Raw genomic sequence first — 56,576 nt, 5'->3', positions numbered from 1 at the left:
TACCGGACCCGGCCATGAGGATGACGCCGAGCAGCAGGTTCTCGACGTTCGTCGCGACGGCCACCGCGGCGACCGCGGCGCCGCCGAGCCGGGCCACCCAGATCATGTTGATGATTCCGGCCGTGACCCCGGCGAGGAGTTCGAAGTAGACCGGATACGCGAGCGACACGAGTCGGCGGCGGTGCTCCGCCGGTGGCGATGCAGACCCCATGACGATTCCCCCTCTTTCCGCTGTACATCGTTTCGAGGTACAGCGGAAAGAGATAGCATCAACCGCGCGCGGCGGACAAGGGAAGAAACACGGGAGAAGGGCTCAACTCCATGCTGGAGCTGTCGATTCTGGGCTTCCTCTATGAGGAGCCCCTGCACGGCTACGACCTCAAGACTCGTATCCAGGGCCTCAGCGGTCATATCCGTCCCGTGAGCGACGGCGCGCTCTATCCGGCGATCACCCGCCTGGTGAAGGCGGGCCTCGTCGAGCAGCGCACCGAACCGGGCAAGAGCGCGGCGCCCCGCCGGATCCTCTCCCTCACGGAGGCCGGGCGCGGTGAACTCCTTGCCCGCCTCCGGGAACCCAAGGAAGCCGAGATCACCGACGGGCAGCGCTTCTTCACGCTCCTCGCGTTCCTGCGCCACCTCCCCGACCGGTCCGAGCAGTCCGCCGTACTCCGCCGCCGCCAGGCCTTCCTGGACACACCGGCGAGCTTCTTCTACCGCGACGACAAGCCGCTGTCGGCGGAGGAGGCACCCGACCTGTTCCGACGGGGCATGCTCAGAATCGCCCGCGCCACCGGCACGGAGGAGAAGAAGTGGCTGTCAGAGGCGATCAGTACGGTGGAGGGCAACGGCGGATCTTGATGGGCGACGGGGGTTGCGATGAGCGGTGAGAAGGCAGGGAGCCCGGCGGACCGGGCTGTCGTCGAGGAGCGGGTGTGGCGGGAGTGGGGGCTTGAGTTGCCTGAGTCCGTCTTTCGGTTCCGGGAGTTTCTGGGGGCCCTGGGGCCCGCCGAGAGCGAGGCGCTCCAGGATCTGATGGTGAGTCCGATGGGCGTCATGGATCTGTTCGCGGACGCCGGCCGCCGGGCGGCCGACGGGATCGACGTGCGCGTGCACGGCCGGTACTACCGCGATCCGCCCGAATTCCTGACCTTCATGCACGGCGGTATGGACGGACTGCACTTCGGCCTGTGGTTCGACGACGGCCGCACCTGCCGGGGCGTCGCGTCCCACTACAACAACGACGGCGGCGAGATCGACACCCACGCGGCCACCCCGCTGGAGGCGGTGCGGTCCATCGTCGAACGGAGCTGGCGCGACCTCCAGGATGACCTCCGGGACCCCGACACGACCGCCAGGATGTCCGGCCTGGGGCAGCTGCGCGACGCGCTGACCGCCCTGGAGACCGGCGACAGAACCGAAGTGGGCCTGGCCTACACCGAGGCGTACGACACCGTGCGCCGGCCGCTGGACCACGAGCGCGTCACGACGCTGGACGGCGCCGGGGCGCTCGTGGCGGGCGATACCGCCCTCGACCGGCCCCCTCACCACGGCGCGGACGCGTACAAGTTCGCGACGTACATGTACGAGCTGTTCGACGATGCCGCGGCCCTGGAAGCGAGCGTGCGGGAAGCGCGCCGCCGGTGCGCGGCGGGCGATCCCGCCGAGGCCCTGGTCCTGGGCCGCGACCTGCACTGGGCGTCGGGAGGCGACCCGGACCGCGAGGCGTTCGCCCGGGAACTTCTCGTGTCGGCCTACCGCGCACTGGACCGCCCCGCCCTAGCGGACATAGCCGACGTCCACCACCGGCACCGGTCGTTGCCGAAGGTGGACGTCCTGGAGCCGAAGAGCCCGTAGGCGTCAGAGGCGCTGTGCCTCCACCAGTTCCCTGGCCTCCTCGGGCGTCGCCACCGACGGCGGGGAGCCCTCCAGGGGCTTACGGGCCGTCTCCTTCATGGCGGCCACCGCGATGATGCCGACGAGGCCCGCCAGCATCGTGTAGAACGCGGGCATCAGGTCGTTGCCGGTCGCGCCGATCAGCGCCGCCACCACCAGCGGCGTCGTACCGCCGAAGAGTGAGACCGAGACGTTGAAGCCGATGGACAGGGAGCCGTAGCGCACGTCCGTCGGGAAGAGGGCCGGCAGCGACGAGGACATGGCGCCGAGGTAGCAGACAAGGGCGAGGCCGAGGATGAGCAGGCCGGTGAAGACCGCGACCGTGCCGCCCTGCTTGATGAGCAGGAAGGCAGGCAGCGCCAGGACGAAGAAGCCCACCGAGCCCGCCATCAGGACCGGCTTGCGGCCGATGCGGTCGGAGAGGCGGCCGACCGAGTTGATGAGCGCCATCAGGATCAGCATGACGATCACGATGGACATCAGGCCGCCGGTCTCACCGAAGCCGAGCTCTGTCAGATACGTCGGCATGTAGGAGAGCAGCATGTAGTCGGTGACGTTGAACGCGGCGACCAGCGCGATGCACAGCAGCATCGCCCGCCACTGGCCGACGAAGGAATCCCTGAAGGACTTCTTCTGGCGTTCGGCGGCCGGTCCGCTCTCCGCCTCCGCCATCTTCTGGAAGGCGGGCGACTCGTCGAGCTTCAGCCGCAGGTAGAGACCGATGAGGCCGAGCGGCGCCGCCACCAGGAACGGGATGCGCCAGCCCCAGGACTGCATGGCGCCGTCGCTGAGTCCCATGGTCAGGGCGGTGACGAGGACGGCGGCGACGGTGTAGCCGATCAGGGTGCCGAACTCCAGGAACGAGCCCCAGAATCCGCGGCGCTTGTCCGGCGCGTACTCGGCGATGAAGGTCGCGGCGCCGCCGTACTCACCGCCCGTGGAGAAGCCCTGCACCATGCGGCACAGGACGAGCAGGACCGGCGCCCAGACGCCGATGGTGGCGTAGCTCGGAATGAGGCCGATCGCCAGGGTCGCCGCCGACATCATGATCATGGTCAGCGCGAGGATCTTCTTGCGGCCGACCCGGTCGCCGAGCGGCCCGAAGACCATGCCGCCGATGGGGCGCACCAGGAAGGCCGCGGCGAAGGTGGCCAGGGAGGAGAGGGTCTGCGCCGTGTCGTTGCCGGAGGGGAAGAACTCCTTGCCGATGATCACCGCGAGGTAGGCGTAGACGCCGAAGTCGTACCACTCCATGGCGTTGCCCAGGGCGGTCGCCTTCACCGCCCGCCTGACCTGGGCCTCTTCGGTGACGGTGATGTCCGACTGGCGCAGCCGCGGGTTCTTGCGGCGGTGGACCGCGCGGAAGAGCGCGCGGTGCCGGGCTATGGCCTCCGGAGCGGGCGGTGCCGGTATTTCGGGGGCTTCTGGCGCGCTCACGGTGCAGTCACTCTCTTGTTCGGTGATGGGCTGTCGTCGCCTCTGATCCGGGTGTCCAAAGATCGACGAACGGTCATCTGCCCAGCTTGCGTCGATCAACACTGCCAATTCCGACGTACGGAAAACGCTCGCCATTGGTCCCCACGGCAGAGGCCCCAAGTCCTGACTTCACAGGACTTGGGGCCCGAATTGCCCGGCGGACGATGCCGGCGAACGCTGCTGAAGAGGGTCCGCTCAGCGTGCGTAGAGCTGTGCGGCCGGAACGATCTGCTGCTCTTGACCGGGGCTGGACCAGAGCAGCTTCAGGTGGGCCTCGCCGGTCCGTTCCGCGTACTCGACCTTGATCGAGTGCCGCTTGCCCGCGGTGAGGGCGACGGCGGCCTTGTCGAGTTTCGGCTCGTGCGGCGTCCATGAGTCGATGACCAGCTTGCCGTCGATCCACACCCGCGCCATGTCGTCCGAGACGGTCGTCAGCGTGTACGTCTCCGAGCGACGCGGCTCGAGCTTGCCGGTCCAGCGGATGCTGAACGTGTCGGACGGAATGCTCGCCGCCGGTGAGCCCTCGTACTTCCAGGCGTGGTTGAGGGTGCGGTCGGTGCGGGTGATCTTCGGGGTGCCGCTCAGGTCCGCGTTGTCGAAGATCTCCTGCTTGAGGCCCTTGCCCTTGCCGGGGCGGGCCGTCGGGCCCGGGTCGACCTTCAGCTCGACGACCGTGGCGATGTCGTTGGTCGCGGCGCCGGAAGGTCGCAGGTCGATGCCGTCGCCGGACTTGGTGACGGTCACCTTCTGGTCGCTGCCGAGCACGCGCGCCGCCGTGACCTCGAAGTCCGTACGCGCCTTCAGGTGCAGGGCGGCGCCGGACGCGGGCCACTGGTCGACGGCCGCGTACAGCTTGTCGCCCTTGCGGCTGACCGAGCCCCAGGACGGCTCCTCGACGAGTCCGCCGAAGCGTGCGCCGAACACCGCGTTGCCCTGACCCGCCGTACGCAGCCAGTCGCCCGTCTGCTTGAGGCGGTCGACGGAGGGCTGCGGGATGCGGCCGCGGGCGTCGGGGCCGACGTTCAGGAGGTAGTTGCCGCTGCGGGACGTGGTGGAGAGGAGGTTCCTGACCAGGGTGGCCGGTGACTTCCAGTCCGTGTCGTAGCGGGCGAAGCCCCAGTGGCCGTTGAGGGTCATGCAGGACTCCCAGAGCTGGCCGTCGACGGGGGCGCCGGGGATCTCCTGCTCGGGGGTTCCGTAGTCGCCGTCGACCACGCGGCGCTTGCCGACGCGGTTGTTGATGATCAGGTCCGGGTCGAGGTCGCGGAGGTAGGCCTCAAGCTTCTCGCCGTCCTTCGCCGTCCAGGGGTTGTGCGGCTTGTCCGTGTCCCACTCGCCGTCGAACCAGAGCAGGGCGGGGTCGTAGGTGTCGACTAGCTCTTTGAGCTGGGCGCGCATCCGCTTCTCGTACTTCGGGAAGGTGGCGGGGTCCGGGAAGTCCGGGTCGTGCCAGTCCCAGATCGAGTAGTAGAAGCCGAGCTTGATGCCCGCGTCGTCGGACGCCTTCTTCAGCTCGGCGAGGATGTCGCGCTTCTTGTCGAAGGAGGAGTGGTCGCGCAGGTTCCAGTCGTTGACCTTCGTGGGCCACATCGCGTACCCCTCGTGGTGCTTCGAGGTGATGACGATGTAGCGCATCCCGGCGTCCTTGGCGGCCTTGACCACGGCCTTCGCGTCGAAGTCGGCCGGGTTGAAGGTGGCGGCCTGCTTCTCGTAATCGGCCTTGGGGATGTCGCACTGGCGCTGGATCCACTCGGCGTCACGGCAGAGCGAGCCGTCGGCCTTCTTGTACTCGCCCTCCAGGTTGGAGTACGCGCCGAAGTGGATGAACATGCCGAAGCGGTCCTGGCGCCACCAGTTGGTGCGGTCCGCGGTGAAGGGGTCGTCGGTGGCGTGGTCGGTTCCCGGGGCTGCGGCCGGGGCTGCGGGGGGTTCCGTCGGGGCCGCGACCGCCGCGGGGACGGCGGTGGCGGCGAGGGCCGAGGCGAGGAGCAGGGCGACCCCGGCGACTCTTCGCCGGGTGCGACTGAACTGTGTGCGCATGGGGCGGCTCCCTGAGGTTGACGGGTCGCTGGGGAACGTAGGGTTGAATACATCGGATGTCAATGCGCTCAACTGAGGCTGATGCAGCGGATATTGGCTGCACTTGGTGACATCGGTCCGATGACTGACCGCTGAGGCATGGACTCCCGGCTACAGGAGTAGGCTTCGGGCGACTGCTTCTAAAACCGAAGCAGTCACGGATAGAGCAGCCATGGAGAAGCAGTCAGGAGAAGCGATACAGATGAGCGTCGTCGATGTACGTGACGTACTGGCACCCGGCACGCCCGGCCGCGCCGCCCGGCTCCCGCTCGCGCCGGACGTCGTCTTTCACAGCCCTGTCGCCGACTACAGCGGGCGGGACGACGTGAGTCATCTGTTCGCGAAGATCGGGCAGTGTCTGACCGGGCTCGAACCGCTGCGGGAGTTCACCGATCCCGGCGAGGAGGCGACGGGGCGGCACAGTGTGACGACCTTCGCGGCGAAGGTCGGCGACGAGTCCGAGTCCGTGTACGGAGCGCTCGTACAACAGGTTGACGAGCAGGGTCAGTTGACGGAGGCGACGCTGCTGCTGAGGCCGTTGGGCGCGCTGAAGGCCGCTGTCTCGCTGATGCGCGACGCGCTCAGCGTGGATCCTCTGCCGAGTCGGCGCTGACCTCGCTCGCCCAGCGCTCGGCCCACATGTCCAGGGGCCGCAAGGCCTGGTGGGCCTCGCGGCCCAGGTCGGTCAAGGCGTAGGAACTGTCCGGCAGTTGCCGCACCAGGCGGGCTTCGAGCAGCTCGGTCAGGCGCTGGCGCAACACGCTGGACGACATCGCGTCACACCGCTCCTGCAACGCGCGAAACCCCAGCGGCTCACCCCGCAACTCCCACACGACCCGCAGGCTCCAACGCCGCCCGAACAGATCGAGGGCGGCCATCAGGGGGCGCCCCGTGGTGGAAGCACGGGTGGGTCTGCCGGGCAGCGGTGCGGTCATCCGGCGACGCTAGCACCGGGAGTCCGGCGACCGGGGCGGTGCGCGACGCGGGGGCGCTGGAGCGCCGGGGCACCGGGGCGCCTGGGCGCCGAGCCGCCGGATCGCCGGGGTCAGGGCCGCCGGACCGCAGGGCCGCCAGACCGCAGGGCCACCGGATCGCCAGACCGCCGGACCGCAGGGCCGCCAGACCGCCGGATCGCCGGATCGCCGGGGCCGCCGGGTCACCGGACCGCCAGGCCGCCGGATCGCCAGGGTCGCCGGACCGCCGAGGCGCTGGGGCGCTGGGGCGCTGGATGGCCGGGGCGCCGGGCCGCCGGATCGCCGGGGGTCGCCGGACCGCCAGACCGCCAGACCGCAGGGCCACCGGATCGCCAGACCGCCGGATCGCCGGGGCCACCGGGTCGCCGGACCGCCGGGCCGCCAGACCGCCGGGTCACCGGATCGCCGAGCCACCAGGCCACCGGGCCGCCAGACCGCCGGGCCGCCAGACCGCCGGGTCACCGGACCGCCAGACCGCCAGACCGCCAGGGTCACCCCGAGCCGGAGGCGAAAGGTCGGCCGGTCCCGGGTGGTGGGACGTGGTGGCTTGACCATGGTTCGTGGGCGGTTCATCGTGGTGCCGCGTCCAGCACTGACCGGGCGCCCGCCCGGGATTCGCCGAACCGGGAGGGTATCCCCTCGTCATGCCCCTGCCCCGCCGCACGTTCCTCACCGCCATGGCCGCGACGACCGGCGCCGCCGTCGCCTGTTCGGGCTCCACCGCCGACGGCGCCCCCGCCGCCGCCTCCGATTCGCCCGCGGCCAGAGCCGCCCGGCGTCTGCTGCCCGGCCACTGGAAGCAGCTGACGTTCACGACCGCGGGGCCCGCCGACTCCTTCCGGGTTTCCGGGCGGCGCGGGCACATCACCGTGGCCGGATCGACGCCCGCCGTTCAACTCACGGGCCTGCGTCACTACTTGAAGCACACCGCGCACGCGAACATCACCTGGGCGGGTGACCAGCTCGATCTGCCCGGCCGCCTCCCCGGCCTCGACAAGCCGCTGACCGGACGCGCCAACGCCCCGCACCGCTTCGTGCTCAACGACACGAATGACGGCTACACGGGGGCTTACCACGACTGGTCGTACTGGGAGCGCGAGATCGACGTGCTCGCGCTGCACGGCTACAACGAAGTCCTCGTGTACGTCGGCGCCGACGCCCTCTATCACCGCGTGTTCCAGGAGTTCGGCTACTCCGAGCGCGAGTTGCGCGAATGGATTCCGGCCCCCGCGCACCAGCCGTGGTGGCTGCTGCAGAACATGTCCGCCTTCCCTTATCCGGTATCGCTTCAACTGATTGAAAAGCGAGCCTTGTTGGGTCGTCGGATCGCGGACCGGCTGCGCGAACTCGGCATGACTCCGGTCCTCCCCGGCTACTTCGGGACAGTCCCGCCCGGCTTCGCCGCGAAGAACCCCGGCGCGCGGACCGTGCCGCAGGGCGACTGGGTCGGCTTCGCGCGGCCCGACTGGCTCGACCCGCGCACCGAGGCCTTCGGGCAGGTGGCCGCCGCCTTCTACCGCGCACAAGACGAGTTGTTCGGCGCCTCCACGATGTACAAGATGGACCTCCTCCACGAGGGCGGCAAACCGGGCGACGTACCGGTCCCGGACGCCGCGAAGGCCGTCGAGAAGGCGCTTCAGAGAGCGCACCCCGGCGCCCTCTGGGTGATCCTCGGCTGGCAGAGCAACCCGCCCGAGGCCATCGTCGACGCCGTCGACAAATCCAGGATGCTCGTGGTCGACGGGCTCTCCGACCGCTTCCCGAAGGTCACCGACCGCGAGGCCGACTGGAACGCGACCCCGTACACCTTCGGCTCGATCTGGAACTTCGGCGGGCACACGACTCTCGGCGCGAACACCCCGGACTGGGCCGCGCTCTACGAGAAATGGCGCACCAAGGACGGCAGCATGCAGCGCGGCATCTCCCTGATGCCGGAGGCCGCCGACAACAACCCCGCGGCGTTTGAACTCTTCTCCGAACTGGCCTGGCGCACCGGAGACTTGGACCTCGAAGAATGGTTCGCCGACTGGTCCGTCGCGCGCTACGGAGCCACCGATCCGCACGCGGCCGCCGCCTGGGACATCCTGCGCCGCACCGCGTACGGCACGACCCGTGCCGACGAGTGGGCCGAGGGCGCGGACGGCCTCTTCGGCGCACGACCCGACCTGTCGGCGAAGTCGGCGGCGTCCTGGTCACCGAAGGCCATGCGCTACGAACCGGCGGACTTCGAGCCCGCACTCACTGAACTGCTCGCCGTACGCCGTGAGTTGCGGGGCTCCTCCGCCTACCGTCGCGACCTCCTCGACGTGGCGCGCCAGGCGCTCTCCAACCGCAGCAGGGTGCTCCTCCCCAGGATCAAGCAGGCGTACGACGACCGGGACGCGGCCCTCTTCGGCCGGCTGACCCGGAGCTGGCTCGGTCTGATGGATCTGCTCGACAGGCTGCTGGCCACCGACTCCCGCCATCTCCTGGGCCGTTGGGTCGCCGATGCCCGCTCATGGGGTGCCGACGCGAGGGAACGGGACCGGCTCGCGTACGACCAGTTGTCGCTGCTGACCGTGTGGGGCACCCGGTCCGGGGCGGACGCCGGGCTTCGCGACTACGCCAACCGGGAGTGGGCCGGACTCGTCGGCGGGCTCTACCGGCTGCGCTGGGACACGTACTTCAAGGAGGTTCGGGCGGCGCTCGACGAGAACCGGGAGCCGAAGGCCGTCGACTGGTTCGCCCTCGAAGACGGCTGGATCCGCGCACCGCGGAATCTTGCCGTCCGGCCGACCGGAGACACGTACAAAATCGCTGTTCAGGTGCGCGAACGGCTGACCGAGGCGGGGTAACAGAGCGCGGCACGGGCTCCAAGATCGCCAACTCCCCCTTCATTGACGGGTATACGTCATCCCGAATCTCTGGTAGTAAACCTTCCTAACAGTACGCGGAAGAGCAGCAGAGCAACCGGAACGACGAACTCCCCCACCTTGGAGGTCCCGTGCCCACCCCCCACACCCCCCATCGCGCCCCCGCGCCCCGCATACGCACCTCGCGCCGCACCTTGCTCGCCTTCATCGGCGCCTCGCTCGTCGCGGGCCCGGTCATCGCCTCGCAGACGGCGGGCGCCGCTCCGGTGGCCGCCAAGGCGGGCGGACTCGACGACCCGGCGAAGAAGGAGATCGCCATGCAGATCGTCTGCAGCGCCGAGAACTCCTCGCTCGACTGGAAGGAGCACTACCGCTACTGCGAGGACATCGGCGACGGCCGCGGCTACACCGCCGGGATCATCGGCTTCTGTTCGGGTACGGGCGACATGCTCGACCTCGTCGAGCTCTACACCCAGCGCAAGCCGGACAACGTCCTCGCCAAGTACCTGCCCGCGCTGCGCGAGGTGGACGGCACCGACTCCCACGAGGGTCTCGACCCCACGTACCAGGGCGACTGGGAGAAGGCCGCGGAGGACCCCGCGTTCCAGAAGGCGCAGAACGACGAGCGCGACCGCGTCTACTTCAACCCGGCGGTCGCGCAGGGCAAGGCGGACGGCCTCGGCGTGCTCGGGCAGTTCGCGTACTACGACGCGATCGTCATGCACGGCGACGGCGGCGACAGCACGAGCTTCCGCAACATCCGCAAGCGCGCACTCGACGAGGCGAAGCCGCCGTCGCAGGGCGGCGACGAGACGGACTACCTGAACGCGTTCCTCGACGCGCGGGTCTGGGCGATGAAGCAGGAGGAGGCGCACAGCGACACGAGCCGGGTCGACACGGCGCAGCGGGTGTTCCTCCGCAACGGCAACCTGAACCTGGACACGCCGCTGGAGTGGAAGGTCTACGGAGACCCGTACCGCATCGGCTGATCCGCACACGTCGGCGCGGGGAGCCCCGGCCCCCGGCTCCCCGCGCCGATGTAGCAGCGCTTACGTGTTGCGTGAAGAATTCATCGCTGGTGCCGGAGGGCAGGGCCGTCCGATCCTTGTCGCATGATCGGAACGAACGCGCTCATCGGCGTCGCAGTGGTCTCGCTCGGCATGGTGCTCACGCCGGGACCCAACATGATGTACCTCGTCTCGCGGAGCATCACCCAGGGCAGGCGCGCCGGAGCGGTCTCCCTGGCCGGGGTCGCCGTCGGCTTCCTCGTCTATCTGACGGCCGCCAACCTGGGCCTTTCGCTGGTCTTCCTCGCCGTCCCGCAGCTGTACACGGCCGTGAAACTGGCGGGGGCCGGCTACCTGGCGTGGCTCGCCTGGAAGGCGCTGAAGCCGGGCGGCACTTCGGTCTTCGCCCGGCAGGAGCTGGCCCACGACTCACCCCGGCGGCTGTTCACGATGGGGCTCCTCACGAACCTCCTGAACCCGAAGATCGCCATCCTGTACGTCTCGCTCATCCCTCAGTTCATCGATCCGACGGCCGGCCACACCCTCCTCCAGGGCTTCGTGCTCGGCGGCGTGCAGATCGTCGTCAGCCTGGGAGTGAATCTCGCGATCGTCCTGGCGGCGGGCACGATCGCGGTGTTCCTGGCGGGCCGCCCCACCTGGCTGCGGGCCCAGCGGTATGTGATGGGCACGGTGCTCGGCGCTCTCGCGGTCAAGCTCGCGACGGACCGGGCGCCTGCCGCCGCGGCCTGAGCATCACCACCGCCGCCAGGGTCGCCACGATCCCGCCGAGCGTCATGACCACGCCGGTGGACGAAGCGTCCACCACCGCGCCGCCCGCGAGCGCGCCGAGCGAGAACGTCGCCTGGAACGAGGACGTGAACAGCACGGACGCCGCCTCGGGCCGGTGCGGCGCCGCGGTCACGAACCACGTCTGCGAGCAGACGGGCACCGCTCCGTACGCCGCGCCCCACAGCAGGAGCAGCACGAGAGCGCCGCTCCTGCCGGTGCCGAGCACGGGCAGCAGCAGCGTGGCGGCGGCGATGAGCGCGGCGGCCGTGGCGAAGGTCCCGCGCGGCGCACGCCCCGCCCATGTGCCGGCGAGGAAGTTGCCGAGGATGCCCGCGGCTCCGTAGGCGAGCAGGAACAGGGTGATCGTGCGCGGACCGGCATGGGTCACGTCCGCCAGGAACGGGGTGACGTAGGTGTACGTGCCGAAGTGGGCCGTCACGATCAGGAAGGTCACCGCGAGGGCGCCGCGCACGCGGGCGGTGCCGAGCAGGTCGCGCAGCACGGAGAGCCGCGTGACGTGCTGCGGCGGCAGGGACGGCACGGACACCACGAGCGCGGCGAACACGACCAGCGTCAGGACGCCGGTCACCGCGAACGCGGCCCGCCAGCCCATGAGTTGACCGAGCAGGGTTCCGGCGGGCACCCCGAGGACCGAGCCGAGCGGGACGGCGGAGAAGATCACGGCGGTCGCCCGGCCCGCCTGCGCCGCGGGGACCAGCCGAGCCGCGAGCCCCGATCCGATGGACCAGAAGGCCCCGATGACCAGTCCGACGAGGACGCGTGAGACCAGCATCAGCCAGTAGCCGGGTGCGGCGGCGGCGAGGAAGTTCGCGAGGGCGAGCAGCAGGATGAGGGCGCAGAGCATGCGGCGCCGGTCGACGCGTCCGGTGGTGACCGTCACGGTCGGGGCGGCGACGGCGGCGAGGATGCCGGGCAGGGTCATCATGAGCCCTGCCGTGCCGTCGGAGATGCCGAAGGTGTCGCCGATGGGCGTGAGCAGGCCGATCGGCAGGATCTCGGTGGTGACGATGGCGAAGATCCCGGCCGTCACGGCGATGACGGCCGGCCAGCCGCCGGGTCGTGTGCGGCCGGAGGAGGCGTCGGTGGACAGGGGTGGTGTGGCGGGTGCGGGCATGCTCCCGAGTCCAGCAGCGCCGCCCTGTTCCGGTCTGGCACGTCCGCGACATCAACGTGCCGCGGCGAGGGTGACGTCGGTTTCCCGCGCGGCACCCCCGCCGACGGTGTGGCTCAGTGCGTGACCGCGGGCTCCGGCTCCGCCGAACTCGCCTTGCCGCCCAGGTGGTTGAAGACCAGGTTCAGGGCCACGGCCAGCAGGCACCCGGTGGAGATTCCCGAGCCGAGGACGATCTGGGCCCAGGCCGGGAACGCGTCGTAGAAGCCGTCCGAGAGGGCGGGGGCCAGGCCCGCGCCGAGGGTGACCACGACGATCAGGGCGTTGTCGCCCCGGTGCAGGTCGGCCTGGAGCAGGGTCTGGATGCCGCTGACCGCGATGGAGCCGAAGAGGAAGAGGCTGACGGCGGCCAGGACCGGCATGGGGACGACCGAGATCAGTGCCGCGGCGGCGGGGCTGAGGCCGATCAGGACGAGGATGGCGCCGCTGAGGGCCACCACGAAACGGCTGCGCACCTTGGAGATGACGACCAGGCCGATGTTCTGCGCGAACGCGCTGGCGTGGAAGGCGTTGAACAGGGGGCTCAGGGCGGAGCCGAGCGCGTCGGCGCGCAGGCCGCGGGCGATGGTCTTCTCGTCGACCTCCTTGTCGACGATCTTGCCGAGGGCGATCATGTCGGCGGTCGACTCGGTGAGGATCACCAGCATCACGACGCACATCGAGATGATGGCGGGAACGTTGAACTGCGGTGCGCCGAAGTGCAGCGGCGAGGGGATGCCGACCAGGGCCGCGTCGTCCAGCTTGGAGAAGTCGGCGAGGCCCATCGGGATCGCGAGCAGCGTTCCGAAGATCATGGCGAAGAGCATGCTGATCTGCTTGAGGAAGCCCCGCGTGAAGCGCTGGAGCAGCAGCATGACCAGGACCGTCGCGCCCGCCAGACCGATGCTGCCCGGCTCGGGGGTGCCCGTCGGCGAGTCGTCCACGATCCAGTCGTACGCGACGGGGATGAGCGAGACGCCGATCAGGGTGATGACCGAACCCGTCACCACCGGCGGGAAGAAGCGGACGAGCCGCGAGAAGTACGAACTGACCAGGAAGCCGAAGAGGCTGGAGACGATGATCGCCCCGAAGACCACGGGCATCCCCGCCTCGACGCCGCCCTGCGTCGTGAGGATCGTCAGCATCACGCCGACGCCCGCGAACGAGACGCCGTTGACGAAGGGCAGCCGGGAGCCGATGAAGTTGCCGATGCCGAGCGTCTGGAGCAGCGTGGCGATACCCGCCATCAGGAGACTGCCGCCCATGAGTACGGCCGTGTCCCCCGGCGACATCTTGGCGGCGACGGCCACGACCAGCGGGACCGAGACCGCGCCCGCGTACATGGAGGCGACATGCTGGAGGCTGGCCACGAGCATCCGGCCCGGCGGCAGGATCTCGTCGACCGGATGGACCTCGGGACGGACCTCGGGAGCCGGGTCGGCCGGTGCGGCCTGGTCGGCGGGGCGGGGCTGAGAACTCATGGGTGGCGCTTCTTCCGTGTGCGTGACGCCGGAAGTCGACCCTGTCGCGCGGGAGTTCACGAGGCGCGCGGCCGGGTCGACCGTTATTCCGACTGGAAAGTAACTTCCGCGATGCGGGCGGCGTCACGCACGTTACGTCAGTGGGCCGCCGCGGGGGAAGACCCTTCGTGCACCCTCTGTTCAGCGATTTCTCCCCCCGGCTCCATCGGATTGGTCACGTCGTCGTCCTCGCCCCGCTTGCCGATGTGGTTGAAGACGAGGTTGAGGAGCACGGCAGCGACACAGCCCGTGGAGATGCCCGAGTCCAGGATGATCTTCGCGGTCTCCGGGAACGCGTGGTAGAACTCCGGCGCCGCGATCGGGATGAGGCCGACGGCCAGCGAGACGGCCACGATCAGGACGTTGTTGTCCCGCTCCAGGTTCGCCTTGACGAGGGTCTGGATACCGCTCGCCGCGACCGAGCCGAAGAGGACGATGCCCGCGCCGCCGAGCACCGGACGCGGTACGACGGCGATCAGCGAGGCGGCCATCGGGCACAGGCCCATCAGGACCAGGAAGCCGCCGCCCACGGCGACGACGTACCGGCTGCGGATCTTCGTCATCGCGACCAGGCCGATGTTCTGCGCGAACGCGCTGCACATGAAGCCGTTGAAGAGCGGGCTGATCGCCGAACCGAGGGTGTCGGCACGCAGGCCCGCCGCGATGGTCTTCTCGTCGGCGGGGCGCCCCACGATCTCGCCGAGCGCCAGCATGTCGGCGGTGGACTCGGTCATCGAGACGACCATGACGACACAGAGGGAGACGATCGCCGCCGCCGCGAACTGCGGGGCGCCGAAGTGGAACGGCGTCGGGAAGCCGACGACGTCCGCGTCACCGATCGGGCTGAAGTCCGTGACACCGAACGGGATCGCGATGAGCGTGCCGACGACCAGGCCGAGGAGCACGGCGATCTGCTTGACGAAGCCGGTGGTGAAGCGGCGCAGGAGCAGCACGATCACGAGGGTGATGCCCGCGAGGCCGAGGTTCTTCATCGAGCCGTAGTCGTCGGCGGTGGGCACGGGACCCTGTGCCCAGCCGAAGGCCACCGGCATCAGCGAGATGCCGATGAGCGTGATGACCGTGCCGGTCACCACCGGTGGGAAGAAGCGGACCAGTTTCGAGAAGAACGGCGCCGCGATGAAGCCGAGCACACCGGCGACGATGACCGCGCCGAAGATGATCGGCAGCGCGTCGTCCTTGTTGTCGGTCGAGTCGACGACCGCGAGCATCGGGGCGACGCCCGCGAAGGTGACGCCGTTGACGAAGGGCAGGCGGGCGCCGATCTTCCAGATGCCGAGCGTCTGGAGGAAGGTGGCGAGGCCCGCGGTGAACAGACAGGCTCCGGTCAGGAAGGTGAGTTCCTTCGCGGAGAGGCCTATCGCCGCGCCCACGATGAGCGGAGGTGCGACGACGCCCGCGTACATGGCCGCCACGTGCTGGAGGCCGGTCGTCGCCATCTTGAGCGGCGGGAGTTTCTGGTCGACGGGATGTATGGCGCTTTCACCGTCGACTTCGGATGGGTCTGGGGTGGTGCCTTGCTTGGTGAACCCGGGCTGAGTGGCCACAGTGGCTCCTCCGGTTGTTTTCCAGTACGGGCGGCATTGCCGGCACTTTTCGCTTCTGGGAGGTGATGCATGGTGCAAGGGCTTGCTCGGTATGAAGTTGTGGTGCGCCCAGGTAGTACTGACCGCCCCGGGAACGCGAAGCTTTGGGCCACGTTCCGGGGCGGCACTTGAGCAGCCCGCTCGGCTGCTCAAGTCCGGTCAGGGGCCGTCCCCCCTGACCGGAGTTCTTGGTCAGGCCTCCGCGGCGATCCGCGCGAGGCGCTGTGCCTCGTCCCGCGCGGAGCGTGCGATGGCGTCCTCGTCGACGTTCAGGAGACGGCCGTTCTCGACGACCGGCTTGCCGTTGACGAGGGAGAGCGTGACCGGTGCCGCCGCGCCGAAGACGATGGCGGTCACCGGGTCGGCGATCGAGGAGTGCCCGATGCCGTCGATCTTCCAGAGGACCAGGTCGGCGAGCTTGCCGGCTTCGAGCGACCCGATCTGGCTCGCGCGGCCCAGGACCTGCGCGCCGCCGAAGGTGCCAAGACGCAGCGCCTGACGTGCGTTCAGGGCGGCCTCGCGGTGGGCGCCGAGGCGGTTGATGAGCAGGGCGTTGCGCAGCTCGGTGTGCAGTTCGCCGGACTCGTTGGAGGCGGTGCCGTCGACGCCGAGGCCGACCGGGACGCCGGCCCTGAGCATGTCGGGGACGCGGGCGATGCCGGCCGCCAGACGGGCGTTGGACGAGGGGCAGTGCGCGACGCCCGTACCGGTACGGGCGAAGGCGGCGATGTCGGAGTCGTTCATGTGGACGCAGTGCGCCATCCACACGTCGTCACCGAGCCAGCCCGTCGACTCGAAGTAGTCGGTGGGGCCCATGCCGAACAGTTCCTTGCAGAACTGCTCCTCCTCGACGGTCTCGCTGCCGTGGGTGTGCAGGCGTACGCCCTTGGCGCGCGCCAACTCGGCGCCCTGCTTCATGAGTTCGGTGGAGACCGAGAAGGGCGAGCAGGGGGCGACGGCGACCTGTGTCATCGCGTCGAAGGAGGCGTCGTGGTGCTTGTCGACGGTCTCGGCGGTCGCGGCGAGCGCGCCTTCGAGGGTCTCGACGGCGAAGTCCGGCGGCAGGCCGCCGTCCTTGACGCTGCGGTCCATGGAGCCGCGGGCGAGGGTGAAGCGCACCCCCATGTCGCTCGCGGCGCCGATGATGGCGCCGGACAGGTCGCCGGAGTCCTTCGGGAAGACGTAGTGGTGGTCCATCGCGGTGGTGACACCGCCGCGGGCCATCATGCCGAGCGAGCCCTGCGCCGCCGCCTTCACCATCTGCTCGTCGATGCGCGCCCAGGTCGGGTAGAGCGCGACGAGCCAGTTGAAGAGGTTGTGGTCGGTGGCGAGGCCACGGGTGATCCACTGGTAGAAGTGGTGGTGCGTGTTGACCAGGCCGGGGGTCACCAGGTGACCGGTCCCGTCCACGCGGCGTACGACGTTCTGGAGGCCCTCGGGGGCCTTCCCGGCGCCGATGGACTCGATCTTGTTGCCCGCGACGACGACGTATCCCGATGCGTACTCGGTGTCGTCGGCGTCGACGGTCGCGATCGCACAGTTCTCGATGACGATGCGCTGCAGGTCTGCCGGTGCTGCCATGGTGCTTCTTCCTTCTCTTGATTGTGGCGATGTGGGCACGGCATGACCCTAGGAAGATTTGAGTGCCGCGGCCGCGTGGCTGCGGGTGCCGAGATGGTTGAAGAACAGGTTGAGCAGGACCGCGGTCAGCGCTCCCGCACTGATTCCGGAGCCCAGGACGGTCTGCGCCCAGGCCGGGAATTCGGCGTAGAAGGTGGGCGCGGCGAGCGGGATGATGCCCGCCCCGAGCGCGACGGCCACCAGGATGATGTTGGAGCTGTCGTCCAGGCCCGCCTCGGAGAGCGTACGGATGCCGCTGACCGCGATGGAGCCGAAGAGGACGATGCCGGCGCCGCCGAGTACCGGCATGGGGACGAGGCTGACGACCGCGCCGAGCATCGGGAAGGCGCCGAGCACGATGAGGGCGCCGCCCGCGACGGCCACGACGTAGCGGCTGCGGACACGTGTCAGGGAGACGACGCCGACGTTCTGTGCGAAGGCCGAGGTGGGGAAGCCGCCGAAGACGGGTCCGACCAGGGTCGCGATGCCGTCGGTGCGCAGACCGCGGGTGATGGTCTTGCCGTCGCTCTTGCGCTCGCAGATCTCGCCGAGGGCGAGCATGCCGGCCGACGACTCGGTCATCAGGACCAGCATCACGATGCAGAGCGAGAGGATCGCGGCGGGCTGGAACTCCGGTGCCCCGAAGGCGAAGGGCGTCGGGAGCGCCGCCACCGGCGCGGACTTGACGGCGCTGAAGTCGGCCATCCCGAACGGGATCGCGGCGAGCGTGCCGATGAACAGGCCCAGCAGCAGGGCGACTTGCTTGACGAATCCGCGTCCGAAGCGCTGGAAGACGAGGATCACGGCAAGGGTGAAGGCGGCGAGCGCGAGGTACTTCATGGCGCCGAAGTCGGCGGCGGTCTTGTCGCCGCCCTGCGCCCAGGTGACGGGCACCGGCATCAGCGTCACACCGATGAGGGTGATGACGACGCCGGTGACGAGCGGCGGGAAGAAGCGCAGGAGGCGCCCGAAGAACGGGCCGACGGCGAGGCAGAAGACGCCCGCGACCATCACCGCGCCGTAGATGGCGGGGAGTTGATGTCCTGTGGCGCTGTTCTCGGCGATGGCGAGGATGGGCGCGATACCCGCGGACGAGGCGGCGTTGACGAAGGGAAGCCGGTTGCCGACGAAGCCCTTGACGCCGAGCGTCTGCAGGATCGTGGCGAGTCCGGCGATCAGCAGGCTGGCGGCGATGAGGCGGGTCTGCGCGACCGTGTCCAGACCACAGGCCTGGCCGATGATCAGCGGCGGAGTGACGACGCCCGCGTACATGGCGGCGATGTGCTGGAGCGCGGCGGGGACGAGCCGCGAGGGGTGAAGCTTCTCGTCCACCGGGTGACAGACGGGAGTTGACGCCTCGTCGGTCATGTCCGATGGGGTGGAACACGGGCCTTTAGCCGGCCCCTTTGCAGGCTGTGCCATTGCTGCTGTTCCCTCCGGTGTGGCGCGCCCCCGTCCGCTGCGGACGGGCGGGGGCGCACATCCCGTATCAGAGGTTGGTCATGTCGACCGGGATCTTCGGCTCGACGCCGTCCCGCAGAATCGTGGCCTCGATCAGGCCGTAGGGACGGTCGGCGGCGTAGTAGACGGCTCCGTCCTTGGCCTCGTTCTTGAGACCGAAGGGCGAGAGGTCCTGACGGAAGTGGTGCTTGTTGGGCGCGGAGAAACGGATCTCGTCGATCTCGCTGCGGTTGTTGATGACCCGCGAACCCATTTGGTACAGCGTCTGCTGGAGCGAGAGGGAGTAGGTCTCCACGAAGGCGTGCAGGATGTGCTTCTTCGCCTGCTCGTACGACCGCTCCCAACTCGGCATGCGCTGCTCGTCGTTGGTCCAGTTGTGGCGCCACCAGGTGGAGAGCGAGGTGGCGAGGATACGGTCGTAGTCCTCTTGCAGCGTCGTGTACTTGTCCTTGATGTAGCCCCAGAACTCGGAGTTCGTGGAGTTCATCACGGTCAGGTCCTTCAGGCCCGAGAGGACCTCGAAGTTCTCGCCGTCATAGGTGATCTGGGCGACGCGCGTCTCCTGGCCCTTGCGGACGAAGGAGTGCTTGACCTCGTCGGCGCCGATGAACTTGGAGTTGCTGTCGGAGCCGCCTATGCGCTCCCAGGAGTACTCCTCGATCCGGATCCGCGCGCGGTGGATCGAGGGCTGGCTGTCCACGAAGTGCCGGGCGAGGTGGATGCCGTACTGCTCGGCGGACTCGATGCCGTATTCCTGGGCGAACGCGAAGCAGGTGTTCTTCGTCGTGTCCGTCGGAAGGCAGTTGGCGTTCGAGCCGTTGTAGTGAACGTCGTCCAGGTCGCCGGAGAGCGCGACCGAGACGTTCAGGTCCTTGATGTGGTGGGTGTCGCCGTCCCGCGTGATCTTGACGACGCGGTTCTCTGCTTTGCCGTACTGGTTCTGGCCGAGAATCGTGGGCATGTCTGCTAGCTCCCTCGGTAAACGGAGTAGCCGAACGGGTTGAGCAGCAGCGGTACGTGATAGTGCTCGCCCGGCGTGACGGCGAACGTGATCGCCACCTCCGGGAAGAACGCACCGCTGTCCCTTACGCGGGGGGCGTCCTGCTGCGCCTCGGCTTGCTTCTTCTTCATGAAGTACTCCTCGACCTCGAAGTCGAGTCGTACGTGGGTCGTGCCCTCCGGCAGGGCCGGCAGGTCCTTGCAGCGGCCGTCCGCGTCGGTCGCGGAGCCGCCGAGCGCCACCCACTCGGCGTCGCGGCCGCCGCGGGCCGCGAGCGAGATGGCGACGCCCTCGGCGGGGCGGCCGACGCTGGTGTCCAGGATGTGCGTGGACACCGAGGCGGTGGTGTCAGTGCTCATCAGTCGTTGTCCTCTTCCACGAGCCGGGTCAGACGGATTCGGTTGATCTTTCCGAGTTCGGTGCGCACGATCTCGCGCTCCTGCTCGGCGGTGTTGCCGATCCGGGTCTTCACCGCATCGCGCATCTGCTCACCGGTCGCGCCGGTGGCGCAGATCAGAAAGACATGACCGAACTTCTCCTGGTAGGCCAGGTTCAGTTCGAGCATCTCGGCCTTGAGTTCCTCGGAGGCCCCCGCCATTCCGCGCTGTTCGCGGGACGACGTGGGATCTCCCGGCTTCGGGCGGCCGATCGGCGGGTGCCCCGCCATCGCCTCGGCCAGATCCTCGTCGGTCAGCTCGGCCATGGCGGCGTCACTGGCGGCGAAGAGGGCTTCGACGGTGGGGAAAGGGCGCTGGGAGAGCAGTTTGCTTCCCCAGGCCGATGAGGCGCATGCCTCGTGGAGAGCGGCGGTGGCCGCGGACTCCGGTGCCGCATTGAACCGGGCGATGCCCAGGGTCGTACTCGAAGTCACGGGTACCTCCGTGGCCTTGTGCTGATCGGGCTGCCGATAGCTAACGCCAGCGGAAACACCACGTCAACACTTTGTTGAAAACTTCGAGTAACAAAGGCCGCCGTCCGACTACCGGACGACGGCCTTCCAAGCGGCTCTGACCTGGGGTTTTACGTAGAACGGTTGAGATAGTTGTAGACAGTGAACCGACTGACGCCCAGCGCGCCGGCCACCGTCTCCACCCCGTGCCGCACGGCGAAGGCACCGCGTGCCTCCAATATCCGCACAACTTCCTGCTTGGCCTTGCGGTCCAGCTCGGACAGCGGCTTGCCCCGCTTGCGCTCCAGGGCGAGCAGAATGTGGTCCAGGGAGTCCGCGAGCTGGGGCAGGCGTACGGCGATCACGTCCTGGCCCTCCCAGGCGAGGACGACATCGTCGGCGCCCGCCTCGTCGGGAGGCATCATTTCGCCGCCCATGGCGTCGACCAGCGGCTTGACCGCCGCCACGAAGGGGTCGTGGTCGTCAGCGGAGTTGGTCATTCGACGGCCTCCCCCGACTCGCCGAGCACGTTGACCTGGAGCGAGACACGCGTGGCGCCCGCCTCCAGTGCCTTGCGGACCAGCGCGTCCACGGCCGTAAGGACCTCGTCCGAGCCGCCCTCGGCGGTGTTTCCGAAGGGGCCGACGTCCACGGCGTCGAGGCCTGCCCCCTGGATGACCTCACGGGCCACCACGGCGTGGGGCGGCGCCTCGTCCAGGTCGAAGGGTTCGGTCGTGAACTCCACTCTCAGTCGCATTGTGCTCCCATGCCATCCCTCTGACCTGCACATTTATCCGGCCGCTCGGGCCGCCACTGAGGTGACCCTAGCCCACCGCCTCAGGCCCCGGGGGCGGCCGGGGACTCGCCCAAGGCGGCCTCCCAGGTCAGCGTGAGCCCGGCGTAGAGATAGCGGCTCGCCTCGATGGCCAGGAGCAGCACGGTGTCCCCCGGTTTCACCCGGCCGGTGCGCCACCCCTCGTCCAGCGCGAGCGGCACGGCCGCGCTGCCGGTCGCGCCCACGGCGTCGAGGTTCTCGACGATGTTCTTCTGGAGGCTCTCGTACTCGTCCGCGCCGAGCCCCGCCTCCTCGAACTCCTTGCTGAAGTACTCCGCGTTTCCCTCGGGCAGGACACACGCGTCGATCTCGCTCATGGCGAGGCCGGAGCGGTCCAGCATGTCCCGCAGGCCCGCCACGAAGACCTTCGGTCCGAAGGACGCCGTACCGGGTATGTCCAGGCGGATGTCCATCAGGCGCCTGCGCCGCTGCTGCTCGGCCAGCGGCGTGTCCGTACCGCCGCCGACGACCAGCATGCCGGGCTTGCGCCCGCCGCCCAGGCACTGGGTCGCGAAGACGGACGGGGCTGCTCCGCTCGCGGCGGCCGATCCCTCCTGCCCGGCGCGGAGCACGGCCGCGCCCGCTCCGTCGCCGAAGGTGTAGACGGTCAGCCTGTCGCGCATCCGCACCTTGTGCGGGTCGCCGCCCAGGTAGACGGGCGCGAGCAGCGGCGAGATCGACTCGGCGCCGATGACGAGGGCGGTGCGGTAGGTGCCGTCGGCGAGGAGCCGCCGCGCGGTGTCCATCGCCTGTACCGCGCCGACGCATCCCGCGCGGAACTCCATCACCGCGCACCGCTCCAGGCCCAGCCGCTCCTGGACCAGGGTCGCGGCGGCGGGCAGCGGGGTGTCGGGGCTGGCCGTGGACATCACCAGGAGGTCCACCTCCGCGGCCTCAAGACCGGCCCGCCGCAGTGCCTGGCGGGCCGCGTTCGTGGCCATCTCGGCGGTTCCGGAGCGGTGGGCACCGGTGAACGGGTCCACCACCCAGTGGCGGCGCTGGACCTCGATGCCCTGGAGGAGGTCGTCGGGGAGCGGGCCGCACACGCGCTCCAGGGTGGCGTTGTCGATCGGGTCGCCGGGCAGGTCGGCGCCGGTGCTCAGGACCGAGACATGGCGTGCGGCAGGGTCCGTGTGCCGTGCGTGATGTGCCGTCGTGGAGGTCATGAGGGGTCGGTGCCGCCTTCCGGGGTCAGGACGAGGCTGATGTGGGTGCCGCCGAGCGAGGAGCTGTTGACCAGGACGGGCCCCGGCGCCAGGCCCCGCTGCCAGCCGCTGACGGCCAGCGCGGCGGCCATCTGCGCGCCCGCGCCGACCGGCTCGCCCAGGGTCTGCTTGGGGGCGTACGCCGGTGCCGTCGTGCCGAGCCGGCGCAGCGCGCGCAGTTCGGGGCGGTCCACGGCGGCGATGCCGGTGGCGTTGGCCCAGACGGCGGTCAGCTCGGCCGGGGCGAGGCCCGCGTCGGCGAGGGCGAGCCGCATGGCGCGGTGTATCCCGTGTCCCTGCGCGTCCCAGCGTCCGGCGCCCGCCGCGTCGTAGGCGATTCCCTGCCCGGTGAACTCCGCGAGGATCCGTGCGCCGCGCGCCCTGGCCGCCGACTCGCGCTCCAGGAGCAGGGTGATGCCGCCCTCCGACAGGGCGTAGCGGTGTCCGGCGGGGCCGCCGGTCAGCGGCAGCGCGCGGTACGCGCCGATCACCGTGTCGGTGAGGTCGTCCACCGCGGGGCAGAGCACGGCGTCGGCCGTACGGGTGCGCAGCATGTCCCTGGCGATGCAGAGCGCGGAGGCGCCGGCCGCGTGGGAGGCCGTCGCGGTGGAGGTGGGGCCCTTGGCGCCGAGGAGCATGGCGACCTGACCGGCCGCCGCGTTGAAGACGGTGCTCGGGAAGATGGCGGGGTTGGCGGCGCTCGCCCCCTCCTCCATCACGGGGCGGAAGAAGTCCTCGGTGCTGCGCATGGGGCCGAGCCCGCTGCCGAGCACTACGCCGACGCTCTCGTCCGCGGTCAGCCGCGCCTGATCGAGGGCGAGGCGGCAGGAGGCGACGGCCAGCTGGCCCATCCGGTCGACCCGCCTGCGCTCGCGGGCGGAGAGGTGCCGCTCGGGCGCGAAGCTGTAGCGGGCCAGGCGCAGGCCGTCCTCCTCGGTGGCGACCGGGGTTCCGGCCGTGTAGGACTCCCACAGCTGTGCGGGCGATTCGCCGCCCGGGCCGAGGACGCCGATTCCGGTGACGACGACCCGCTCGTCCCAGGGCGCCGGGGGCTCGGCCACGTGCGCGCCGGGGCGGCCGAGGGCGACGGTGGCGTTGGCCCCGGCGAAGGCGAAGTTGTTGGAAAGGGCCACGTCCATGGCCATGGGGCGCGCGGTGCGCGGCACGGCGTCGAGCCCGCACTTGGGGTCGACGCCGGTGAACCCTGCGGTCGGCGGTGCGATCTGTTCCGTCAGGGCGGAGACCGTGACGATCGCCTCCACCGCCCCGGCCGCGCCGAGAAGATGCCCGATCATGGATTTGGTGCTGCTCAGGGCCGCTTTCCCGGCGGCGGCACCGAGTGCCGCGCGGACGGCGTTGGACTCGGCGGAGTCGTTCTTCGGGGTGCCGGTGCCGTGGCCGTTGATGTAGGGCACGTCCTGCGGCCGCAGCCCGGAGGACTCGAGGGCGGCGCGTATGGCGCGGGCGGCTCCCTCGCCCTGCGGGTGCGGGGCGGTGGCGTGGTGCCCGTCGGCGGAGAGGCCGTAGCCGAGTACTTCCGCGAGGACGGTCGCTCCGGCCGCCCTGGCCAGGGTCTCCTCGACCAGGACGAGCATGCCGCTGCCCTCGCCGAGGGAGAGCCCGTCGCGGTCCTTGGAGTAGGGGGCGGCGGGCTGCTCGGACAGGGACTCCAGGCTGGTGAAGCCCGCGAAGGTGACCTCGGTGAAGGCGTCGCTGCCACCCACGAGCATGGCGTCGGCGCGGCCCGCCCTGATGGTCTCCACGGCATGGGCAAGGGCGTGGGCTCCGGAGGCGCAGGCGGTGTTCACCGACAGGACCGGGCCCTTCAGGCCGAAGGCACTGGCAAGGACCTCCGCGATGGTGTGCGGGGAGATCAGCATGAGCTGCCGGGCGTCTCCCGCGGCGCTCTCGCCCTGGTGGGCGCGGCGCAGGACGCGCTCGCCGCTGCTCGTGCCGCCGTTGCAGCTTCCCGCCACCACGCCCCAGCGCTCCGGCGGGATGCCGGTGAGGCCGTGCGGGGCCATGGCCTCGTACGCGGCCGTGAGCGCCAGGTCGACCGCGGGCTCCGGTTCCGTGGCGCCGAGGTCTTGGACGTAGTCGTAGCCGGGGTCCGGCAGGGGGTGCACCTGTCCGCCGACGCGGGTTCCGTACCCGTCCATGGGTCGGCACCGCACCTCTCCGATGGCCACGTGGCCTGCGCTGACCCCCTTCCACAGGGCGTCCGTCCCGACGCCCTGGGCGGTGATCGCCCCGGTTGCCGTGATCACCACCCGGCGCGTTCCGGGCGAGGTCCGCGTGTTCCGTAAATTCCGCGAGTTCCATGAGTTCTGTGAGTTCTGTACGTTCTGCATGCTTGATCCCCGTTGTTTTCGAGTGCCGGTGCGCGACCGGCGGTGTTCAGCGGTCCGCTCGCATCGAGAGGGCGGCGGCCTGCCCTTCGAGGCCCCGCGCCAGTGCGAGCGCGGTGCCGGGACGCGAGGCGCGGGGGCTGCCCGGCACCCAGTCCAGGTCGCACCCGTCGGCCGGTTCGTGGTGGCCCCGGGTCGCCGGAACCGTGCCGTGGTGCAGGGCGAGTGCCGCCACGGCGGCGTTCAACGCCCCTGCCCCGCCCACGAGATGACCCGTCTGCGCCTTCACGCTGCTGATCTGCGCCGCCTTCGCCGCGGTGCCGAGCGCATCGTGCAGGGCACGGGTCTCGCTGACGTCGCCCTGCGGTGTGGCGCAGCCGTGCGCCGCGATGTAGTCGGTGGCGGTGTCCCGCCGCGCGTCGGCCAGCGCGCGGGTGATGGCACGGGCGAGACCACGGGCACGCGGGTGGGTGCCGGGGGGCCGTACGCAGTCGGTGCCGCTGCCGAAGCCGTCGATCTCGGCGTAGACGCGGGCCCCGCGGGCCAGCGCCCGCTCGCGTTCCTCCAGGACGAGCAGGGCGGCGCCCTCGCCGAAGACCGAGCCCCTGTGCTCCCTGTCGAACGGCCGGCAGGCGTCGGCGCCCGCGTCGTTGCGGGTGGTCAGGACGCCGAGGCCGTCCATCTTGGACATGGTCCACCAGGAGGTCGGCTCGTCGTAGCCGCCCGCGAGGGTGACGTCGCACTCCCCGCGCCGGATGGCCCGGAAGGCGCGGCCCAGGGCGGTCACGGAGGCGTCGGCGGTACCCGCGAAGAAGTCGTTGGCGCCCCGGATGCCGAACTTCTGCGAGATGTGGAACAGGGCCGCGGGCTGGAGCCCCTCCACGTAGAAGAGCGGCGCCAGGATCGACGAGGCGTCCCGGCCGAGCGCGCCCAGATCGGCGGTGCCGTCCTCGCGGCGGATGCGTACGACGCCGTCGACCAGGCCGTCCATGCGCGGCATGTCCTTGTTGCCGCCGAGGAACAGGCCGGTGCGGTAGCCGAGTTCGGCCCCGCAGGTAGGTCCCGTCGCATCGGTCAGTCCCGCGTCTTCGAGTGCGAGCGCGGCCCCGGCCACCCCCAGCTGGTCGCCGCGGCACACCATCCGCAGGGAGCGGCGGCCGAGGTAGCGGGCGGGGTCGAAGCCGTCGATCTGCGCGCCGATGCGGGTGCGCAGGGCGGCCGGGTCGTAGCCGCGCAGGGGGGCGATGCCGGTGCGCCCGGCGAGCAGCCCCTCCCAGGTGGCCGCGGTGCCTTCGCCGAGCGCGGTGACGAGGCCGATGCCGCTGACCACCACGCGCCGCGGGGTGCCGGTGTCCGTGTGCGCGGGCCTCTCGTGGTGCGTACGGCTGTCCTTCACGTCTGGTCTCCCGGGGTCATGGTGAGCGTGCGGGCGGTGGCGACGGTGCGGTCGTCGACGCGGGCCGACGCGCTGAAGTCCACGGACCGCTCGCGGTATCCGGTGACGCGGACGTGGATCTTCACCTGGTCGCCGGGGCCGATGAAGTGGCGGAAGCCCGCACCGCGCACTCCGCTCAGCCGCCAGGCGGCGGGCGGCGGGCCCTGGCACACCTCGGCGGCGAGCGCGGCCATGGTCTCCAGGAGGAGCACGCCGGGCAGGACCGGTTTGCGGGGGAAGTGCGTGGCGAAGACGTCGAGGGTGTTCGGGATGTTGCGTACGGCCGTCGCCTCCTCGCCGGGCCGCAGCCGTACGAGACGGTCGAACGCCGTCGAGCCAGAGGTGTTCACGCGTCCTCCCGGTGTGCTCCGACGACGAGGCTGGTGTTGCTCCCGCCGAACGCGAAGGCGTTCACCAGGGCGGCACGGACCGGCGTCCTGCGGGCCACGTGGGGCACGTAGTCGAGGTCGAGCCTGCGATCGGGCGTGTCGAGGTTGAGGGTGGGCGGCACGACGGATTCGCGTATGGCGCCGATGGCCGCCAGGACGTTGAGTCCCGCCCCGGCCGCGGTCAGGTGCCCCGCCATCGACTTGGGGGAGCTGATCACCAGCCGCCCGGCGTCGTCCCCGAACACCTTCTTCAGGGCGACGGTCTCGGAGAGGTCGTTGCCCGGTGTCCCGGTGCCGTGGGCCACGACGTAGTCGATGCCCACGGTGCCGACGCCGGCCTCCTCGACGGCATGCTCCATGGCCCGGTCCGCGCCGGAGCCGTCGGGCGGCGAGTCGGTGATGCGCCAAGCGTTGAGGGTGCTGCCGTAGCCCAGCAGCTCCGCGTGGACGGTGGCCCCGCGGGCGAGCGCGGCAGCACGCTCCTCCAGTACGAAGACGACCCCGCCCTCGCCCACCACGAACCCCGAACGGTCGTCGTCGAAGGGCCGCGACGCGTGCTCCGGGTCGTCGTTGTGCCGGTCCGTCATGGCGCCGAGGAGGCTGAAGCCGAGCATGTCGCACCAGGTGGTCAGCGAGTCATGGCCGCCCGCGAGCATCAACTCGGCGTCGCCTTCCTGGATGCACCTGAACGCTTCTCCCAGCGCGTGCGCGGACCCGGCGCAGGCCGTGCTGACGCCGATCGCGGGTCCACGCGCGTCGAGAGCCTGCACGAGGGCGCTCAGCGGCAGGTTCTGGTCGTCCATGAGGACCTGGTGCGGGCTCTGCGTGAGGAACGCGTCGGGATGGCCGCTCTCCTGGCGCAACTGGCCCATGTCGACGAGGAGTTGCAGATCGGGACGGCCCACGCTGGCACCGAGCGAGACGCCGCACGCGTCGGGTTCGTACGTGCCGGGCCCCGCTCCGGCGTGCCGCAGCGCCTCCAGACCGGCGGCGATCCCGAACTGCCCCGCGCGGGTGAACCGGCCGGGTTTGTGGGCGGCCGGGATCGCCGTGCGCGCGTCGAAGCCCCGTACCAGCCCCGCGATGCGCACCGGGAACTCCGTGGCGTCGAACAGGGTCAGGGGCCCGATCCCGGAGCGTCCTTCGCGCAGCCCCCGCCAGGTGGAATCGGCGTCGTTGCCGAGCGGGGTGACCGCGCCGAAGCCGGTGATGACGACCCTGCGCCGCGTCATGCCGCCGCCCTCGTGCCCGTGTCTCCCGTGCCCGAGCCCGCGCCCGTGCCCAGGAGCTGGGCCGCCATCCGCGCCGTGTCGGCGGGGTCGTCCAGCTCCTCGGCGTCGATCAGCGCGCACATGATGCCGCTCGCCTCCAGGACGGTCCTGCCCTCGCAGGTGACCGTCCCGTCGATCACGGCGGCCTCCTCGCTGCGCGAGACCACGACAGCTTCGATCCGCAGGGTGTCGCCGGGCCGTACGGGTCCGGACGCGGTGGCCTCGCGCACGGTCAGGAGCGCGGCGCGCTTCCGGTGCTCGGTGCTGAGCATGATCAGCCAGGTGCCCGCCTGGCACAGTGCCTCCAGCATCAGCCCGAAGGCCAGTCGCGGGCCCTCGGAAGTCTGCTGCCAGTGGCCCTCGTGGACGGAGGTCACCTTGCGCGCGGTGATGCGCAGGTGGGGCTGCCAGGAGTCGATGCGGTCGATCAGATGGAACCGCATGGTGTCCGTTCCTTTCTCCCAGGTCACTGGGGCTTCTAGGGGTGGCCGACGCCGAGTTGGGAGGTCAGTCCGCCGTCGACCTGTACGAGCTCGCCCGTGACGTACGAGGCGTCGGGGCCCGCGAGGAACGTGACGACCGAGGCGACCTGCCGCGGGTCCGCGAAGGTCCGCATGGGGACCTGCTTCTTCATGCCGCGGCCGCCGTCCTTGGCCAGCACGTCCCCGACCAGGTCGGTGGGCACGATGCCGCCGAGCACGCCGTTGACCCGTACGCCGAAGCGGGCGAGCTCGATGGCGGTGCTGCGGGTGAAGGCGTTGAGCGCGCCCTTGGAGGCGGAGTAGTTGGACTGTCCGGCCCAGCCGCGCTCGCCCATCACGGACGAGATGTTCACGATCGCGCCCTGGCGCTGCCTCATCAGGCCCTCGGCCGCCGCGTTGGTGCAGTGGTAGGCGCCGCCGAAGTTGGTCCGCATCACCTCCCACCAGCCGTCGGGCGCCATGTCCCAGATCAGTCCGTTGTCCGTGATGCCCGCGTTGTTGACCAGGATGTGCAGGCCGCCGAGTGCGTCCTTGGCGGCCGCGACGAGTTCCCGCGCGGCCGTCGCGTCGGAGACGTCCGCCTCCAGCGCGACGGCCCGCCCGCCGGCCTCCTCGATCTCCTTGACGACGCCCAGCGCGTCCTCGCGGCTCGACCGGTAGTTCACCGCTACCGCGGCGCCCTCGGCGGCCAGCGCGTGGGCGATGGCCCTGCCGATGCCGCGGGACGCGCCGGTCACCAGGGCCGCCTGGTCGTGCAGCTTCATGTCGTTGTCCGTCCGGTTGTGTCCTGCTGGTCGCGCTGGTCGCGCTGGTCCGGCCCCGCGCAGACGAGGACGGCGTACGCGGTGGCGAGTCCGGCCCCGTGCGCGAGGGAGATGTCGGTCTGCCGCACCTGCCTGCGGTCGGCCAGCTCGGCCGCCCGGCCGTGCAGCCGCAGCACCGGGCGCCCGCCTGCCTGGTTGACGACCTCGACCTCCGTCCAGTCGGCGCCCGCGGCCCCGGTGCCGAGCGCCTTGAGCACGGCTTCCTTCGCGGCGAAGCGGGCGGCCAGGTGCTCCCCGCTGCGGTGCGGGCGGCTCGCGCAGTACGCCCGCTCCCGCCCGGTGAACACCCGGGCCGCGAGGCCGGGGTTGTCCGCGATGAGCCGCTCCACGCGCGCGACCTCGACGAGGTCGGCGCCGACGCGTATCCCGGGCAACGCCGGTGGCTCAGGCAGCACTGGCTGCCGTACGCGAGGCCAGGAGGTCGAGCAGGTTCTGCACGGTGAACAGGCCGAGCACCCCGTCCGCGGTGAGCGGCTCGGTGAGCCGCGTGCGGTCGAACTGCGGGAGCACCCGCTCCAGGTGGCTCAGGCCGGTGTCGTTGACGACTTCGTTCTCGTCGCCGAACTCCTCGTCGGGGATGCCGCCCTGGAGCAGGTCGCCGATGTCGGCGACCGTGACCTTGACGCCGCTGGCCCGCTCGATGCGGAACAGGATGTCGAGGAGGTCGATGGACTCGGCTCCCAGGTCGCCGAGGAGGGTGGCGTCGACAAGGACCTCCGCCTCCTCGATGCCGAGCGCGTCGGCGATCGCTTCCTGGACGGCGGGCAGCAGAGCGGTGGTGGTCATGGTGTTCCTCTCGATTCGCGTGTGTCGTGCGGTGGTTGTGTGCCTGTGCGGTGCCACGGGTGGTCCGGGCGGGGTCGGTGCGGGGTCAGTGCGCGCCCGCGCGCAGCAGGGCGGTGATGTGCCGGGTGTCGTTCGTGCTGCGTACGGTCGCCTCCGGGACGGTGTGCCGGGCGAAGCCGCTGAGCACCCGGCCGGGCCCCGTCTCGACGTACGGGCCGAGTCCGGCGGCGCGTGCCGTGTGCAGTACGTCGAGCCAGCGCACGGGTCCGGCGAGCTGGGCGCGCAGGAGCCGGCGTGCCTGTGCGCCGCTGCGCACCCATGTGCCGGTCACGGAGCTGAGGACCGGGATGCGCGGGTCGGCGAAGGAGCAGCGGTCGAGGGCGGCGGCGAACTCCGGCTCGATCTCACGCATCAGGGAGCAGTGGAAGGGCGCGCTGACGCGCAGCGGCACCACCCGCTCGGCTCCCGCGTCGCCCGCCCTGCGGCCGACTTCGGTCACCGCGGCGAGCTCGCCGGAGATCACGGTCTGCCACTCCTCGTTGTAGTTGGCGACCTCCACGACTCCGGAGGTGCCGCCCTGCCGGCACAGCGCTTCGACCCGGGCGGAGCTCAGTCCGACGACGGCGCTCATGGCGCCAACGACGCGCTTGCCGACCTCGGCCATCAGCGTGCTGCGGCGCAGCACCAGGCGTACGGCGTCGTCGGGGGCGAGTACTCCCGCGGCGACCAGCGCCGTGTACTCGCCGAGGCTGTGCCCGGCAACGGCCGCGGGCGTGAACCCGTGCTCGCCGCGCAGGGCTTCGTACGTGGCGAGGCCGACCGCGAGGACGGCGGGCTGGGTGATCTCCGTCTGTGCCAGTTGCTCCGCGGTGCCGGACACGCAGATCTCGGCGAGCGGTACCCCGAGGGTGCGGCCCGCGTCCCGCAACACCCGTCCCGCGCTGTCCGGATACCGCGCAAGGAGGTGCTGTGCCATGCCGGGCCGCTGTGAACCCTGGCCCGGGAACATGGCGAGCGCCGAGCCGGTATGCGGGGGTTCGGCGGCCGGGTCGCGCCGGGCCGCCTCCTCCTCGAACACACCGGGCACGCCGGGCGCGGGAATCGTGAATGACATCTGCCCTCCTGTTCTTTCCGTATTTCCGGGGCCAAGGCGCCGTACGGCTTTCCCGGCCCGCTCACCCACCTTCGGACGCCCACCCGGGAGGGAATCTTGAGGGCACCTTGAAGGGATCCGGACAAGCTGGAAAGAGAGCAGAAGGAACCCCGGCCCGCGGATGTCCGCGGACCGGGGTTCGGGAGGAAGGTTCGGGTGAAAGGTGCGGGTGGAAGGTCGGGCAGGAAGGTTCGTCGGGAAGCCGGCAGGAAGCCGGGAGGAATTAGTTCCGTTTTCGATTCGGGGTCAGCGTCCCGCAGAAGCGCAGGCCCCTTCCCGCTCCGCCATTTTCCTGGCGAATAGCCAGCGAAGCCCGCGGATGCGGTAGTGAACGGTGCCGTGTGAATCCACTCCCGCGACGTCCAGGAGATGGGCGTCCACGAGCTGTTCGAGCACCTCGTCCGCCTCCTCCACGGAGAGGCCGGACATGATCTGCCCGGCGGACACCGCATCCGAGGCCGGACGGGTGCCCAGGCGCGCGAGGACGGCCGATGCCATGGGGGTCAGCTGGCGGTACACGCTGGTGAGCCGCGCCCCGTAGTCCAGCGATCCGTAGGAGAGCGTGTCCAGCCTCCGTTCCTCGTCGAGCGCACGCTCCACCGTGATCCGCAGCGACCAGTGCGGGCGCGCGAGGAGGCGGTTGCAGACCGCGCGCAGCGGCAGCGGCAGCCCCTCGCACAGCTCCACCAGCTCGCGGGCGGCCGCCGGTTCGGCTCCGACACGCTGCTCGCCCAGCAGGTCACGGAGCAGCTGGAGGCCGTCCTCGTACGACAGCGGACCGACCGGCAGGACGCGGGCGCCGACGGGACGCAGGGAGGGCCTGCGGCTGGTCACGAGGACGCCGCAGCCCGGTTCGTTCGAGAGGAGGGGCAGGATCTGCCCGTCGTCCGCGGCGTCGTCCAGGACCAGCAGCATCCTTCTGCCGCGCAGCCGGCACTGGTAGAGCGTCACCAGTTCGTCGAGGTCGCGGCCCTCGCCGGGCTCGGCCCCCATGGCCCGCAGCACGCGCAGGACCGCCGTGGTGCCGCTCAGCGGCCGGTCGCCGCTGCCCCGCAGGTCGACCAGGAGCGTTCCGTCGGGATAGTGCGCGCCCAGACCGCGTGCCACGTTCACCGCGAGCGCCGATTTGCCCACCCCCGCTCCCCCGACGAGCACGAGGAGCGTCGGCCGTGACCGCTCCTCGGTGCACGCCCGGCGGATCAGTTCGACGTACTTCTCGCGCCCCGAGATGTCGGCGGCGTTCCCCGGAAGGAGGCTGGGCCCGGGCGCCGCCGCCTCCCGCGGGCGTGCGCCGGGTTCCTCCTCGGTGGCGTCCGGCGGGGCGGCCGCGGCCTCCGCTCGCGCGTGGACCGATTCCGGCGGCGCGGGCAGGGTCCCGGTGAGCGCCTGGCGGTGCAGTTCCCGCAGCCCGTGGCCGGGGTCGGAGCCGAGCTCGTCCGCGATGACGCGGCGCGCCCGCTCGTACTGGCTGAGGGCCTCCGCCCGCTGTCCCGAGTGCAGCAGGGCCCGGATCAGTTGCTCGTGCAGGAGCTCGGCGAGCGGCTCCTGCAACAGGGCGTACCGCAGTTCGGAGATGACGGTCGCACTGCGTCCCGCGTGCAGCTCCGCCTCCGCCCATTCGGCCAGGGCGTCGTTCTTGAGCTGCTGGAGGCTGTGCCTGAGCCGGGTCGCCCATGCGTTGTCGAGGCCCGCGAGCGCCTCGCCCTTCCACAGTTCGAGCGCCTCGCCCAGTACGTGACAGCGCCGCGGATCGTGCGGGTCCATGGCGCGGGCGCGGGCGAGGCGGCCTCGAAACCGGTGCAGGTCCACGTGCGCGGGCGTGACGTCGAGGCGGTAGCCGGACGAGTCGCGGAGCAGCCGGATGGGGTGGCCGCCCTCGGGTTTGGCCGATGCGAGGATGCGGCGCAGTCGCGCGATGTACGTGTAGACGACGCTGCGGACTCCGTCGGGCGGATGACCGGCCCAGACACGGTCGATGAGTGTGTTGATGGAAACGGGTTGCTGGGGCTCTATGAGGAGAGCCGCAAGAAAACTACGCTGGCGTGCCGGGCCCAGATCGATCTGCTGGCTATCTATTCGCAGTTCAACAGGCCCGAGCACTTGGAATGCGATATTCATCCGTAATCCCCCGTGGCGTGAATTATTCGCAATTTCGCAAGCCCTGAGCACCTTCTGGTTTGGAGATGTTGTATGGATTATCGCAGAACGGGTGCTCGTCACAGAGATCGAGCATCCTTCCGCAAGGTAAATCACATGCAAAAAAATGTGCGGTCCCCCGTGGAATCCGGGGGACCGCTTGAGTCAATTCTCAACGTATGTCACACCGTTCCATGCGCACTCTCCCGTCACACTGCGGGGGTCCTGGCCGCGGGGGCCCAGCGCGTGCCGTAGCGGGCGTCGGCCTCGATGGCCTTGAACGCGCCCTTCTCCCACCCGGCCCGCATCAGGAGCTGACGGGCGCCGACGGCGAGCGGGTTCGACCAGGAGCCGAGCTTTCCGAGGAGGTGGGCGGCCTTCTGCATGGATGCCGTACGCGGCTTGCGCTCGTCCTCGTAGGCGGTCAGCGCGGCCGGCACGGTGGCGTCCGCGCGCAGCCGTTCGGCCAGGATCACGGCGTCCTCGATCGCCTGGCAGGCGCCCTGTCCGACGTTGAAGGACATGGGGTGCGCGGCATCGCCCAGGAGCGTCACGCGCCCCTGTCCCCATGTGGCGTCGGGGGCACGGTCGACGATGTCGGTACGGATCACCGTGGACTCGTCCGTCGCGGCGATGATCCGCTGGACGGGGTCGGCCCAGCCGAGGTGCCGCCGGGCAATGGTCTCCAGTACGCCGGGGTCGTCGGCGCCGCCCGCCGGGCCGTTCTCCACGCTCATCCAGTGCACCCGCCTTGGCGCGATGTCGTAGTAGACGAAGCGGGTGCCGCGCCCGAAGATCGAGCGGAAGCTGCCCGCCGGGATCGCCTCGGGGCCGAGCTCGGCGATACCGCGCCAGGCGACACAACCCGCGTAGCGCGGCGGCGAGTTGCCCAGGAGCTGCGCGCGGACGGCGGAGCCGACGCCGTCGGCGCCGATGAGGAGGTCCGCGCGGTCGGTGCTGCCGTCGGCGAAGCGCGCGGTGACTCCCTCGTCGTCCTGGTCGAAGCCGGTGAGCGGGAGACCCGTGTGGATCTTGGTGTCGGTCAGCCCGTCCCGCAGGACCTCGTGCAGCGCCGACCGGGCGACGGCCACGGTGGGCTGGCCGAACCGGTCCGCGAACTCGCCCACCGGCCAGGAGGCGAGCAGGCCGCCGCGCCAGGTGCGGAACTCGCAGAACTGCTGCACCGGAGCGGTCCTGCGCACCCCTTCGGTCAGGCCCAGGCTCTCCAGGGCCAGCATGGCGTTGGTCCACAGGTGGAGTCCCGCCCCGCCGACGCGCAACTCCTCGGCGCGTTCGTAGACGGTGGTCCTGATCCCGGCCTGGTTCAGGGCGACGGCGGCGGCGAGACCGCCGATGCCTCCCCCGGCGATGATCGCGTGCTGTGCGGTGGCCATCGGTCGTCATTCCTTTCCGTGGGCAGCGGGTTGCAGTGGTAACTCACGTGCTGTGTTCTGGCCGTTCTGGGTGTTCTGGCTGTTCTGGGTGTTTCCGCAGTTCAGCGGGTCGGGGCAGGGGGCGGGGCGCTCTGCCCAGCGCTCGGCGATCAGCCCTCCGGCGATGCGGAAGGTGAGGTCCTGGACGGTGTGCACCGCGCCCTTCGTGCCGGGCTGGCCCAGCAGCCGCCTGGTCGGCCTCCCCTGGAAGTGGACCGTGACGCGCACGGTCTCGCCCCTGCTCTCGATGGCCTCGACGCGGTAGGCGATGTCGGTGTAGGCGGCGCGCACCTCGGTGATGCTGTGGCGGATCCCCTCAAGGCCGGCCGGTGCTCCGGGGAAAGGGGCGTGGTCGACGGCGTCGGGGTGGTAGATCTCCTCGATCGCCGACAGGTCCTGTCCGTCGAGGACTTCGTCGAACAGCCGCCGTACGACACGGCGGTTGGCGTCGTCCGCCTGAGCCGCCGGAGCTTCCTGAGCCTCCGGGGCCGCCACCGGAGCCGCCACCGGCTCGGGCCTGCGCGGGATGGCGAGGGTGAGCGCGCAGGCGACCGCCAGGACGGCGGCGCCGATCCAGAGCGCGGGCACGAGACCGTCGGTGAAGTCCCGCGGCGAGCCGTAGCCGCCCTGCGCCGCGAACACCGCGCCCATCAGGGCCACGCCCAGTACGCCGCCGAGCTGGCGCAGCGCGTTGTTGACCCCCGACGCGATGCCCTCCTCCGCGGGGGCGGCGCGGCTCATGACGAGGTTGGCCACCGGGGAGAAGAAGAGCGCCATGCCGACGCCGATGAGGACGAGCGGCGTGACCAGGACCGCGTATGCGCTGTCCGGGCCGAGTGCCGCCGCGAGCCAGCCGAGACCCGCCGTCTGGCAGGCCATGCCGATGGCGACCACCGGACGGCTGCCGATCTTGTCGGAGAGCGCGCCCGCGAGCGGCGCCACGGCGATGGGCATCGCCGACAGCGGCAGGGTGCGCAGGCCCGCCTCCAGCGGGGAGTAGCCCATCACCATCTGCAGGAGCTGGGTCAGCAGGAACAGTGATCCGTACAGGCCCACGAACATCAGCAGGCTGGCCGAGTTGACGAGGCTGAAGGCCCGGTCACGGAAGATCCGCAGCGGCAGCATGGGATGCCGTGCGCGGGACTCCCAGAGCAGGAAGAGCGCCAACAGGACCGCGCCCAAGGCGAATTCGACGAGGGTCCGCGCCGAGCCCCAGCCCTGCGCGTTGCCCTCGATCAGCGCCAGGACCAGGGCGAGAAGGCCCAGGCTGACCAGCAGGGTCCCGACCGTGTCGAGCCGTCCCGCCGGTCCGTGGCTCTCGCGCAGCCGCCGGTGTGCGAGCGGGATGAGCAGCAGTCCGATGGGGACGTTCACCCAGAAGATCCACTTCCAGGACATGCCTTCCACCACGATGCCGCCCACCAACGGGCCGAGGGCCAGGGCGAGGCCGTTGGCCGCGCCCCACAGGCCGAAGGCGAGTCCGCGCCGCTCCTTGGGCACGGCCGTGGTCAGCAGGGTGAGCGTGAGCGGGGCCATCATCGCCGCGCCCGCGCCCTGGACCGTACGGGCCGCGATCAGCGCGCCCGTCGATGTGCTGAGCGCCGCGGCGACCGAGGCCGCGGTGAACACCGCGATGGAGACGACGAAGATTCTCCGCCGTCCGTAGCGGTCACCGAGGGCCGAGCCGAGGAGCAGCAGCACGGCGAAGGTGAGCGTGTAGGAGTTGACCGTCCACTCCAGGTCCTCGATGCCACCGCCGAGATCGTCGCGGATCGCGGGCAGCGCGGTGACCACGATGAGGATGTCGAGCGATGCCATGAAGCCGGCGAGGGACGTGATGATCATGGCCCACGTCGTGCGGCCGCGGTCCACCGCGGCCGTGGCGGGCGAACGCTGGGTCACCATTCCTCCAGATGCGGATCGTCCGTATCGGAACAGTTGCGTCCAGAGGCATGGCTCGGCCGTGGCAGTCACCACCCCCGTGGATATCTAGCGACACTAGCAATCCTGTCAATGGCAGCGCAACGGCGAATTCCGCACCCCCGGATGGCTAATCTGTGGGCATGACGATCCGTGCACGGCGCGAACGCGAGTACCAGCGCCGCAATCAGCTCATCCTGGACACCGCGCGCCGTCTCGCCGAGGCGGAGGGCTGGCACGCCGTCACCACCCGGCGGCTCGCCGAGGAGATCGAGTACAGCCAGCCGGTGCTCTACAGCCACTTCCACGGCAAGGAGGCCATCGTCGGGGCGGTCGCCCTGGAGGGCTTCGAGGAGCTGACGGGCACGCTGCGCGCGGCACGCGAAGCCGCGGACGGAGCAACGGCCGCCCTGCGGGCCGTCATTGAGACCTATCTCGATTTCGCCGGGGCCAACCCGGCGCTCTACAGCGCGATGTTCGAGCTCTCCTCGTCGCTCGCCTTCGCCTCCGCCGAGACTCCCCCGCCGCTCATCGAGACCTTCGGCGAGCTGATCACGGCGGTCGCCGCCGTGACGCCGGGGGACGACGCCGAACTGGCCGCCGAGGTCATCTGGGGAGCGCTGCACGGCATGGTGGTCCTGGAACGCAGCGGACGGCTGCGCCCCGGACTCATGCGGGAGCGGGTCGACCTGCTGCTCGCCCGGTTCGCGCCGCGGGACTGAGCCCCGGTTTCAGTTCCCGTCAAGGAATCCGCCCAGATCCTCCGTGCAGGCTGCTGCTCCGGACCCCGGCATCCGACCGGCGGTGCACGGCGAGCAGTGCGGAGGACATTGATGAAGGCGGTCCATTTCCGGCGCTTCGGCGGTTCCGAGGTACTTGAGTACGGCGAACTCCCCGAGCCCGTGCTCGGCCCCGACCATGTGCTCGTCCGCATGCGCGCCGCCTCCCTGAACCCCATCGACTGGAAGGCGCGCGAGGGGCTGCTCGCACCCGTGATGGACACGGTGTTCCCCGTAGTGACCGGCTTCGACGTGGCCGGAGTGGTGGAGCGGACCGGCCCCGCCGTCACCGAGTACGCGCCCGGCGACGAGGTGCTGGGCTTCGTGTGGCCGGACCGCCTGGGCCACGGCACCTTCGCCGAGTACGTCGCGGCCCCGGTACGCACTCTCGCGCCCAAGCCGGCCGGGCTGACCTGGGCCGAGGCCGCCGCGATTCCGCTGGCCGGCCTCGCCGCGTACCAGAGCCTGGTGCACCGGCTGCGCGTCACCGGCGGGGACACGGTGCTCGTGCACGCCGCCGCGGGTGGCGTCGGCGTCTTCGCCGTCCAGATCGCCGTGGCCATCGGCGCCCGGGTCATCGGCACCGCGAGCGAGGACAACCACGCCTTCCTGCGCGCACTGGGGGCCGAGCCGGTCAGCTATCGGCGGGCGCTGGCCGACGGCGTCCGGGCGCTCGCGCCCGGCGGCGTGAGCGCCGTCCTCGACGCGGCGGGCGCACGCGCCCTGCGGGTGTCGCCGGAACTGCTCGCTCCCGGCGGGCGCCTCGTGTCGGTGACCGACCCCCGGGTCAGGGACCTCGGCGGGACGTACCTCTTCACCCGCCCCTCCACCGACGACCTGACGGAGCTCGGGCGGATGGCCGCCGACGGCCGGATGCGGGCGGAGATCGCGCGGACCTTCCCGCTGGAGAAGGCCGCCGAGGCCCACGACCTCATCCGCGCGGGGCACACCCGCGGCAAGCTGGTCGTGACCACATCGTGATCACGCATCTCGCGGACTGAGAGCAGTCCGCTCCTCGACCCCACGAGCACCCGACGGCCGCCTCCCCTGAGGCGGCCGTCGGCCTTTCATTGCCCGCGAACAGGCACGGGCGTGGCGTTTTTCCGTCGGACCCCTCTTGACAAGAGCAGAGGCTCGACGGCAATCTTCCATCAGACAGAAATTAACTTCCGCAATACGGAAGGAGCGCGGAAGCCCCATGGGATACTCCGACCAGCGCTTCAATGTGAACCTGTCGATCCTCTTCACGGAACTCCCGCTCCTGGAGCGCCCCGCGGCCGCCGCCGCGGCGGGCTTCACGGCGGTCGAGCTGTGGTGGCCCTGGGTCGACGCCCCCACTCCCGAGCAGTCCGAGCTCGACGCCCTGCGGGCTGCGATCACGGACGCCGGCGTCAAGCTGGTGGGCCTGAACTTCTATGCCGGTCAGCTGCCGGGACCGGACCGCGGCGCCCTGTCGATCCCGGGCGAGGAGAGCGAGAAGTTCCGCGCGAACCTCCCGGTGGCGGCGGACTTCGCCAAGTCCCTCGGCTGCACGGCGCTCAACGCGCTCTACGGCAACCGGGTGGAGGGCGTGGACCCCGCGGTCCAGGACGAACTCGCCCTGGAGAACCTGGTGCTCGCGGCCCGCGAGGCCGACCGCGTGGGTGCGGTGCTGCTGATCGAGGCCCTCAACAAGCCCGAGTCGCCGCGCTGCCCGATCGTCAGCGCGGACGCGGCGATCGCCGTGGTCGACAAGGTGAACTCCGCCACCGGTCTCGGCAACGCGAAGTTCCTCATGGACCTGTACCACCTGTCCATGAACGGCGAGGACCTACCGGCCGTCATCGATCGCTACGTCGCGCAGACCGCGCACGTGCAGATCGCCGACAACCCCGGCCGCGGGGCCCCCGGTACGGGGTCGCTGCCTCTGGAAGAGCTGCTCGACCAGCTCCGCAAGGCCGGTTACGAGGGATACGTCGGCCTTGAGTACAAGGCGGGCGACCGGCCAAGCGCCGAGGCCTTCGGCTGGCTGCCCGGCTCGGACTAGGCAGCCGCCCGCGGCGGATGTCCCCCGTCCGCCCGCCCGGCACCCCCGCACCTGATTCGTCGACGCAGACAAGCTTCAGAAAGGCTCTCACCATGAGCAACCTTCCCAAGATCGCGTGGATCGGACTCGGCATCATGGGGTCCCCCATGTCCGAGAACCTGATCAAGGCTGGTTACTCCGTCACCGGCTTCACCCTCGAGCAGGACAAGCTGGACCGTCTCGCCGCGGCCGGCGGCACCGTCGCCAAGTCGATCGCCGAGGCCGTCAAGGACGCCGACGTGATCGTCACGATGGTGCCCGCGTCCCCGCAGGTGGAGGCCATCGCGTACGGCGAGGACGGCATCCTGGAGAACGCGAAGTCCGGCGCGCTGATCGTCGACATGTCCTCGATCACCCCGCAGACCTCCGTGGACCTGGCCAAGGCCGCCAAGGACAAGGGCATCCGCGTCCTTGACGCCCCCGTGTCGGGTGGCGAGGCCGGCGCCATCGAGGCCGTGCTCTCCATCATGGTCGGCGGCGAGCAGGCCGACTTCGACGAGGCCAAGCCGCTCCTGGACGCCCTCGGCAAGACCATCGTGCTGTGCGGTCCGCACGGCTCGGGTCAGACCGTGAAGGCCGCCAACCAGCTCATCGTCGCCGTGAACATCCAGGCGTGCGCCGAGGCCGTCGTCTTCCTGGAGAAGTCCGGGGTGGACCTGACCGCCGCCCTCGACGTCCTGAACGGGGGGCTTGCGGGATCGACCGTCCTGACCCGCAAGAAGGACAACTTCCTCAAGCGCGACTTCAAGCCCGGCTTCCGGATCGACCTGCACCACAAGGACATGGGCATCGTCACCGACGCCGCCCGCAATGTCGGTGCCTCGCTTCCCGTCGGCGCCGTGGTGGCCCAGCTCGTCTCCTCGCTGCGCACGCAGGGTGACGGCGGCCTCGACCACTCCGCGCTCCTGCGCGGTGTCGAGCGCCTCTCGGGCGCCCAGCTCTAAGCAGCCTCAAGAGGCTTCAAGAGCTCCCTGAACTTCCGGGTCGCGGCGGCGCTGACACCTGTCCTGTCGCGCCCAGGCGTCGCCGCGGCCCGGAACCCATGCCTCATCGCTCACGCCACACCGAAAACTTCAACAAACTGTTGACGTAGCAGTTCAGGCGTACTTACGCTCACGTCACCTCACTCAGCAGTTTCAGTAGTCCGTACGGAAGGTCAACCTCGCCACCATGTCGAAGCGTGTGCTCACGACCGAGTCCGGCGCCCCCGTCGCCGACAACCAGAACTCCGCCACCGCCGGCGTCGGTGGCCCGCTTCTCCTCCAGGACCAGCACCTCCTCGAGAAGCTCGCCCGCTTCAACCGCGAGCGCATCCCGGAGCGTGTCGTGCACGCCCGCGGTTCCGGCGCGTACGGCTACTTCGAGGTGACCGACGACGTCACCGCGTACACCTCGGCCGACTTCCTGAACACCGTCGGCAAGCGCACCGAGACGTTCCTGCGCTTCTCCACGGTGGCCGACAGCCTCGGCGGCGCGGACGCGGTCCGTGACCCGCGCGGCTTCGCGCTGAAGTTCTACACCGAAGAGGGCAACTACGACCTCGTCGGCAACAACACCCCGGTGTTCTTCATCAAGGACCCGATCAAGTTCCCCGACTTCATCCACTCCCAGAAGCGCGACCCCTTCACGGGCAAGCAGGAGCCGGACAACGTCTGGGACTTCTGGGCGCACTCCCCCGAGGCGACGCACCAGGTGACGTGGCTGATGGGCGACCGCGGCATTCCCGCGTCGTACCGCCACATGAACGGCTACGGCTCGCACACCTACCAGTGGACGAACGCGGCGGGCGAGGCCTTCTTCGTGAAGTACCACTTCAAGACGAACCAGGGCGTACGCAGCCTGTCGTCGGACCAGGCCGCGGAGATCGCGGGCAAGGACGCGAACTCGCACCAGACGGACCTCCTGCAGGCCATCGAGCGGGGCGTGAACCCGTCCTGGACGCTGCACGTGCAGATCATGCCGGCGGCGGACGCGGCGGACTACCGCTTCAACCCCTTCGACCTGACGAAGGTGTGGCCGCACAGCGACTACCCGCTGCAGCGCGTGGGCCGTCTGGTCCTCGACCGCAACCCCGACAACGTCTTCGCCGAGGTCGAGCAGGCCGCCTTCTCCCCGAACAACTTCGTTCCGGGCATCGGTCCTTCGCCCGACAAGATGCTCCAGGGCCGTCTGTTCGCCTACGCGGACGCGCACCGCTACCGCCTGGGCGTCAACCACACCCTGCTCGCGGTGAACGCGCCGAAGGCGACCGCCGCGGACAACTACGGCCGTGACGGCCTGATGGCGTCCAACGCGTACGGCCGCGACCGCAAGAACTACGAGCCCAACTCGTACGACGGTCCCGCCGAGACCGGTCAGCCGCTCTCCGCCCCGCTGGCCGTCACCGGCCACACCGGCACGCACGAGGCGCCGCTGCACACCAAGGACGACCACTTCTTCCAGGCGGGTGAGCTCTACCGCCTGATGTCGGCCGAGGAGCAGGCACGCCTGGTGGCGAACATCGCGGGCGGCCTCTCGCAGGTCAGCCGTGACGACGTCATCGAGAAGAACCTCGCCCACTTCCACGCCGCCGACCCCGAGTACGGCAAGCGCGTGGAGGAGGCGGTCCGCGCCCTGCGCGAGGACTAGAACTCCCGAGCTGCACCGGTGATGTGACGGGAGGTCATCTCACCGGTGCTGTGCCCGCAGCATCACGGAACCCGGATGAGGGGTGGTCCCGTGGTGTACGGGCCGGACGAGGACCGCGGCGGCTCTGCGAGCCAGTGCGGTGGTGAAGGTCCGGCGGCTCCCTTCTCGACCTGAGGGAGGGGAACCCCGCAGGACCATTCGCGGCCGCCGCGGTCCCAGCCGTCTTCTGGCCCCCGGGCCTTGGACCCACAAAGCTCCGTCCGGCAGCGCGTATGCATGTTTCGCCAGTCGCGCGCGGTCGGACGGCTACAACTCCTCAGCCAGAGCGGCGAGTACGGACGGTCCCGTACTCGCCGCTCTTCTTTGTCCGCACATGTCACGGCCCCGCGCCCCTTACGGGGCCCTCTCGCCCTCCGCCAGTTTGGTCACTGTCCGTTCCAGCCTGGCAGCGCGGGTGGCGGGGGTTCTTGCTGTCATCAGGCTGTGCAGTACGGCGTACTGGTCCGACTTGCTCAGGGCCTCGAAGGTCTTGCGGGCCTCGGGCGCGGCTACCAGCGCCGCCGCAAGGTCCTCCGGGACCGTCGCGGTCCGCTGGGACGCGTACGCCGCCTCCCAGCGGCCGTCCGCCCGCGCCGCTGCCACCTCCGCGAGGCCCGCCTCCTTCATGCGGCCCTCCGCGGTCAGTTCCGCGACCCGGTCGACGTTCACCTGCGACCACAGGCTGCGCGCCCGGCGCGGAGTGATCTTCTGAAGGTAGAAGACATCGTCGTACGCCTTGCGGTGGCCGGTGATCCAGCCGTAGCAGAGCGCCGCGTCATTGACCTCGGCCGACGTCACCGAGGCCACGCCCGAGCCCTTCCTGGCGAGCTTCACCCACACCCCCGGCGAGCCGGCGTGGTGCTCGTCGAGCCAGGCCGCGAGGCGGGCGGCGTCCACGAACGTCATGACCTGCAAGCCGTCCGGCGAGTCCATCCGCACACACTAAAGGGCGGTCCACCCCGCTCGGGTGGACCGCCCCTCAGTGGGCCGTGTGGCGTTGCCGTCAGACCTTCAACGGGCGGATCGCCGTGGGCGCGTGGCCCGGCTCGGTGGCGAGCTCCTCGAACTCCTTGACCGCGCTGATGTCGGCCGTGGGGCTCATGGAGATGTTCGTGATGCGCTCCAGGATGGCCTCGACGACGACCGGGACCTGGTGCTCCTGGGCCAGCTTCTTGGCCTGCTCGAAGGCCTCGCCCAGTTCGTTCGGGTCGGTGACGCGGATCGCCTTGCAGCCCAGGCCCTCGGCGACCTTGACGTGGTCGACGCCGTAGACGCCCAGCTCCGGGCTGTTCTGGTTCTCGAACTCCAGGTTGACCTGGAAGTTGATGTCCAGGCCGATCTGCGCCTGGCGGATCAGGCCCAGGTAGGCGTTGTTGACCAGGACGTGCACGTACGGGATGCGGTGCTGCGCGCCGACCGCCAGCTCCTCGATCATGAACTGGAAGTCGTAGTCACCGGAGAGCGCGACGACCGGGGTGTCGCGGTCCGCGGTGGCGACGCCGAGCGCGGCCGGGATCGTCCAGCCGAGCGGGCCCGCCTGGCCGCAGTTGATCCAGTGGCGCGGCTTGTAGACGTGCAGCATCTGGGCGCCCGCGATCTGCGAGAGGCCGATGGTGGTGACGTAGCGCGTGTCCGGGCCGAAGGCCTTGTTCATCTCCTCGTAGACGCGCTGCGGCTTCATGGGGATGTTGTCGAAGTGCGTGCGGCGCTGCAGCGTCTCCTTGCGCTCCAGGTGGGAGGCGACCCACTCGGAGCGGTCGGGCAGCTTGCCCGCGGCCTTGAGCTCCTTGGCGACCTCGACGAAGAGTTCGAGGGCGACCTTGGCGTCGGAGGCGATTCCGTAGTCCGGCGCGAAGATCTTGCCGATCTGCGTCGGCTCGATGTCGACGTGCACGAACGTGCGGCCCTCGGTGTACACGTCCAGCTTGTAGCCGGTGTGACGGTTGGCCCAGCGGTTGCCGATGCCGAGGACGAAGTCCGACTCCAGGAACGTGGCGTTGCCGTAGCGGTGGCCGGTCTGCTGGCCGACCATGCCCGCGTTCAGGTCGTGGTCGTCGGGGATCGTGCCCCAGCCCATCAGCGTCGGCACGACCGGGGTGTTGGTGAGCTCGGCGAACTCGACCAGGAGGTCGGAGGCGTCGGCGTTGATGATGCCGCCGCCGGCGACGATCAGCGGACGCTCGGACTCGACCAGGAAGGTGATGGCCTTCTCGATCTGGGCACGGGTCGCGGACGGCTTGTAGACCGGCAGCGGCTCGTACGTGTCGATGTCGAACTCGATCTCCGTCTGCTGGACGTCGATCGGCAGGTCGATGAGGACCGGACCGGGACGGCCCGAGCGCATCAGGTGGAACGCCTGCTGGAAGATGCCGGGGACCTGCGCGGCCTCCAGGACCGTGACGGCCATCTTCGTGACCGGCTTGGCGATCGTCGCGATGTCGACGGCCTGGAAGTCCTCCTTGTGGAGCAGGTGCGTCGGCGCCTGGCCCGTGATGCAGAGGATCGGGATGGAGTCGCCGGTGGCGGAGTACAGACCGGTGATCATGTCGGTGCCCGCCGGGCCCGACGTGCCGATGCAGACGCCGATGTTGCCGGGGTTGGCGCGGGTGTAGCCCTCGGCCATGTGCGAGGCGCCCTCGACGTGCCGGGCGAGGGTGTGGTCGATGCCACCGCCCTCCTGGAGCGCCTTGTAGAACGGGTTGATCGCGGCGCCGGGGACACCGAACGCGTTGGTGACGCCCTCGCGCTTGAGGATCTCAACTGCCGCACGGACAGCGGTCATACGAGCCATGGGGTTCTCCTGCTTCGACAACAGCTTCGACAGCTTCAGCAGCTATTCGGCTGACGGATACGGCTGGCGGATCCGGCTCCCGTCGCGCCCCGCGGTGAGCTTCTGTTTCCGCATTGTGGAAATTTTGTTCTGCTATATGGAAGCAATGTAGGCGGGCGCGGTGGAGACCGTCAAGAGACGTCCGGGAACCGGGCCGCGCGGGGAGCGCGTCCCAGTCGTTGAATTCGGCATTGAATTCGGGCCACACCATCGGGGGGTCGAGCGTGGCCACTTCACCGGACACGGCGCCTGCCGGGCAGGACGGGCCCGGCCGCCGGAGGTACGGCGACTGGGCCGCGGGGCCGCTGCTGGGGCAGGGGAGCCTCGGGCGGGTCTATCTCGCGCACGACGGGGCCGGTCGCGCCGCCGCCCTGCGGGTGGTGCGCGCCTCGCTCGTCCGTGATCCGGCGTTCCGTACGCGCTTCGCCCGCGAGGTGCTCGCGATCGGCGCGGTGCGGGGGCGCCGGGTCGCTCCCTTGCTCGACGCCGATCCGCACGGGGCGGCGCCCTGGCTCGCCGTGGAGTACGTCCCCGGCCCGACCCTGGCCGCGCGGGTACGGGAGGCCGGCGGGCCACTGGGTACGACGGAGCTGCGCGCCCTGGCGAGCGCGCTTGCCGGGGCGCTGGACGCCATCCACCGGGCGGGGCTCGCGCACGGGGGCCTGCGGCCGTCGAACGTGATCCTGGCCGCCGACGGGCCCCGCGCGGTCGACTTCGGCGTGACCGCGGGCGCGGGCAGCCCGGCGCACGGCTATACGGCACCCGAGACCCCGGCACAAGGCGTGGCCAAGCCTCCCGCGGACATCTTTTCGCTGGGCGCGGTCCTCGCCTTCGCGGCGACGGGGCGCGGGCCCTTCGACGCCGGGGGTGCGGATCCGGACCTGACCGACGTACCCAGTGGGCTGATCCCCCTCGTCACCGCATGTCTCGCCCGGCATCCCACGGCCCGGCCCGCGCCGCGCACCGTCGCCCGCATGGCGGGCCTTCCGCTGCCGGGCAGCCGCCGCCGCGCACTGACTCTCGCGGAGGCACTGTTCTTGACTCAACTAGCTGCCGTGGCAAGCCCACTTGGTGGACGATGGCCCGTACGAGCGGGCGAGCGGTGACGGTGACGGGTGAGGGTGATGACGGACAGCTGCGTCCCGGTGCGGTGCCCGGTATGTAGACGTGAACATGTGTACGCTCCGCCGTCCTATCCCTGCGCGTGCGGCGCCCCGGTGGTGCCGCCGGTGGCGCGTGGCGCGACGGTGACTCCGGTGACGGACCGGACGTGGGCGGACGAGTGGGTGACCGTCCGGTGCAGGACGTGCGGCCGCCGGGACCAGTGGCCGCACCCCGAGCTGGAGTGCGGCTGCGGGGCGGTGCTGCGCATTCCGGTGAGGGCAGTACAAGCACCGGCGGCAACACCGCCGCCGCCTCCCCCAGCACCTCCGGCACCCCCGGCTGCCCGGCCGACCCGGGGGCGCGACGCCTCCCTGCCCCGGCCCGCTTTCCAGCCCGTGCCGGTGCGCACGGCGCAGGACGCGGTGACGGTGGCGGCGCTGTACCTGCGGTGGCTGGGGTACGGGGACATCCGGGGCGGGGTCAAACGGGCACCTTCCGGGGTACGGGTGGCTGCGCGGGGCCTGATCGCCCTGATCGAGCCGTCCGTGCAGCCGTCGTCGCTCCGTGACGTGGAGTGCGTGTGGCTCAGTGCGATGGCCGAGTCCGTCAGCTGCGTCTGCTTCTCCCTCGCGGGCTACGAGGAGGCCGCCCGCGCCCGCGCGGACTCCTTGTCCATCCCACTGTTCGTCATCGACCTCACAGGAACCCCCCAGCCGGTGAACAACGCAGCAGACGAACTGATGTCCCCCGGCTGACACCTCACCGGGCCCCCACCCGGTCACATCCCGGGACTCAGAAAGATCCGCCTGACTCCGCCCCGTACCGCTCCCTGAGTTCGATCTTCCGTACCTTCCCGGACACCGTCATGGGGAAGCTCTCCAGGATGCGCAGCCCGGCCGGGATCTTGTAGTGCGCCAGTTGCCCTTCGCAGAAGGCCCGCAGTTCCTCCGGCGTCAGCGGATCCTCCGCGTCCCGCAGGATCACGCAGGCCAGCGGCACCTCCCCGTACCGCTCGTCGGGTACCCCCACCACCTGCACGTCCGCGATCTTCGGGTGCCCGTAGAGGAACTCCTCGATCTCCCTCGGGTAGATGTTCTCGCCACCCCGGATGATCATGTCCTTGATGCGGCCGACGATCTGCACGTAACCGTCGTCCCGCATGACCGCCAGGTCCCCGGTGTGCATCCAGCGTCCGGCGTCGATCACCTCCGTCGTACGCGAAGGCTCCTCCCAGTAGCCCAGCATCACGCTGTAGCCCCGGGTGCACAGCTCGCCGGAGGCGCCCCTGGGCAGCGTCACGCCGCTCACCGGGTCGACCACCTTCACCTCGATGTGCGGAAGCACCCGCCCCACCGTGCCGGTGCGCCGCTCCAGGTCGTCCGTGCGGCGGGTCTGCGTCGAGACCGGGGACGTCTCCGTCATGCCGTAACAGATGGAGACCTCCTCCATGTGCATCTCGGCGACCACCCGCTTCATCACCTCGACCGGGCAGGGCGAGCCCGCCATGATGCCGGTGCGCAGCGAACTCAGGTCGTACGTCGCGAAGTCGGAGAGGTTCAGTTCCGCGATGAACATCGTCGGCACCCCGTACAGCGAGGTGCAGCGTTCGCGCTCGACCGCGTGCAGTGTGGCGACCGGGTCGAAGGACGGGGCCGGGATGACGATGCAGGCGCCGTGGGAGGTGGCCCCGAGGTTTCCCATGACCATGCCGAAGCAGTGGTAGAAGGGCACGGGCAGGCACACCCGGTCCTGTTCCGTGTAGCCGACCGTACGGCCCACCCAGTACCCGTTGTTGAGGATGTTGTGGTGGGAGAGGGTCGCCCCTTTGGGAAAGCCGGTCGTGCCCGAGGTGTACTGGATGTTGACCGGGTCGTCGCAGCTCAACTCCGCCTCGCGCGCAGCGAGTTCAGCGTCCGTCACCGTCCTCGCGGCGTCCAGCAGCTCGTCCCATGAACCGTCCTCGATGTAGTGGACGGACCTCAGTGCGGGGCAGCCTGGCCGCACCTGCTCCACAAGGGCGCGGTAGTCACTCGACTTGTGCGACTGCGAGGCGACCAGGACCGTCACCCCGGACTGCTTGAGCACGTACTCCAGCTCATGGGCGCGGTAGGCCGGGTTGATGTTCACCATGATCGCGCCGATCCGCGCAGTGGCGTACTGCACGAGCACCCACTCGGCGCAGTTCACCGCCCAGATGCCGACCCGGTCCCCCTTGGCGACCCCGGCGCCCATGAAGCCCCGCGCCAACTGCTCGACGGCCGAACCGAATTCGGCGTACGTCCAGCGCGTCCCCGCCGCCACGTCCACCAGCGCGTCCCGCTCGGGCCAGGCGTCCACCGCCCGGCCGAGGTTGCGCCCGATGGTGTCACCGAGCAGCGGCGTGCTGCTCACACCATGCGCGTAAGAGAGTTCACTCACCGGAAAGTCCTCCTCGCGTGTCTTGGTCAGACCGGTCAGGCCGGTCGGCCCGCCGGTCCACGGGTCCGGGGCAGCCACGGCCCTCAGCCCTTCGCCCGCTCGAGCCACTCGTCCGCCGACCCCTTCTCCGTCCGCTCCCGCAGATCGACCCGCCGGATCTTGCCCGAGATGGTCTTGGGCAGCTCCTGTGTGAACTCGATGCGCCGGATGCGCTTGTAGGGAGCGAGCACCGAGCGGGTGTACTCGAAGATCGCCGCCGCCGTCTCCTCGTCCGGCGTCCAGCCCTTCGCGAGGACGACGTACGCCTTCGGGACGGCGAGCCGCAGCGCGTCCGGCGCGGGCACCACCGCGGCCTCCACGACCGCCTCGTGCTCGAGCAGCGCGCTCTCCAGCTCGAAGGGCGAGACCTTGTAGTCGGAGGACTTGAAGACGTCGTCGCTGCGGCCGACGTAGGTGAGGTAGCCGTCGGCGTCCAGCGAGCCGATGTCGCCCGTGCGGTAGTAGCCGCCCGCCATCGCCTCCGCGGTGCGCTCCGCGTCCCCGTGGTAGCCGGTCATCAGGCCGACGGGCCGCGCCGACAGGTCCAGGGAGATCTCCCCCTCCGCCGCTCCCGGTTCGCCGGTGACCGGGTCGAGGAGCGTGACCTTGTAGCCGGGGCTCGGCCGGCCCATTGAGCCGGGCGTCAGGCGCTGGCCGGGCGAGTTGGCCACCTGGACCGCGGTCTCCGTCTGGCCGAAGCCGTCGCGGATCACCACGCCCCAGGCACGGCTCACCGCGTCGATCACCTCGGGGTTCAGCGGCTCACCGGCCGCCACGATCTCCCTCGGCGGCGTACGCAGCTGCCCCAGGTCCGCCTGGATCAGCATCCGCCACACCGTGGGCGGCGCGCAGAAGCTGGTGACGCCCACGCGGTCCATCTCCGCCATCAGGCCGCCCGCGTCGAAGCGCGTGTAGTTGTAGATGAAGACCGTCGCCTCCGCGTTCCACGGGGCGAAGAGGTTGGACCAGGCGTGCTTGGCCCAGCCCGGCGAGGAGATGTTGAGGTGGACGTCACCGGGCTTCAGGCCGACCCAGTACATCGTCGCCAAGTGCCCGACCGGATACGACACATGGGTGTGCTCGACCAGCTTGGGCTGCGAGGTCGTGCCCGAGGTGAAGTAGAGCATCAGCGGGTCGTCGGCCGCCGTGGGCTCGTCCGGCTCGAAGGCGCGCGCGGCAGACGCCGTGTCCGTGTAGGACAGCCAGCCCTGTTCCGGGGACTCGTCGCCGACGACGATCTTCGTGTACGTGCCGGGCACTCCCGCGAACTTCGCCACGTCCTCGCCGCGCACGATCACATGCCGCGCCCTGCCCCGCTCGATCCGGTCCCGCAGGTCCACCGTCCCGAGCAGCGGGGTCGCCGGGATCATCACCGCGCGCAGCTTCATCGCGGCGAGCGCCGTCTCCCACAGCTCCACCTGGTTGCCGAGCATCACCAGGATCCGGTCACCGGCCGCGACGCCCTGCTCCCGCAGCCAGTTGGCCACCTGGTTCGAGCGTGCCGCCATCTCGGCGTAGCTGAACCGCTGCTCGGCACCGCCCTCCTCGGCGATGTGCAGGGCCGTGCGGTCATTGCCTTCGGCGATGGCGTCGAACCAGTCGAGGGCCCAGTTGAACCGCTCGAAGCGGGGCCAGGCGAACCCCTCGTACGCGGCCTCGTAGTCCTCGCGGTGCCGCAGCAGGAAGTCCCGGGCCGCGCGGAACTGCTCCGTGCGGCTGCCGCTCGTCGTGCCCGTCGTCGTCATTGCGCTCTCCTCGTCGCCGGTCCGGGGCCCAAAACCCTTGCCGTGCTCTTCGCCGCGATCATTGCCGGACGCCACATAGCATCGTGTAATTCGTGATGCGGATCTCACCACCCCCGGACGGGGGGTGTCCGGAGGGAAAGGTCTTGGGCGTGACGGCTGACGGAGGTGAGGCGGTCGAGATGCGGGCCGCGCTGCTGCGGCTGCGGCGCGCCACGGGGCTTCCGGTGGCCTTCGGGGGTCTCGTCGAGGGGCGGCGGCAGGTGCGGATCGGCGAGTTGACGGGCACGGGGACGCCCGCGCTGCGGGGGCTCGCGGTATCGGCGGGGAACGGACTCGGCGGCAAGGCGGTCGCGCTCTCGCGTCCCTGCGCGGTCACCGATTACCACGGATCGCGCCACATCAGCCATGAGTACGACTCCGCGGTCGCCGCGGAGGGGCTGCGCTCGGTGCTCGCGGTGCCGGTGGTGGTACGACGCCGGGTGCGGGGCGTGTTGTACGGGGCCCTGCGTTCGGCCCAGCCGCTCGGCGACCGCACGCTGTCGGCCGCGGTGGACGCGGCGCGGGACGTGGAGCAGGCCCTCGCCGTACGTGATGAGGTGCGCGCGCTCCTGGTGGCGGCGCGGGAGCCGCAGCCGGGCGCCGGTCCTGCCTGGGAGCAGGTCCGCGAGGCGCACGGCGCGCTCCGGGAGCTGGCACCGCGGATCGCCGACCCGGCGTTGCGGGCCGACATACTGGCGGTGTGCGGCCGCCTCGCATCGGCGGCGACGCTGCCGCCGGCCCGGGAGCGGACGGTGTCTCTCGCGCCGCGTGAGGTGGACGTCCTCGCGTGCGTGGCCGGGGGCGTGACGAACGCGGTGGCGGCGCAGCGGCTCGGGCTGCGGCCGGAGACGGTGAAGGGGTATTTGCGGGCGGCCATGCGGAAGTTGGGCGCGCATACGCGTCTTGAGGCGGTGGTGGCGGCGCGCAGGGCGGGGCTGTTGCCGTGAGGGCCGCCGTGAATGCCTGCGCAGAATGCCTTCGCGGGTGCCTTACGGAGCGACGCCGACGGCGTATTGAATGAGGCCCCTGAGGGGGTGATGGGCATGGTGTCCACGGACCGTTTTCTGGCCTTCGCGGCGATGTCGCTGCTGGTGATCGTGATCCCGGGGCCGAGCGTCCTGTTCGTGATCGGCCGGGCCCTGGCCCATGGCAGGCGCACGGCCGTGGCGACGGCGCTCGGCAACGTCTTCGGGTCGTACGTCCTGGTGCTCGCCGTCGCGTTCGGTGTCGGATCGCTCGTCGAGCGGTCGGCCGCGGTGTTCATGGCGGTGAAGCTGGCGGGCGCCGCGTATCTGGTCTTCCTCGGCGTGCAGGCCTTCCGGCACCGGGGCGAGATGCGGGCTCAGTCCATGGGGGCGTCCGAACCCGGCGACGCGCGCTCCGACCTGCGGACGGTCCTGGACGGCGCGCTCGTCGGCGTGACGAACCCGAAGGGCATCGTGTTCTTCGCGGCGGTGCTGCCACAGTTCGTGGATCACTCGGCGGGTCATCTGCCCGCGCAGATGCTGCTGCTCGGTCTCGTCCCGATCGGCATCGGCCTGGTCACGGACACGCTGTGGGGCCTGACGGCGTCCGCGGCCCGCAGCTGGTTCGCCCGCTCGGAGCGGCGGCTCTCGATGATCGGCGGGGCCGGGGGCGTCACGATGATCGGGCTCGGAGTGACCGTCGCGGCGACGGGCCGGGCGGACTGAGACTCCGTCCGCTCAATCCGCTCTCGACCCGCTCAACGCGTGATGACCGTGCCGGATCAACGCGTGATGACCGTTCCGAAGCGGATGTCATACGTGGCGGCCTCGCTCAATGGACCGTTCAGCAGCCGCTCGGCCTCCTCCGTCAGCTCGTGGCGCTGCGCCCCGGTCAGCTTGCCGAACGGCTCGATGGTGAGGACGGCGGACCCCTTGGCCTCGCCCGCGCCCTCCTCGATGCGCCACACCCCGGCGAGGAAGCCGTCGACCAGGAAGACGCTGTAGGCGAAGTTCCCCTTCCACGTACGGCCCTTGTACTCGGCCGGTACGACGCGGCTGCGGTCGGCGTGCGACAGGAGGAGGTTGTCGTACTCGGGAAGGAAGCGCACCGGCGCCGGGATGTCCGCGTCAGGGCGGGGCGCGTCGGGCAGGTCGAAGAGCTCGACGCCGCTCTCGTCCCGGAACGTACGGAGCTCTGGCCGCAGCCGCTCGAAGACCTCCCGCAGCCGCGTCAGGCCCGCCCAGGTCTGCATGTCCTTGACGGATGCGGGCCCGAAGGCGGCGAGGTAGCGCAGCACGGTGGCGTCGGGCGCGGGCACCGGCTCGCTGGGGCGGCCGAGCCAGTGCTCGGCGGTGGTGAGCGCGACCTGCCCGCTGCGTCCCCACAGGCCGCGCGGGGTGACCTGGACCAGCGGCAGCGAGCAGCGGGCGGCGACGGCGAGCGACTGCGGGTCGGCGTCGGGCCAGTGCGGCAGCAGGACCTCCCGCAGCTGCTTCATCGTGCGGGGCTCCTCCTCTACGGCGGCGCGGGCGAGCGAGGCGAGCTCCGCCAGGTCGACCCCGGTCAGCCCCTTGCGGAAGGCGTGCAGCTCACGGTCGCGGGCGCCCTGTACCAGCGGACGCAGGGTGAGAGCGTCGTCGGCGGTGTGCAGGTGGATGGTCGAGCGCATGGTGACGATGCGTACGAGAGCGCGCTCGGCGAGAAGCCCGGAAAGGTCCTGCGGGTCGAAGCCTTCGAGCCGTGCGGCGAGCGCGTAGTAGGGCGGCTTCACGTTCTGCGCCTGGAGACCGAGGAGGTGCGTGACGGCGCCCTCGACGGAGAGGCCGACCGAGCGGCGCAGGAGGAGTTGCCGGTCGAGGGTGGCACGGCCCAGGGCGCGCGTGCTGAGCACGGGGGCGGGCGGGGCACCGGAGGGCTTCGACGTACTGGGCTCGCTCGACCTGTGCGACGTGCTCGGCGTCTTCGTCATGCTCCGCACGCTAGCGGGACTTGCGGACACCTGCTGTCCGCAAGCGCGTCGGGACGGTGCCATGCTCGCGACTTTTGGGGCGTATATCCTCATCGAGGCCGCAAAGACACACGTTCGACCTCGGAGGCATCCAGCATGGCGGAGCGCCGGTCCCGGCCCGTACCGGGCGAGAAGAGGCACGGCTGGCGGCGCACCGCCCCGGCCAGGGCCTCTTCGGCAGCGGGGAACGGAGCCTCCGCGGACCCCGGGGCCGCACCCGCGGCCCTCTCCCCCGCACCTGCGGACGCCGCGAGCATCGTGGAGGCCGCGCTCTACCGTGACGGGGTCCGCGTCGCGACGCCCTCCTCCCTCGCCGACACCTTCCGGGCGCTGCGCGAGCAGCGCGACGGCATGGCCTGGATCGGCCTCGCGCGCCCCACGGAGGCCGAACTCCTCTCCCTGGCCGCCGAGTTCGACCTGCACGAGCTGGCCGTCGAGGACGCGATGGAGGCCCATCAGCGCCCGAAGCTGGAGCGCTACGGGGAGACCCTGTTCGTCGTCCTGCGCGCGGCCCGCTACCTGGACGCCCCGGAGGAGGTCGACTTCGGCGAGCTGCATGTGTTCGTGGGCCCCGACTTCGTCATCACGGTGCGCCACGGCGCCGCGCCGGACCTGACCGCCGTACGGCGCCGCATGGAGGAGAGCCCGGAACTCCTCAAGCTCGGCCCGGAGGCCGTCCTCTACGCGATCCTGGACGCGGTGGTCGACGGATACGCCCCGGTCGTGGCGGGCGTCCAGAACGACATCGACGAGATCGAGACCGAGGTCTTCAGGGGCGACCCCGCGGTCTCCCGCCGCATCTACGAACTCTCCCGCGAAATGGTCGAGTTCCAGCGCGCGACCCGCCCCCTGGTGGCGATGCTGCACTCCTTGATGGCGGGCTTCGCGAAGTACCGCACCGACGAGGAACTCCAGCGCTACCTGCGTGACGTCGCCGACCACGTCACGCACACCAGCGAACGCGTCGACGGCTTCCGCCAGGCCCTCACGGACATCCTCACGGTCAACTCCACACTGGTCACACAGCAGCAGAACGCGGAGATGCGGGCACTGGCGGAGGCGGGCTTCGAGCAGAACGAAGAGATCAAGAAAATCTCCTCATGGGCCGCCATCCTCTTCGCCCCGACCCTCGTCGGCACGATCTACGGCATGAACTTCGACGAAATGCCGGAACTGCACTGGGCGTTCGGCTACCCGTTCGCGATCGGTCTGATGGCCGTGGTCTGCGTCAGCCTGTACTTCATCTTCAAGCGACGCGACTGGCTGTAGAGCTGCAGGAGTCCCGGAGAACGGGGCCGACCCCACCAGCCAGGCGCGTCGCCCGAACGAGGTTGCTAGCGACGTGACTTGCCCGTCTCCGTGACCGGTCTGTCGTGTCGTAGTTCGGCGAAGAGGCGGGCCGAGCGTTCGGCGTCCCACTTCAGTACGTTGCCCTTGGACGTCGGGACGCCGAAGCCGGACACCGGTACGTTGATGCGTTTGCCCTTCCCGCCCGAGACCGCCTGCACCGCCCGGAACATCTTGCTGAGATCGGGCAGGCTCATGTCCTTGTCGACGATGAGGGTGTCGAGGCCCGCCTGCACGGCCGGGCCTATCTCCGTCGGGTCGAAGAGGGTGTCGGGGCGGGCCGCCTGGTGGGCCAGGGTCGACAGGAATTTCTGCTGGTTCTTCGAGCGCCCCAGGTCACCCTCCCTCTCCTGGTGCCGCTGGCGGACGAAGGCGAGCGCCTGCTCGCCGTTCAGGGTGTGGCAGCCCTTGCGCAGATCCGCGCCCGACTTCTCGTCCTTGATGTCCCGGTCGAGACACATCCGTACGCCGCCGATGGCATCGACGATGTTCACGAACCCGGCGAAGCCGATCTCCGCGTAGTGGTCGATGCGCAGCCCGGTGTTCTTCTCGACGGTGTGCACGAGGAGTTCGGGGCCGCCGTAGGAGAAGGCGGCGTTCAGCTTGTCGCCCTCCGGCAGCTTGGTCTTGCCCGTCGTCGTGTCGAGGCGGCCGGGCAGAGTGACCCAGGAGTCACGCGGCAGGCTGACCAGGCTGGAGCCGTTGGCCCCGGTGTGCAGCAGCATCATCGAGTCGGTGCGCCGCCCGCCTCCCCCGCCCGCCTTCAGGTCCCGTACGGCGTCTTCCGACAGGCCGTCGCGGCTGTCCGAGCCCACGATGAGGTAGTTGGTTCCTTTGCCGGGTGGCGGACGGTCCCCGTACGCGCCGAGGTCGACGTCACGGTCGAGCCGGGTCTCCGCCCAGCCGTAGGTGCCGCCCGCCAGGGCGAGCACGACGCCGAGCAGGACGAGCACCGCCCGCCGCAGCTTCTTGCGTTTCTTCGGCTGCCGGGCGTGGGCGCGCCGGGGCCCGTAGCGGGAGCTGGGCCGTTCGGCGAAGGGCGTGATCTGTCCGGCCCGCTGGTCGAGCGGGTCTGTCATGGTCGGCTCCCTTGCAGGCTCCGCCGCTCCTCTTCGGAGGGCGCTTCAAGGAGATACGGATCGGCGGTCCCGGTGCGCTGCATGCTGTGCCACTTCAGGCGGGTGCCGAGCAGCGCCGTGGTCACGGAGTGGATGACCACCAGGTACATCAGCTGCCGGTACACGAACTGCTGGAGCGGGAGCGCCCACAGCACGCGCAGCCGTTCGCGGTCGAGCCGCAGCGCGTAGGCGGCGGTGACCAACTGGACGGACAAGAAGCCGAGCCAGACGAGGGCGGCCTCCAGGGGATCGCGGAACACCGCCCCGAACAGGGCGAACATGTCGACGACCGGCGCGCACAGCGGAAGGACGATCTGGAACAGCGTGACGTAGAGCAGTACGCGACGGCCGAAGCGCCCGGCGGGCCCCACCTCCGTCACGGCGTGCCGGTGCTTCCACATCGACTGGAGGGTTCCGTAGCACCAGCGGTAGCGCTGTCGCCACAACTGCCGGATACTGACCGGCACTTCGGTCCAGGCGACCGCCGACTCCTCGTAGACGACGCGCCAGCCCGCCCGCCAGAGCGCCATCGTGAGGTCGGTGTCCTCGGCCAGGGTCTCGTCGCTGACACCGCCGACGCCCATCAGGGCGTCCCTGCGGAAGGCGCCGATCGCCCCCGGCACCGTCGGCATGCACTCCAGGATCTCGAACATCCGCCGGTCGAGGTTGAAGCCGAGCACGTACTCCAGGTGCTGCCACTTGCCGAGCAGGCGGCGCCGGTTGCCGACCTTGGTGTTGCCGCTGACCGCGCCGACCGCCGGGTGGGCGAGCGGCTGGACGAGACGGGCAAGGGCCTCGGGTTCGAAGATGGTGTCCGCGTCGACCATCACGACGATGTCGTGGCGGGCGTGGGCGAGACCGGTGTTGAGGGCGCTCGGCTTGCCTCCGTTGGGCTGCCG

Annotated in this window: 51 protein-coding genes and 1 pseudogene (2 of these 52 only partly in view); 16 read left to right on the top strand and 36 right to left on the bottom strand. The window is 70.5% G+C overall.

All coding sequences use genetic code 11. The features are described 5' to 3' along the window. On the bottom strand, nt 1-211 hold the beginning of the coding sequence (locus tag ABZ906_RS02340) for an MATE family efflux transporter (protein ID WP_361376373.1). It extends 1,202 nt beyond the left edge of the window; only the first 211 of its 1,413 coding nucleotides appear in the window; it begins with the start codon at nt 209-211; its stop codon lies off the left edge, out of view. Nucleotides 212-321: 110 nt separating this feature from the next. On the opposite strand from ABZ906_RS02340, the gene ABZ906_RS02335 reads away from it, so the two are divergent. Continuing rightward, nucleotides 322-858, top strand: a complete 537-nt coding sequence (locus ABZ906_RS02335; RefSeq protein WP_361376370.1) for a PadR family transcriptional regulator — start codon at nt 322-324, stop codon at nt 856-858. An 18-nt stretch (nt 859-876) separates the two neighbouring features. Next, nucleotides 877-1,854, top strand: a complete 978-nt coding sequence (locus ABZ906_RS02330) for an ADP-ribosylation family protein (RefSeq protein ID WP_361376367.1) — start codon at nt 877-879, stop codon at nt 1,852-1,854. Nucleotides 1,855-1,857: 3 nt separating this feature from the next. Here the strand turns inward: ABZ906_RS02330 and proP are convergent, their stop codons facing one another. Both proP and ABZ906_RS02320 read right to left on the bottom strand, forming a co-directional pair. Beyond that, the gene (proP, locus tag ABZ906_RS02325) at nt 1,858-3,330 is read right to left on the bottom strand and encodes a glycine betaine/L-proline transporter ProP (protein WP_361193065.1); all 1,473 of its coding nucleotides are present in this window, start codon (nt 3,328-3,330) and stop codon (nt 1,858-1,860) included. A gap of 234 nt (nt 3,331-3,564) precedes the next feature. Beyond that, nucleotides 3,565-5,409, bottom strand: coding sequence for an alpha-L-fucosidase (locus tag ABZ906_RS02320; RefSeq protein ID WP_361376364.1), 1,845 nt, complete (start codon nt 5,407-5,409; stop codon nt 3,565-3,567). 241 nt (nt 5,410-5,650) lie between these two features. Between ABZ906_RS02320 and ABZ906_RS02315 the strand changes: the two genes are divergently transcribed. Further along, nucleotides 5,651-6,061 carry a nuclear transport factor 2 family protein gene (locus tag ABZ906_RS02315; protein ID WP_361376361.1) on the top strand — a complete coding sequence of 137 codons (411 nt, stop codon included), beginning with the start codon at nt 5,651-5,653 and terminating at the stop codon, nt 6,059-6,061. Here ABZ906_RS02315 and ABZ906_RS02310 read toward each other — a convergent pair. Further along, complete coding sequence (locus ABZ906_RS02310; protein ID WP_361376358.1) at nt 6,030-6,383, bottom strand: helix-turn-helix domain-containing protein; 354 nt, start codon at nt 6,381-6,383, stop codon at nt 6,030-6,032. The two genes, ABZ906_RS02315 and ABZ906_RS02310, sit on opposite strands and share 32 nt — an antisense overlap. Nucleotides 6,384-7,066: 683 nt before the next feature. Here ABZ906_RS02310 and ABZ906_RS02305 point away from each other — a divergent pair. The 3 genes from ABZ906_RS02305 (at nt 7,067) to ABZ906_RS02295 (ending at nt 11,031) form a co-directional block, all read left to right on the top strand. After that, nucleotides 7,067-9,256 carry an alpha-N-acetylglucosaminidase gene (locus ABZ906_RS02305; protein ID WP_361376355.1) on the top strand — a complete coding sequence of 730 codons (2,190 nt, stop codon included), beginning with the start codon at nt 7,067-7,069 and terminating at the stop codon, nt 9,254-9,256. 149 nt (nt 9,257-9,405) lie between these two features. Beyond that, the gene (locus tag ABZ906_RS02300; protein WP_361193054.1) at nt 9,406-10,263 is read left to right on the top strand and encodes a chitosanase; all 858 of its coding nucleotides are present in this window, start codon (nt 9,406-9,408) and stop codon (nt 10,261-10,263) included. Nucleotides 10,264-10,386: 123 nt separating this feature from the next. Further along, a complete protein-coding gene (locus tag ABZ906_RS02295) occupies nt 10,387-11,031 on the top strand; it encodes a LysE family translocator (protein ID WP_361376352.1) in 645 nt (214 codons plus the stop codon). On the opposite strand, the gene ABZ906_RS02290 is transcribed toward ABZ906_RS02295, so the two are convergent. The 24 genes and pseudogenes from ABZ906_RS02290 to ABZ906_RS02175 form a co-directional block, all read right to left on the bottom strand. Beyond that, the gene (locus tag ABZ906_RS02290; RefSeq protein ID WP_361376349.1) at nt 10,991-12,205 is read right to left on the bottom strand and encodes an MFS transporter; all 1,215 of its coding nucleotides are present in this window, start codon (nt 12,203-12,205) and stop codon (nt 10,991-10,993) included. The two genes, ABZ906_RS02295 and ABZ906_RS02290, sit on opposite strands and share 41 nt — an antisense overlap. Nucleotides 12,206-12,318: 113 nt before the next feature. Continuing rightward, the gene (locus ABZ906_RS02285) at nt 12,319-13,722 is read right to left on the bottom strand and encodes a nucleobase:cation symporter-2 family protein (RefSeq protein WP_361376346.1); all 1,404 of its coding nucleotides are present in this window, start codon (nt 13,720-13,722) and stop codon (nt 12,319-12,321) included. A 137-nt stretch (nt 13,723-13,859) separates the two neighbouring features. Next, nucleotides 13,860-15,218, bottom strand: a complete 1,359-nt coding sequence (locus tag ABZ906_RS02280; protein WP_361193343.1) for a nucleobase:cation symporter-2 family protein — start codon at nt 15,216-15,218, stop codon at nt 13,860-13,862. A 339-nt stretch (nt 15,219-15,557) separates the two neighbouring features. Next, nucleotides 15,558-16,946, bottom strand: a complete 1,389-nt coding sequence (locus ABZ906_RS02275) for an 8-oxoguanine deaminase (RefSeq protein WP_361376343.1) — start codon at nt 16,944-16,946, stop codon at nt 15,558-15,560. Nucleotides 16,947-16,994: 48 nt separating this feature from the next. After that, a complete protein-coding gene (locus ABZ906_RS02270; protein ID WP_361376340.1) occupies nt 16,995-18,407 on the bottom strand; it encodes a nucleobase:cation symporter-2 family protein in 1,413 nt (470 codons plus the stop codon). A 67-nt stretch (nt 18,408-18,474) separates the two neighbouring features. Continuing rightward, nucleotides 18,475-19,407: a factor-independent urate hydroxylase gene (gene pucL / locus ABZ906_RS02265; protein WP_361193038.1), complete on the bottom strand. Its 933-nt coding sequence runs from the start codon at nt 19,405-19,407 to the stop codon at nt 18,475-18,477. A 5-nt stretch (nt 19,408-19,412) separates the two neighbouring features. Further along, complete coding sequence (uraH, locus tag ABZ906_RS02260; RefSeq protein ID WP_361193036.1) at nt 19,413-19,805, bottom strand: hydroxyisourate hydrolase; 393 nt, start codon at nt 19,803-19,805, stop codon at nt 19,413-19,415. Then, nucleotides 19,805-20,317 (bottom strand): 2-oxo-4-hydroxy-4-carboxy-5-ureidoimidazoline decarboxylase, encoded by a 513-nt coding sequence (gene uraD / locus ABZ906_RS02255; RefSeq protein WP_361193034.1) that lies wholly within the window; start codon nt 20,315-20,317, stop codon nt 19,805-19,807. Before uraD ends, uraH begins: the two co-directional genes overlap by 1 nt. A 149-nt stretch (nt 20,318-20,466) precedes the next feature. After that, entirely contained in the window at nt 20,467-20,835 is a 369-nt protein-coding gene (locus tag ABZ906_RS02250; protein ID WP_361376337.1) for a helix-turn-helix domain-containing protein, read from the bottom strand. Further along, nucleotides 20,832-21,092 carry a thiamine-binding protein gene (locus ABZ906_RS02245; protein ID WP_361193029.1) on the bottom strand — a complete coding sequence of 87 codons (261 nt, stop codon included), beginning with the start codon at nt 21,090-21,092 and terminating at the stop codon, nt 20,832-20,834. The genes ABZ906_RS02250 and ABZ906_RS02245 overlap by 4 nt, the downstream gene beginning before the upstream one ends. 80 nt (nt 21,093-21,172) lie before the next feature. Next, nucleotides 21,173-22,336: a 3-oxoacyl-[acyl-carrier-protein] synthase III C-terminal domain-containing protein gene (locus tag ABZ906_RS02240; RefSeq protein ID WP_361376334.1), complete on the bottom strand. Its 1,164-nt coding sequence runs from the start codon at nt 22,334-22,336 to the stop codon at nt 21,173-21,175. Next, a complete protein-coding gene (locus ABZ906_RS02235; protein ID WP_361376331.1) occupies nt 22,333-24,645 on the bottom strand; it encodes a beta-ketoacyl-[acyl-carrier-protein] synthase family protein in 2,313 nt (770 codons plus the stop codon). The genes ABZ906_RS02240 and ABZ906_RS02235 overlap by 4 nt, the downstream gene beginning before the upstream one ends. 127 nt (nt 24,646-24,772) lie before the next feature. Then, on the bottom strand, nt 24,773-26,119 hold the full coding sequence (locus tag ABZ906_RS02230) for a beta-ketoacyl-[acyl-carrier-protein] synthase family protein (protein WP_361376328.1): 1,347 nt from the start codon (nt 26,117-26,119) through the stop codon (nt 24,773-24,775). Further along, complete coding sequence (locus ABZ906_RS02225; protein WP_361376325.1) at nt 26,116-26,508, bottom strand: hydroxymyristoyl-ACP dehydratase; 393 nt, start codon at nt 26,506-26,508, stop codon at nt 26,116-26,118. Before ABZ906_RS02225 ends, ABZ906_RS02230 begins: the two co-directional genes overlap by 4 nt. Further along, on the bottom strand, nt 26,505-27,779 hold the full coding sequence (locus ABZ906_RS02220) for a beta-ketoacyl-[acyl-carrier-protein] synthase family protein (protein ID WP_361376322.1): 1,275 nt from the start codon (nt 27,777-27,779) through the stop codon (nt 26,505-26,507). The genes ABZ906_RS02225 and ABZ906_RS02220 overlap by 4 nt, the downstream gene beginning before the upstream one ends. Beyond that, nucleotides 27,776-28,261, bottom strand: a complete 486-nt coding sequence (locus tag ABZ906_RS02215) for a 3-hydroxylacyl-ACP dehydratase (protein ID WP_361376320.1) — start codon at nt 28,259-28,261, stop codon at nt 27,776-27,778. Before ABZ906_RS02215 ends, ABZ906_RS02220 begins: the two co-directional genes overlap by 4 nt. Nucleotides 28,262-28,296: 35 nt before the next feature. Then, nucleotides 28,297-29,064: an SDR family oxidoreductase gene (locus ABZ906_RS02210; protein WP_361376318.1), complete on the bottom strand. Its 768-nt coding sequence runs from the start codon at nt 29,062-29,064 to the stop codon at nt 28,297-28,299. Then, entirely contained in the window at nt 29,061-29,498 is a 438-nt protein-coding gene (gene acpS / locus ABZ906_RS02205; protein ID WP_361376316.1) for a holo-ACP synthase, read from the bottom strand. The genes ABZ906_RS02210 and acpS overlap by 4 nt, the downstream gene beginning before the upstream one ends. Before the next feature lie 10 nt (nt 29,499-29,508). Beyond that, entirely contained in the window at nt 29,509-29,910 is a 402-nt protein-coding gene (locus tag ABZ906_RS02200; RefSeq protein ID WP_361193006.1) for a phosphopantetheine-binding protein, read from the bottom strand. 85 nt (nt 29,911-29,995) lie between these two features. Further along, the gene (locus tag ABZ906_RS02195; RefSeq protein WP_361376313.1) at nt 29,996-31,024 is read right to left on the bottom strand and encodes an ACP S-malonyltransferase; all 1,029 of its coding nucleotides are present in this window, start codon (nt 31,022-31,024) and stop codon (nt 29,996-29,998) included. A gap of 285 nt (nt 31,025-31,309) precedes the next feature. Then, nucleotides 31,310-33,181 carry a BTAD domain-containing putative transcriptional regulator gene (locus ABZ906_RS02190; protein WP_361376310.1) on the bottom strand — a complete coding sequence of 624 codons (1,872 nt, stop codon included), beginning with the start codon at nt 33,179-33,181 and terminating at the stop codon, nt 31,310-31,312. A gap of 227 nt (nt 33,182-33,408) precedes the next feature. Beyond that, nucleotides 33,409-34,593 (bottom strand): FAD-dependent monooxygenase, encoded by a 1,185-nt coding sequence (locus ABZ906_RS02185; protein WP_361192997.1) that lies wholly within the window; start codon nt 34,591-34,593, stop codon nt 33,409-33,411. A 6-nt stretch (nt 34,594-34,599) separates the two neighbouring features. Next, nucleotides 34,600-35,127 carry an ester cyclase gene (locus tag ABZ906_RS02180; protein WP_361378007.1) on the bottom strand — a complete coding sequence of 176 codons (528 nt, stop codon included), beginning with the start codon at nt 35,125-35,127 and terminating at the stop codon, nt 34,600-34,602. 51 nt (nt 35,128-35,178) lie between these two features. Continuing rightward, nucleotides 35,179-36,537, bottom strand: a pseudogene (locus tag ABZ906_RS02175) (DHA2 family efflux MFS transporter permease subunit); the annotation flags it as partial. A 158-nt stretch (nt 36,538-36,695) separates the two neighbouring features. Between ABZ906_RS02175 and ABZ906_RS02170 the strand changes: the two are divergent. The 5 genes from ABZ906_RS02170 to ABZ906_RS02150 all read left to right on the top strand — a co-directional run bounded on the left by ABZ906_RS02170 (nt 36,696) and on the right by ABZ906_RS02150 (nt 42,024). Then, nucleotides 36,696-37,274: a TetR/AcrR family transcriptional regulator gene (locus tag ABZ906_RS02170; RefSeq protein WP_361192994.1), complete on the top strand. Its 579-nt coding sequence runs from the start codon at nt 36,696-36,698 to the stop codon at nt 37,272-37,274. 111 nt (nt 37,275-37,385) lie between these two features. Next, nucleotides 37,386-38,312: an NADP-dependent oxidoreductase gene (locus ABZ906_RS02165; RefSeq protein WP_361376307.1), complete on the top strand. Its 927-nt coding sequence runs from the start codon at nt 37,386-37,388 to the stop codon at nt 38,310-38,312. Nucleotides 38,313-38,529: 217 nt separating this feature from the next. Continuing rightward, nucleotides 38,530-39,357: a TIM barrel protein gene (locus tag ABZ906_RS02160; protein ID WP_361192988.1), complete on the top strand. Its 828-nt coding sequence runs from the start codon at nt 38,530-38,532 to the stop codon at nt 39,355-39,357. 92 nt (nt 39,358-39,449) lie between these two features. Further along, nucleotides 39,450-40,340, top strand: coding sequence for a 2-hydroxy-3-oxopropionate reductase (locus ABZ906_RS02155; protein ID WP_361192986.1), 891 nt, complete (start codon nt 39,450-39,452; stop codon nt 40,338-40,340). Nucleotides 40,341-40,566: 226 nt separating this feature from the next. Continuing rightward, complete coding sequence (locus tag ABZ906_RS02150; protein WP_361192983.1) at nt 40,567-42,024, top strand: catalase; 1,458 nt, start codon at nt 40,567-40,569, stop codon at nt 42,022-42,024. A gap of 393 nt (nt 42,025-42,417) precedes the next feature. Here ABZ906_RS02150 and ABZ906_RS02145 read toward each other — a convergent pair whose 3' ends face one another. Continuing rightward, the gene (locus ABZ906_RS02145) at nt 42,418-42,996 is read right to left on the bottom strand and encodes a YdeI/OmpD-associated family protein (protein WP_361376304.1); all 579 of its coding nucleotides are present in this window, start codon (nt 42,994-42,996) and stop codon (nt 42,418-42,420) included. 70 nt (nt 42,997-43,066) lie between these two features. Beyond that, nucleotides 43,067-44,854, bottom strand: a complete 1,788-nt coding sequence (gene gcl / locus ABZ906_RS02140; protein WP_361192979.1) for a glyoxylate carboligase — start codon at nt 44,852-44,854, stop codon at nt 43,067-43,069. 263 nt (nt 44,855-45,117) lie between these two features. Between gcl and ABZ906_RS02135 the strand changes: the two genes are divergently transcribed. Further along, complete coding sequence (locus tag ABZ906_RS02135) at nt 45,118-45,999, top strand: protein kinase (protein ID WP_361376301.1); 882 nt, start codon at nt 45,118-45,120, stop codon at nt 45,997-45,999. Between the two features lie 86 nt (nt 46,000-46,085). Here ABZ906_RS02135 and ABZ906_RS02130 read toward each other — a convergent pair whose 3' ends face one another. Next, nucleotides 46,086-46,265, bottom strand: coding sequence for a hypothetical protein (locus ABZ906_RS02130; RefSeq protein WP_361192973.1), 180 nt, complete (start codon nt 46,263-46,265; stop codon nt 46,086-46,088). 133 nt (nt 46,266-46,398) lie between these two features. On the opposite strand from ABZ906_RS02130, the gene ABZ906_RS02125 reads away from it, so the two are divergent. Beyond that, the gene (locus ABZ906_RS02125; RefSeq protein WP_361192971.1) at nt 46,399-46,752 is read left to right on the top strand and encodes a hypothetical protein; all 354 of its coding nucleotides are present in this window, start codon (nt 46,399-46,401) and stop codon (nt 46,750-46,752) included. A gap of 37 nt (nt 46,753-46,789) precedes the next feature. On the opposite strand, the gene ABZ906_RS02120 is transcribed toward ABZ906_RS02125, so the two are convergent. After that, a complete protein-coding gene (locus tag ABZ906_RS02120; protein ID WP_361376298.1) occupies nt 46,790-48,415 on the bottom strand; it encodes an AMP-binding protein in 1,626 nt (541 codons plus the stop codon). A gap of 83 nt (nt 48,416-48,498) precedes the next feature. Beyond that, nucleotides 48,499-50,199, bottom strand: a complete 1,701-nt coding sequence (locus ABZ906_RS02115; protein WP_361376295.1) for an AMP-binding protein — start codon at nt 50,197-50,199, stop codon at nt 48,499-48,501. A gap of 149 nt (nt 50,200-50,348) precedes the next feature. Between ABZ906_RS02115 and ABZ906_RS02110 the strand changes: the two genes are divergently transcribed. Together ABZ906_RS02110 and ABZ906_RS02105 are read left to right on the top strand one after the other, a co-directional pair. After that, entirely contained in the window at nt 50,349-51,185 is an 837-nt protein-coding gene (locus ABZ906_RS02110; protein ID WP_361192960.1) for a helix-turn-helix transcriptional regulator, read from the top strand. A 96-nt stretch (nt 51,186-51,281) separates the two neighbouring features. Beyond that, on the top strand, nt 51,282-51,929 hold the full coding sequence (locus ABZ906_RS02105) for a LysE family translocator (RefSeq protein ID WP_361376292.1): 648 nt from the start codon (nt 51,282-51,284) through the stop codon (nt 51,927-51,929). Between the two features lie 56 nt (nt 51,930-51,985). On the opposite strand, the gene ABZ906_RS02100 is transcribed toward ABZ906_RS02105, so the two are convergent. Then, nucleotides 51,986-53,173: a winged helix DNA-binding domain-containing protein gene (locus tag ABZ906_RS02100; RefSeq protein WP_361376289.1), complete on the bottom strand. Its 1,188-nt coding sequence runs from the start codon at nt 53,171-53,173 to the stop codon at nt 51,986-51,988. 135 nt (nt 53,174-53,308) lie between these two features. Between ABZ906_RS02100 and ABZ906_RS02095 the strand changes: the two genes are divergently transcribed. Continuing rightward, nucleotides 53,309-54,481, top strand: a complete 1,173-nt coding sequence (locus tag ABZ906_RS02095) for a magnesium and cobalt transport protein CorA (RefSeq protein WP_361376286.1) — start codon at nt 53,309-53,311, stop codon at nt 54,479-54,481. A gap of 65 nt (nt 54,482-54,546) precedes the next feature. Here the strand turns inward: ABZ906_RS02095 and ABZ906_RS02090 are convergent, their stop codons facing one another. Both ABZ906_RS02090 and ABZ906_RS02085 read right to left on the bottom strand, forming a co-directional pair. Then, a complete protein-coding gene (locus tag ABZ906_RS02090; RefSeq protein WP_361376283.1) occupies nt 54,547-55,638 on the bottom strand; it encodes an LCP family protein in 1,092 nt (363 codons plus the stop codon). Continuing rightward, nucleotides 55,635-56,576: the 3' portion of a bifunctional polysaccharide deacetylase/glycosyltransferase family 2 protein gene (locus tag ABZ906_RS02085; protein ID WP_361376280.1), read on the bottom strand. Its footprint extends 1,155 nt past the window's final position; only the last 942 of its 2,097 coding nucleotides appear in the window; its start codon lies off the right edge, out of view; it ends in the stop codon at nt 55,635-55,637. Before ABZ906_RS02085 ends, ABZ906_RS02090 begins: the two co-directional genes overlap by 4 nt.

This window comes from Streptomyces sp. NPDC046925, from assembly GCF_040644915.1.
GTDB lineage: Bacteria > Actinomycetota > Actinomycetes > Streptomycetales > Streptomycetaceae > Streptomyces.
This window is presented reverse-complemented; position numbering and strand designations above follow the sequence as displayed.

Excerpts from the sequence above, each read along its gene's own strand:
- ABZ906_RS02270 (WP_361376340.1), bottom strand. The coding sequence starts at position 18,407 with ATGGCACAGCCTGCAAAGGGGCCGGCTAAAGGCCCGTGTTCCACCCCA.
- uraH (WP_361193036.1), bottom strand. The coding sequence starts at position 19,805 with ATGAGCACTGACACCACCGCCTCGGTGTCCACGCACATCCTGGACACC.
- ABZ906_RS02290 (WP_361376349.1), bottom strand. The coding sequence starts at position 12,205 with ATGCCCGCACCCGCCACACCACCCCTGTCCACCGACGCCTCCTCCGGC.
- ABZ906_RS02195 (WP_361376313.1), bottom strand. The coding sequence starts at position 31,024 with ATGTCATTCACGATTCCCGCGCCCGGCGTGCCCGGTGTGTTCGAGGAG.
- ABZ906_RS02280 (WP_361193343.1), bottom strand. The coding sequence starts at position 15,218 with ATGGCGACGACCGGCCTCCAGCACGTGGCGGCCATGTACGCGGGCGTC.
- pucL (WP_361193038.1), bottom strand. The coding sequence starts at position 19,407 with ATGCCCACGATTCTCGGCCAGAACCAGTACGGCAAAGCAGAGAACCGC.
- ABZ906_RS02115 (WP_361376295.1), bottom strand. The coding sequence starts at position 50,199 with ATGACGACGACGGGCACGACGAGCGGCAGCCGCACGGAGCAGTTCCGC.
- ABZ906_RS02215 (WP_361376320.1), bottom strand. The coding sequence starts at position 28,261 with ATGCGGTTCCATCTGATCGACCGCATCGACTCCTGGCAGCCCCACCTG.
- ABZ906_RS02335 (WP_361376370.1), top strand. The coding sequence starts at position 322 with ATGCTGGAGCTGTCGATTCTGGGCTTCCTCTATGAGGAGCCCCTGCAC.
- ABZ906_RS02170 (WP_361192994.1), top strand. The coding sequence starts at position 36,696 with ATGACGATCCGTGCACGGCGCGAACGCGAGTACCAGCGCCGCAATCAG.
- ABZ906_RS02285 (WP_361376346.1), bottom strand. The coding sequence starts at position 13,722 with ATGAGTTCTCAGCCCCGCCCCGCCGACCAGGCCGCACCGGCCGACCCG.
- ABZ906_RS02190 (WP_361376310.1), bottom strand. The coding sequence starts at position 33,181 with ATGAATATCGCATTCCAAGTGCTCGGGCCTGTTGAACTGCGAATAGAT.
- ABZ906_RS02295 (WP_361376352.1), top strand. The coding sequence starts at position 10,387 with ATGATCGGAACGAACGCGCTCATCGGCGTCGCAGTGGTCTCGCTCGGC.
- ABZ906_RS02275 (WP_361376343.1), bottom strand. The coding sequence starts at position 16,946 with ATGGCAGCACCGGCAGACCTGCAGCGCATCGTCATCGAGAACTGTGCG.
- ABZ906_RS02245 (WP_361193029.1), bottom strand. The coding sequence starts at position 21,092 with ATGCGACTGAGAGTGGAGTTCACGACCGAACCCTTCGACCTGGACGAG.
- ABZ906_RS02320 (WP_361376364.1), bottom strand. The coding sequence starts at position 5,409 with ATGCGCACACAGTTCAGTCGCACCCGGCGAAGAGTCGCCGGGGTCGCC.
- ABZ906_RS02090 (WP_361376283.1), bottom strand. The coding sequence starts at position 55,638 with ATGACAGACCCGCTCGACCAGCGGGCCGGACAGATCACGCCCTTCGCC.
- ABZ906_RS02210 (WP_361376318.1), bottom strand. The coding sequence starts at position 29,064 with ATGAAGCTGCACGACCAGGCGGCCCTGGTGACCGGCGCGTCCCGCGGC.
- ABZ906_RS02240 (WP_361376334.1), bottom strand. The coding sequence starts at position 22,336 with ATGACCTCCACGACGGCACATCACGCACGGCACACGGACCCTGCCGCA.
- ABZ906_RS02185 (WP_361192997.1), bottom strand. The coding sequence starts at position 34,593 with ATGGCCACCGCACAGCACGCGATCATCGCCGGGGGAGGCATCGGCGGT.
- ABZ906_RS02130 (WP_361192973.1), bottom strand. The coding sequence starts at position 46,265 with ATGCGCAGCACCGCCCCGCAGCCGCACTCCAGCTCGGGGTGCGGCCAC.
- ABZ906_RS02250 (WP_361376337.1), bottom strand. The coding sequence starts at position 20,835 with ATGACCAACTCCGCTGACGACCACGACCCCTTCGTGGCGGCGGTCAAG.
- ABZ906_RS02315 (WP_361376361.1), top strand. The coding sequence starts at position 5,651 with ATGAGCGTCGTCGATGTACGTGACGTACTGGCACCCGGCACGCCCGGC.
- ABZ906_RS02095 (WP_361376286.1), top strand. The coding sequence starts at position 53,309 with ATGGCGGAGCGCCGGTCCCGGCCCGTACCGGGCGAGAAGAGGCACGGC.
- ABZ906_RS02305 (WP_361376355.1), top strand. The coding sequence starts at position 7,067 with ATGCCCCTGCCCCGCCGCACGTTCCTCACCGCCATGGCCGCGACGACC.
- ABZ906_RS02145 (WP_361376304.1), bottom strand. The coding sequence starts at position 42,996 with ATGGACTCGCCGGACGGCTTGCAGGTCATGACGTTCGTGGACGCCGCC.
- ABZ906_RS02220 (WP_361376322.1), bottom strand. The coding sequence starts at position 27,779 with ATGACGCGGCGCAGGGTCGTCATCACCGGCTTCGGCGCGGTCACCCCG.
- ABZ906_RS02165 (WP_361376307.1), top strand. The coding sequence starts at position 37,386 with ATGAAGGCGGTCCATTTCCGGCGCTTCGGCGGTTCCGAGGTACTTGAG.
- ABZ906_RS02310 (WP_361376358.1), bottom strand. The coding sequence starts at position 6,383 with ATGACCGCACCGCTGCCCGGCAGACCCACCCGTGCTTCCACCACGGGG.
- ABZ906_RS02200 (WP_361193006.1), bottom strand. The coding sequence starts at position 29,910 with ATGACCACCACCGCTCTGCTGCCCGCCGTCCAGGAAGCGATCGCCGAC.
- ABZ906_RS02100 (WP_361376289.1), bottom strand. The coding sequence starts at position 53,173 with ATGACGAAGACGCCGAGCACGTCGCACAGGTCGAGCGAGCCCAGTACG.
- ABZ906_RS02155 (WP_361192986.1), top strand. The coding sequence starts at position 39,450 with ATGAGCAACCTTCCCAAGATCGCGTGGATCGGACTCGGCATCATGGGG.
- ABZ906_RS02150 (WP_361192983.1), top strand. The coding sequence starts at position 40,567 with ATGTCGAAGCGTGTGCTCACGACCGAGTCCGGCGCCCCCGTCGCCGAC.
- ABZ906_RS02160 (WP_361192988.1), top strand. The coding sequence starts at position 38,530 with ATGGGATACTCCGACCAGCGCTTCAATGTGAACCTGTCGATCCTCTTC.
- gcl (WP_361192979.1), bottom strand. The coding sequence starts at position 44,854 with ATGGCTCGTATGACCGCTGTCCGTGCGGCAGTTGAGATCCTCAAGCGC.
- ABZ906_RS02105 (WP_361376292.1), top strand. The coding sequence starts at position 51,282 with ATGGTGTCCACGGACCGTTTTCTGGCCTTCGCGGCGATGTCGCTGCTG.
- ABZ906_RS02330 (WP_361376367.1), top strand. The coding sequence starts at position 877 with ATGAGCGGTGAGAAGGCAGGGAGCCCGGCGGACCGGGCTGTCGTCGAG.